The organism is Enterobacter quasihormaechei, from assembly GCF_004331385.1.
GTDB lineage: Bacteria > Pseudomonadota > Gammaproteobacteria > Enterobacterales > Enterobacteriaceae > Enterobacter > Enterobacter quasihormaechei.
On sequence record NZ_SJON01000017.1, the window covers coordinates 1 to 56,147 of the forward strand.

Below are 56,147 nucleotides of genomic sequence, written 5' to 3' on the forward strand. Positions count from 1 at the left end.
TTACCACGGCTGTTCGGTCGGCATAATAAACAGCTCTGCCACGTCCACATGTTCCGGTGCCTGCAACACGTAAAGAATCGAGTCGGCGATATCATCGGCTTTCAGGAACGTCATCTTCTCCTTCAGCTGTTCCATCTGTGCGCGATAATTTTCGTCACTGATATGCTCGAATAATTCACTTTCAACGGCACCCGGCTGAAGCGAGGTGACGCGAATGTTGAACTGCGGCGCCAGCTCCATGCGCAAAATATCTGAGAAGGCGGCAACGGCATGCTTCGTCGCGCAGTACACCCCAAGCCCGGGGAAGGTTTTACGCCCGGCGATCGACGAGGTATTGATGATATGCCCGGACCGCTGCGACTGCATAATCGGCAGCACGGCCGCCACGGTGTTAAACAGGCCTTTTACGTTGACGTCTACCATACGGTGCCACTCGTCAACCCGGAGGCTGGCGATATCCGAAATCGGCATCAGCCCGGCGTTATTGAAGGCGATATCAATATGCCCATAGCGTTTGTGCAGTGCCGCCACCCCTTCATTCACCGAGGCCGGGTCAGTGACATCCATCGCCAGCGCTATGGCTTCACCGCCAGCAGTCTCAATGTCAGACACCAGCGCCTGAAGACGATCCAGACGGCGGGCGGCGAGACCCACCCTGACGCCCTGTTGCGCTAATTTTTTTGCCGTGGCGGCGCCAATTCCGCTTGAAGCACCGGTGATGAGCGCGACTTTACCTTTGAGTTCCATAGGTGATCCTCTTGAGAGTTAATTTCAACGCTTCAGAAAGAACGTCTGAAGTACGGTTCAATAATGGATTTCTCAGGCGCTGGCTTCGCGCGGGCTTTTGCTCAAACTGTCGGGCTTTTGCTACGCACCATCGCCTTGCGATAGTGCGAGGGCGTCACGCCGTTATGCCTGAGGAAGACGGCTGCAAAGTGGCTGGGGCTGGTGTAACCCACGTTCAGGGCAATACTGATAATGGAATCAGTGGATTCCGACAGCATGCGCCGCGCTTCCTCCATGCGTAGCCGGATAAAATAGTGGGAAGGCGAAAGCCCGGTAGACTGTTTAAAGGCGCGGCTAAAATGGTATTCGCTCAGATCGGACAGCTTAGCCAGCCGTGCCAGGTCAAACGGCTGGGCTAACCCGTCACGCATTGCCGTGAAGACCCGGTGCAGTTTAAACGCCTGCAAGCCCCCGCGGTGTCGTTTCGCACGGGTGCCGTAGGTGCGAATAAGGTGTACCGCCAGCGCCTGTGCAATCCCCTGAATAAACGGGCCACTTGGTGGATTTTGCAAATACAGCTCGCGGCGTATCTGCTCCAGCAGGACGGACAGCGTTTCGTCGCGCGCGCCGGAAACCTCCCGCAATTCACACTCCTGCATCATGGCCACGCCGATGTAAACATGCATGACGACGAACGGTGTCTCTGGCTCGGCGCGCCAGCGCATTTCGCTTGGGTAGTCCGCCGTCGTGAGAAAGAAATCACCTGCGGCAACGCGGTTTGATAACCACGCCTCCCCGGGAGATCGCTCCTCAACGACGGCATTACCTGAGAGGATCCAGACGATAAAAGGCTCCGGTACCGCCGGAATAATGACGTTTTCCTGAACGTGCCTTCGCGCCAGAATTTGCACAAAGACATCCCGGGAGGATTGCGCCCGATGCTCCCTGAGCAGTTCGCCGGGAAGGTACTCTTCAAACGTCTCTGCGGAAGTACGCTGCGTCATGTTTATCGTGCCTTTCGTTATGCCAGTTGCACCAGGTTTACCGCCGGAAGAGGCCCGCCGGGGAATTGCTGAAGCGTACCGCCGACCTCCAGGCTGCCTAAATCGATAGGTGCGAAACCGAGCTGCGCTGCCAGCGCGCTGACGTCCGCCTTCGCGTCTGGATGGTCTCCGGAGAGAAAGACGACACGACGACCCTTCGCCTGCGCCGGATCCTGAGCCAGTACCCCTGCAAGCAGGGTATTAAAGGCTTTCACGACGCGTGCACCCGGCGCCCACTGGGTCAAAACCTGGCTCGAGTTTTTCCCGCCCAGTTCAGCCAGCGTAAAGCCTGGCAGTATGACCGGGTTGGTCGCGTCAATCAGGATACGCCCATCCCAGTGAATACCCCTTAACGCGGCTTCGGTTTTGTCCCAGTTCGTGCTGACAAAGACGATATCGGCGTCAGCGGCCTGTTGTACGGTGCCGGCGCGCGCCCCGTGTCCCAGTCTATCGACCACCGCAGCCAGGCTTTCCGGCCCGCGGCTGTTACTCAGAATAGCGTTTATGCCCGCTTTAACCAGCTGTCCTGCAAAGGCTTGCCCGATTGCGCCAGCGCCGATAATACCTACCGTTGTTGTTTTCATGCTGAATATCCTTCAATGATGCGTAGTGAACATGCACAAAGAGTAGTAATCTTTAACCTATCTGAATAGCCTATATAATTAGATGGAATCCATCTGCTGGAGCGATACATGCTGGACGGTATTTCTGTTGATCAACTGCGCACCTTTATTGCCGCCGTTGATGAGGGCAGTTTTTCCGCCGCCGGGCGCAGGCTGCGGCGCGCGCAGTCGGTTGTCAGCGCGACGCTGGCCAATCTTGAGGCGCAGGTCGGGTTTCCATTATTCGATCGTTCCGGGCGCTATCCGAAACTCACGGAGGCGGGCGTCGCCATGCTGGAAGCGGCACGTCTTGCCGCTGCCGGGATGGATGCCTTTAAGGCTAAGGCGCGCACCTTAGCGGAAGGACTTGAGCCTGAGCTGGTGGTGTCCGTCGACGTGATGTTTCCCGTTGCGCAGCTCACCGCTGCGGTGCAGGCGTTTCATCAGGCATTTCCTGACACGCCGCTGCGTTTGTATGTGGAGGCGCTGGGGGCGGTGCTCCAGCCTTTGCTGGACGGTCACTGCCGGGTGGCGATAACCGGATCGCTGCCACATCTTCCGGCGGGATGCACCTCAGAATTCCTTCTCAGCGTGCCTGCGGTGGCCGTTGTCTCCCCTGAGCATCCGCTGGCGACCGCGTCTGGCCCGATCCTTCGTTCACTCTTACAGGAACACGTCCAGCTGGTGCTGACCGATCGCTCCGCTCTCACCGTGGGCCGAAGCTTTGGCGTCATGTCGTCGAAGACCTGGCATTTGGCGGATATGGGCGCGAAGCACGCCTTCCTGCGTGCCGGACTGGGGTGGGGCTATATGCCGCTGCCAATGGTCGAGGAAGATCTCGCTGCGGGAAAACTGGTTACGCTGAACGTGCAGATGCAGCCCGACGTCGGGACCGGTTTTTCCATGCAGGCGGTGCACCTGGAAGAACATCCGCCCGGCCCGGCCGGGCGCTGGTTCGTTAACACGCTGAAAATGCAGGCTGGCATGCCGGGTATCAATAGCAGCGCCGGGTAGCCAGCATTTATGGCTCAGGAGGGCTTTCCACCCTCTCATTACGCTGGTTGGAACCCACGGTTTTACCGGCGCGATCCGAAATCACATACTCAATGGTAACGTTATGCCTGGTGGTCGGTGTGACGGTGATGTCCTTGATCCTGCTGCCCGAATCGGGGGGAAGCGTAAGGGTTGTATTGCCTTTAGCCAGCACCCGACCATGTTGCTTCACCTGCCACTTCAGACGACACGCCTCACAGGCGGACCAGGTGTCATTGATTGCCCACAGGCGAACCGTTGCTTCGCTCCCCTGACGCCACACCGCCGTCACGGGTTCAATCGACGGCAGAATGGGCTGATAAGCTTTTTGCAGCGCGTAGTAGCCCGCTTTCGGCTTACGCAGATAATCCACGACGCCCCAGTTGATGGAGGGCCAGGTTTCTACAAACATAAAGTGGAAGAGGGCGGTAACCGGCTGATAGCGCTGCCGACGATAGCTCTCTGCCGCCATTGCCACCAGCTCCGCCTGGTAACGCTGGGTGTTGGCAATCATCTCCTGAATGGTATTACCCCGCGGAATATTGGCAAATTTAAAGGTCTGGAAGGGCTGGAAGTTATGATATTTCCAGTGCGTCCAGCCGGGATCGTCGGCGGCGGTGCTTTTCGGCCACATCAGGCGGGCGGGAATGATGGTCTTCAGGGTTGAGAGTCGCGGTAGCGCCTGAGCGCCAAACTCCGTGATGATCGCGGTTTTGGCGGGGCCGAGCAAATCGCGCATGGTGCCGAAGTACCAGCCGGCCCAGTAGTGTTCTTCCACCGCGGAAAAACGATGCACAATGCGCGAGGTGTCTTGCGCAAGCGCGTCTCCCACGCGTTTCGTCAGGTTCTGGTTCAGGGTTTTATTCCAGTCGGGGAAGCGTTTTTCCATCCACGGTGAATTCCACGGCGGCTCGTTATGACCGCCCCAGACGATAATGGCCGGGGAATTGCCAAATTGTTCAACCATCTCGCGGGTCTGCCGCGCGGCATTGTCCGCAAAGGCGTCGCTGTTGTTGTAACCCCATTGCAGGGGGACATCCTGCCAGATCATCAGCCCCATCTCGTCAGCCACATCGTAAAGCGCCCGGCCTGCCACATGCGCGTGAACGCGTATCGCATTGGCGTTCATCGCCTGCACCAGCCTGAAGTCGCGGCGATATTTCTTGCGCGTCATGGTGCTAAGCCAGGGGGAACCGATGTAGTTGCTCCCCTTGATAAACAGGCGCCTGTCATTGATCAGCCAGCCTCTGTTGTCCGGCTGCTCCTCCATCTTGCGCAGCCCGGTTCGGGTCACCGCGGTATCCATCACCCCCTGTTCGTCCGCCAGGGTCGCACGCACCCGGTAGAGATTTGGCCTGCCATAGCCCACTGGCCACCAGAGCTTCGCGTCTTTTACGGGCAGCGTGACGCTGAGCGACCGCGGCTTACCGTCCGTTTTCGCAATCTGAACCGAAAACGCCTGCTCTGTGCGCTCGCCGATGAAATTATCAGGGGTTGCTGACAGGCGCAGCGTGACGTCACCGGCAGACAACGCCCGATAGCGGATCTCGGCGTGCAGCGCTGGTTTTTTCAGCCCTTCACGCCAGTCCGGACGCAGGATCACCTCATCGATAGTCACGCCGCGACTCAGGTGTAGCTTCACCGGTGCCCAAATCCCACCTGAGTTGGCGTCCTGGCCATTCTCTGCCCACGCCCCGCCAGGGCGAGTATCGTGCTGATTAAGTACGCCTTTAACCATCGTTTTGTGCAGCGGCCAGATTGTTTTCGGATCTTCCCAGGGGCTGTCCACCCGCACGGCGAGCTTATTGTGTCGCTGCAAAGCATCGCTTATGTCTACGGAGAAGCGCTGAAAATACCCCTCGTGATGGGCAAGATGCCTGCCGTTGAGCGTGACGTCGGCAAAATAGTCCACGCCATCAAAGACCAGGGTGGCCATGGTATCGGGCGCGCGCCGGGGCAGGGTAAATTCGTGCCGATACCAGAGGGCACCCTGATGATCGTATCCGGCGCTGTACCAGTTGGCCGGAACCGCAACCGATCGCCAGTCGCGGTCAGGAGCGCCCGCGCCATCAAAGGTGCTGAGGTTGGCGTCATGCACGCGCCACATTCCGGCCAGTGACCAGGTGACGGGCTGGCTGGCCTGGGCCAGCAGAGGGCTAATTGCCAGCAGCAGAAGAAGCCTGATCATCTTTAACCTCCTGAGCTCTGCGGCGCAGCCAGGCCGCAGAGCGTCTGGCCTCCTCGATAAGCTCGCCATGTAAAACGCTCAGCCCCGTCTGGTTCAGCGAGACCGCCTGACTCTCCATTTGCTGAAGCACTTCTGAAAGACGAGTGAAACCGAGGGTGACGGCTTCGCCGCGAAGCTTATGAGCGGCCCGCCGCAGGGCCTCGCGGTCATCATGCGCAATATTCAGCGCTATGGCTGCCACCGCCTCGTCAAGACCGTTGCCGAACAGCGCCAGCAGTTCATTAACCAGTTCAGGATCGTCCGCGCACTGTTTTAACAGCTGTGCCTCATCCGGCAGACCCTTTTCTTCTCCGGCGACAACACGGGCTATCTCCTCCCTGAGCGCCTCCTGACTAACCGGCTTGGCAATATAGCCGTCGAAGCCCATTGCCAGACAGCGCGCCTTGTCGCCCTGCATGGCATGGGCGGTCATCGCGACGGTGGGCTGATGGTTACGCCCCCTCGCGAGCGTTTCTTCACGAAGCAGGCGAATGGCCGTTTCACCGTCCATTTCTGGCATTTGCAGGTCAACCAGCATCAAATCCCACGGCTGTTCACGCCAGCGTTCGAGGGCCTCCCGGCCATTGGATACCACTTCGCAACGGTGCCCGAGCTGCTCCAGCAGGCGTCTGGCCACTTTCTGATTCACCAGGTTGTCCTCAGCCAGCAGGATACGCAGACTGGCCTGCGCCGTAACGGGCGCAGAAGCGGGCACAGCCGCGGGGGAGGCAAGGGGAGCGGGCGCAAGGACGCTGGCAATGGTTTGATAAAGTTCACGTTGGGCAACCGGCTTATGCAGATAATGGGCGATCCCGATGCGCTTCAGCATGTTGGCGTCGAAATGACGGCTCATGGAACTGAGCATAATGATGTGGCTTTGCCCGGCCTGCGGCATAACGGAGAGCTCAAGGGCCAGCGATACGCCGTCCATATCCGGCATCTGCGCATCCAGCAGGATCAGCGGCCAGCATCCCCCTTTTGCGATCAGGCTTAACGCTTCCCCTGCGTTGTTAACACAGGTCGGCGTCAGACCCATCTGGCGAAGCATCGTGTCCAGCAGTCGCAGGTTGGTGCTGTTGTCGTCGACCACCAGAACCGATTCGCCGTTAAAGCGGGCTACAGGAGCACCGGGAGTGGAAGCAGCCAGCTGGCTCTCCAGCGGCAGAGTAAACGCAAACTCGCTGCCTGCCCCCGGCTCGCTCTGAACCGTCAGCTCTCCGCCCATCAGGCTCACCAGACGGGCTGAAATGGTCAGCCCGAGGCCAGTACCGCCGTAGCGGCGGGTGGTTGAGCTATCGGCCTGGCTAAACGCCTCGAAAATGGCTTTTTGTTTCTCCACCGGGATGCCAATGCCGCTGTCGCGAAGGCGAAAACGCCACTGACCTTCACGTTGTGCAGGCTCTATTGCCAGCATAACCTCACCCTGATGGGTGAACTTCAGCGCGTTGCCCAAAAGGTTAGTCAGAATTTGACGTAGCCGGGGACCATCAACGATGAGCACGTCCGGCACTTCAGGTGCGATATCCACCAGCAGTTCGATGCCCTTTTCGCTGGCGGCGGGCATGTGCGGGCGGATCAGCGACTGCACAAAGGGACGGATCTCCAGCGGCTCTGTATCGACGGTCATCTTACCTGACTCAATGCGGGAGAAATCGAGAATGTCATTGATGATATGCATCAGTGACTGCGCTGAACTCATCACCAGAGACAGGTATTCCCGCTGTTCGGGGGTGAGATGCGTATCGAGGCAGAGCTGTGTCATGCCCAGAATGCCGTTCATCGGGGTGCGAATTTCGTGGCTCATGTTCGCCAGAAATGCACTTTTCGCCTCGTTGGCCTCCCGGGCGACTTTCGCCGCTTCAATGGCCAGCAGCTCGGCCTCCTTGCGGCGGGTAATGTCCTGTAGGGTGCCGATCACCCGTTCGGCCTGCTGCTGCATGCTGAGGGTGACCACCTGCCCCGAGATCAGCATCCAGCGCCAGCCCTGGGACGCGTGCTGTACGCGAATCTCACATTCAAAAACCGGCATATGCTCCTGTCTGGAGGCGATCATCGCGTTGCGCAGCACGGCGCGATCCTCTTCATGGACCAGGTTAAGTAAAAAGCGCAGCGGGTAATGCAGGTGCGTACGCGACTGACCCACCATCGCCAGCAGGGTATCGTTTACCTCCAGGCTGTCTTGAGAGACCTGCCAGTTCCAGATGCCGATCTGAATGGACTCTGCGGTCAGTAAAAAATCATCGTGCAGCTGGTGGCGCGAACGCTGGGCGTCGTCAAGTTCGGTAATATCGGTATGCAGGCTGAGAATGCCGCCATCCGCAAGACGCTGATGCTGCACGTAGAGCCGCCGGTTTCCCGACTGCCGCACCTCACGATGGCTTGACTGGCGGCAGTTGCGAACGATCGCTTCCCGCAGGGTCCGGCGGCGGGTGGGGTCGATGTTATAGCCTGCATCAATGAATTTCTCCGCCAGGCTTTCAAGCGAAGCACCGGCGCTCAGCCAGGGGGTGATGACCGGGTAAAAGCGCGTTATCTGGTCATTCCAGGCCAGCAGACGCTCGGCGGGATCGTAAATCATCACCCCTACGGGCAGCGCGTTGAGATCGAACCGGGATGTGGATCGCATGGTTACTCACCTCCGGCCTGATAGTGCAGCTCCGCCTGGCGGCGCAGATACTCCAGCCCGGGCGCAATCGCCATCGCCCAGGCCGTGAGGATCTCGTCGTCGCAAAGGGGATCGCAGGCGCGCACGGTCCTGAGCATGGCCTCCCGCCAGAGTCCGAAAAAGCGCGGCGGCAGGCGTAACCCTTCATCAGTCTGCTCCCGCGCCAGACGTTCCAGAAAATCCGGCACGAAGAGCGCACCGTCAACGGCAAGCATGGCGAAAAAGCACTTGAAGATCGTCTGCTGGCCATCCCGCCCCTGGCCCCGGGCAAAATGCTGCTCCGTTTCGGGGGACATATGGATAAACGTCTCCCAGAAAGCCTGCAAAAAGCGCCGTTTATCATTCTCCGGCAGAACGCGGTTCAGGCTGGCGTCAAAGAGATCGCGATAAAATTTCATGGTGCGGCCCTCGCGGCGCGTTCGCCCGGCAGGCAGAGGCCGGGCGGGTTGAAGGGATCCGACGTACGGCGGGCAAAATAGCCATCGTTTTCCACCAGGCCATTTTCAAACAGCGGCCCGGCGTTGTGTTTGTACAGCAGCGCTTCCAGCACCATGGCGTTCGTCGAGAGGGTGAGCGTCGGGTTGATGTCGCCGGTTGCCTCAACGCGGCCCTCAAACCAGCCCTGTTTCGGGTTATTCAGGTGCCGGGTAACGGCCATCAACGCGTCAGTGTAATCGGTCTCCCACAGCGCCCAGAGCACAAAGACGGCCTTCGTGCTCACCTGTGCCAGGCGGGGATAGCTTTTTCCGTCGTCGCCCAGGGTGTTCCAGGCATAGCCGTTTCCCCAGACGGTGTCTTCTACGTGCCAGGGGGCCTGAGAGAGGTAAAAATCGGCGCGTGCGGTGAGCGCGCGCTCACGCTCCCAGCGCGTTTTCTGGCTAAGCCATACGGCTTCGGCCCGCGCGCGCAGCGTTTTGTGAATATCGGACGCCACGCCGGGCGGTTGCCAGCCAAACTCCAGCCCCGGCAGCATGGCGGGGAGGGTGGAGAGCAGCGACGGTTGCCAGGTCGTTCTGGGATCGCGCGCGTCAACGGCGAGGCTACGCTGGTACAGAATGATGTTCTGAGAAGGCGGAGAGAATGCCTTATCCGATGAAAATCCCCACAGCCGAAACGCGCTGGCGGCATATTCGCTTTCACCCAGCCGCAGCTCGTCGCGCACCACCGGCTGCCCGTTTTGCACGGACGCAGACCACAGCTCCCCGTCCTTATCCAACACCGGACAGAAATTCCAGCGCAGGATGATTTTATCAAGATATTCACGGTACTCAGGGGCACGCTCGGCTGCGAGCCGCAGCGCCAGCATCAGACGGGCCATATCTTTTGCCGACCAGCCGCGCGGGGCCGGTTTTCCTGTGAAATCGATGGGCGACGCCGTTCGGCTGGAATAGAGCCTGCCGGGGGTGCGGGTTTCGGTCAGCGTCAGGCGATTGAGGGTTCCGAGCAGGCGCGTCAGCCGGGCGTCGAATTCGTCCGCCTGGATAAGATCAAGCTCGCGGGCAGCCAGCAGGGCGATAAGCGTATCGCCCATTTGCCACAGCGTAACGCGCGGCTGTTTATCGCTGCCATTGACCAGCCCTGTCTGAGGCTGGGTGTTATTGTCAAAATAGCGCCAGGCGATACGCGCCCACTCCCGCTCCTGAGGCGTCAGGCTACTGATGCGCGCGGTGGTGTGCCAGCCACCTTTGGTCAGCCAGCGCCACCCTGCGCCTTCCTGGCGGAACAGGACGAAGGCGATAATAAGAATGAGGACGGCGGCAGCCAGCCCGCGGGCTAAGGTCTTAAGCATTGTGCGGTCACCGGCGGCAGTTTTACAGGCTCGTCCGTATTACAGGTGGCACACTGACAGGCCTGGCAAGCGGGTTTGGTGCGCAGGGTGGTTCCGGTCTGTTCACACCATGTCTTCACCGCTGGCGTACTGTTCAGGAACGGGCGGTTGCGCGAGGCATTATTGGGTTCAAAGAGGTCCACCAGCTTTTTCTCCCACAGGGAAGGGGCGAAGTGGCGATCTTTGGGATTATCGCTGTTGAACTGCAACAGCTTGCCCTCTTTCTTGAACAACAGGGCTTCAAGCATGATCCCGTTATTATTGGCGGTGAACTCTTTAATGGGGCCGTCGCCGTTTTCGTACAGCCCTTCGTAGTATCCTTTGTCCGCCTCGTTGGCGTTTTCAATGGCGTCCAGCAGGCGGTCGGTATAAGGCGAATTCCAGAGAACCCACATCCCGAGCGCCGCTTTCAGCGAGACGGCGGCCGTGTTGGGAACGTACACGCCTTTATCGGTAATGGTGTTCCAGTTGAAGCCGTCGCTAAAAACGGTGTCGTAGACAAAGTAGGGGGACTTATCGAGTTGATGCTCAGAGCGAGCGGATAAAATACCGGTGATGGCGTAGCGATTCTCCTGAGCCTGGTAAACCCTGTCGGCAAAGTTTTTCATCCACGGATGAGAGTAATCGCGTGGGCTGTTCTCCCTGTCCGTCGGCTTGTCGAAACCAAATTCCAGGCCGTAAAGCACATAGGATTCGGTGACGACGTAGTTATGCTGGCTGGTGAGGCGCGGATCGCGCGAGTCATAGGGCACCATAACGCAGTAGATCTCAGCCAGCTCGTAGGGCTGGGGCTGGCTCGACTGACAGGTGCCAAAGCCCCACAGCGCAAAGCCCGCAGCACCGTACTCTTCATAGCCCAGCCGCCCTTCCTGCACGTACTTTGGCTGGCCATTTTCCAGGTAGGCGCCGTACATCATCCCGCAGGGGTTGATGACGTTGGTGAAATTCCATCCCAGCATCACGTTATCAATGCTGTTGCTGTATTCCGGATAGCGCTCCTTAATGACCTTCAGCCAGATCAGCATCCTGCCGATGTCCAGCGCCGAGAAGCCAATCTCGCCAGGTTTGTTCTGATAGTTAACCTTCTGGGCGGTGATGGTGTTATAGGCTTTGTTGGGCAGTTCGTTGCGGAACAAATCCAGTTTGTTGAGGGTGGCGAGTAATTTCAGCATTCTGCGATCGAATTCGGCTTTATCAATAATCCCCAGCTCCCTTGCGGCCGTCATCGCGGCCATGTAGGAGGCGCTGTCCCACATGGTGGTTGAGGGAAATTTATTGACGGCATTCACCAGCCCGGTAGTGGGCTGGTAGTTCACAACGAAATATTGCCAGGCGTTTTTGGCAATGGTCATCTCCCGAGGCGTGAGTTCCCCGCTGCGCGGCGGGTAATCCGAGGCGGGAAGGCCGGTCGCTGCCTGGGCCGCAGAGAGTGAGAGCCAGCCTGCCACAAGCCCGGCCAGAAGAGGAAAAAAGAGTATTGATTTCAGCTTCATGGCTTCGCTCCTGCTGAAGATGTGGGGGGAGTGGCGGGGCCAGGGCAGGCCAGACAAAGCATCTGACCGTGAGCAATGTACGCCAGGCTCTCAAGGACGACCGCATTGGTATCGGCGTCAACGATCTCGTTCACGCTGTTGTTAAGGTTAAGCCCGCGCTGCCAGCCCTTACCCGGCACCTGTAGCTTCTGCACCTGCTGGCGCAGCGCTTCGCTCCAGCCGTTGCGGAACAGGGCGTACCAGGCAAAGGCGGTGCGGGTCGAGGTTATTGCCGTTTGCTCCGGCGTGGCGTCAAGCAGAGCGCTATTTTGCAGCGGCTGGCGATCGGGCAGATCGTTGACGTAATCTGGCGCGGGCTCGGCGTAATCGGTGCTGATCGGCGGCTTGCGGACCCGCAGGCCGTGACGTCGCTGCTGGATTTGCATTATGCGCCAGGCAATTTCGGCGCTCTGCGCGTCGAAACCCAGCTCGAGGCCCGTTAACAAATAGGGAAGGCTGATAAGCGAAGGCTGCCGACCCCACGGGGTGCGTAGCCCTTCATCAGGCACCATTATTCCGTCGATGTCGATCATCTGCTGCCCTTCCGGCGGGTTCGTCACCGCCAGCCCCGCCGCGCTGTCGATCAGCCGAAGCGTATGGCTGGCATACAGGCGATAGCCGAAGCTGTTTCGCGGCTCGTCCGTCGCCAGCGCCCAGTGGTGGAGCGGGACCGCGGCCTGGCTGCTGGTGTTGTGGGCAATCAGGGCGCCCAACTTCCAGCGATCTAAAAGATTGCGCACGTCGGCGGCATGCTGGGGGTAGCGCCACAGCAGCGTTTGCAGGGCGTTAAGCAGGCGGCCCAAGCCGATAGCCGAGGCGTCCGGTTTACCCAGGGCTTCCAGCGTGTCGGCATGGTAATAGGCGGCGGGAAGCCCCTGCGGGTTGAGCGGAAGACGGGCGAGAGCAGCCAGTGCGGCCGCGATGCGTTCATCAAATTCGTCGGGAGTAAGAATGCTGAGCTGCCTGGCGGCTACAGCGGCAAACAGATAGCTGCCGGTGCTCCACAGGCTGAGCCAGGGTTCGCCGTCGTGCGCGTTGGCCAGACCATTCGGCTGCGTATTGTTCACATAATACTGCCAGGCTACTCGCCCCCAGATGGCCTCTTCGAATGTCAGCTCACGCGGCGCGGGCAGGGGCGGGAAATCGTTACTCAGCGACATCCCCGCGCTGCCCTCAACGCGTGTTGGCATCTGTTTTTCAACCCAGACGACGATGGCGAATCCCAGCAGAAAGCCGAGCAGGATCGTGAGGTAGCTGCGGGCTGACAAAAGCGCGTCGCGTTTTCTCATTCGCTCACCTCTTCTTCAGCCGGGGTCCACATGGCGGCGAAGATCAGCGGCAACATGGCGGCAATGTTGACTGCACCCCAGAAGATGTTAATGACGTAGCCGGAGGGATCGTCAACCTGCCCGCGAGCGACCTGAATACCGCCCCAAATCAGCCCGGCCAGGGTGAGCACGACGATGGCGATTTGCGGTTTCACCAGATAGAGAAACCTGCCCGTCTGCCGCTCTTTCGGCGTGACGTGGAATTTGATCTGCTCACCGCGCAGTACCGTATCGAGCGCACGCAGGTTCATTGAGAAAAAGGAGAGATATGACGCTCTGCCGTCCCAGGCTGAAATTCCCCAGGTGCCGAACATAAAAGCCAGCTCCGACATGATGAAAAAGGGTAAAAAATGAAGATAAAAGGGCTCTGACCAGGCTGAAACAGGCGGAATGCCGGTAAACAGGTAAACAATGGGCGATATCAGGAAAATGGTGTTCCACACGCAGGCCAGATAGGACCAGAAGGTGGTGGCATACATCAGGGTTTGCGGCAGAGAAAGCTTAAAACGGCGGCGGCTGAAAATATTGTCGTGGAACAAAATATCCAGTGAACCCGCGGCGTATTTGAAGCGTTGGATCATCCACGTCAGCATGTCCTGCGGAGAGAGCATTTTCGATTCGATCCGCGGGTGCATCACCGAGCGCCAGCGGCGGGCGGCATCGCCGTGGAGCAGGATGGAGGTATAAATATCTTCCGAAACGTGAAACTTATAGGGCGTGAGCTCTGTGTCGAAAGCCACGTGAGGGCGCATGGCATCCTGAAGGGTTTCACGCATGACGGGATCGCGTATATCCCGCGTGTGCCGCTCAACCTCCTCTTCCACCGTCCAGACATAGCTGCGCAGTGCGGCCTGCATTACCGCTTCGCGCCTGTGTACAGAGGCCGCACCGCAGCAGAAAGCGGCGTTGGCCCAGTTTCGCCGGCGTAAAATCACGTCATAAAACATGCGCGGATCGTTAAAAAAGGGGTCACGGCCAATGGTCACCGGCCCGATGAACTTCTGCGCAAGCCATCCCAGCCCGTATCCCGGTTTGCCCGCTTTTCGCCCAAGCCAGCGCGCCAGGTTTTCGCCTTCCGGCAGGTCGAAAAACCACTGCGGCGTCTGGACCCAGGCGACGTCAGGATCGCGAAAGTAGCCCAGCGTGTGGCTGAGCAGGGTGGGGAAGACGCGGGTATCGGCATCGCAAATGATCAGAAAATCTCCGTCAGTTTGCTCAAGTCCGTTTCGCAAATTACCGGCCTTGAAGCCAATATTGGTCTGGCGGGAGATGTAGTTGGCGCCTTCCTGATCGCAGACGGCTTTCATTTCTGGCCGTCGACCGTCGTCAAGCACGTGCACTTTATAGTCCAGCGGAACCGGGTATACCATCTTCATGGCGTCCCGAATAGAAAGCCTGACCAGCTCCACGTCTTCTGAATAGGTTGCGATAAAGAGATCCACCTTCAGGGGTCTGGATGCTTCCGCGTCTTCGGGGCGCAGGCAGTCATTGATCTCAACCGGGGGCGAGTTTTGCGGCGGATCGTCCTCTTTCCACAGGTTAATGGTGAACAGCACGGTGCCGATCCAGGCCAGCGTTTCCGCAAATACCAGCGGAATGGCATACCACAGCGCGTCGGTATTTAAGGAGGCTGTCCAGCGCCAGTAAAGATAATTAGCGCCTAAAATCAGCGCGGCAACCGCTAATACCTGCCATGTTAGCATTACCCAGCGCGGTGTCTTAAGCGGTTCAGGCGGCTGGCGATGTTCAAAACGGGAAAAATAAAAATCCATAGAGAAGGATATCCTGATTCCACGATGGCTATTAATAACTGACCCGTTACCGACAGGGAGCGCAAAACAGAAAATAACGTCCGCTAAAACAAAAAGTAAACTAAGTGTAGATGGTGGATAAAATAATTCCAGAGGCGTAAAAAACCGATCTTTCAGGCATGCTTAAATAATCGTTAACTACGCTTAATAATATCGTAAGCGTTGTCAAAAATTGCCAGATGCTTTTCTTTACGCTATCTAAATAAAATACAAGAAACTTTTTAGCATGGAGAACGCGACGCCCCATGAGCCAGATTGCGCCTGTGCTTATAAGAAAAGATACTGAAAAACCAACAGTATGGCGTTACGTCCTGTCGGATAAACGTGATTTACGTATTGATTTTATGCGCGGTATCGCGTTAGTGATGATGGTGGTGGCGCACACGGAAGTGATGTCGATATTTAATATATTCACCTGGGAAAGGTTTGGTCTGGTCACCGGTGCTGAAGGATTTGTGATCCTTTCCGGATTTATGCTGGGAATGTTAAACCGTGCCAGATTGCAAAAAGCGGTATTGTTGACGATATCCTGGGGGTTATATCTGCGCGCATGGAAAATATATCGCGTAAATATCATCATTATTCTTTCATTTTTACTGTTAGGGTATCTTCCGTTTATTAACGTTTTTGAGGTTACCCATTTTACCGATCGTTACTCAGGTACAACCTGGGCATTGTATCCGGTGACACCGCAAATTAAAGAAACCTGGTTTAACATTGTCCTCTACCTGCAAATTGGTCCTCATCAAACGCAAATTCTTGGGCTCTATATTTTTCTTCTGCTGTTAAGTCCGCTGTTTTTGGGAATGCTCCAGAGAGGATACGTCTACTGGCTGCTGGGGTTATCGTTGCTCGTCTACGGTTGCTGGCAGATATGGCCGGTGCGCGTGACGCCGTCTCAGTTTGAATTCGCGTTTCCGCTGCTGGCTTGGCAGTTCATTTTTGTGCTGGGAATGTGCAGCGGCTGGTACAAAGAAGATTTAATCTCTTTTGCCCGCACCCCCGCCGGTAAGGTGGTGCTCGTGGCGCTGGTAATGATTGCGCTGGTGCTTGGCTTTATCGCCCAGAATCATACCAACCCGTTTATGCCCCCCGCGCTGCTCATGCACAGCCTTTCACCCGAGAACTTTAACGCGTTTTATCATACCTGGGCGGCAAAAAATGGCCTGGGACCCGTCAGGGTCGTGAACGATATCAGCCTGATGGTGACGGTCTATCTGCTGCTGACCTGGTGCTGGCAGCCGCTGTATCGCCTGGCGGGCTGGTTTCTCATCCCGCTTGGTCAGCATTCGCTTTACACCTTTATTTTGCACGTCTACGTCGTATTCCTGGTAAGCCAGTTCGTCACGTTCGATCTGTGGCGCCAGGACTGGGTTGTGAATACCTTCATCCACGCGGTGACGCTGGGCGTGCTGTGGCTGATGGCGAAATATAACGTCGCCGCGCGCTGGATACCTAACTAAGGAAGGGCAGATGCGGGATAAATTGTTGCTGACCTGTGCGCTGTTGTGCGTTGCCACCGGCACAGAGGCTGCGCCGAAGGACGATGCGGAATCGCTACGTGACAAGAACGGCGAGCCGGTGCAGGCAGGCGTGTTCACCAGCCGCTGGGGTCGCCTGTTCTCGGGGAATGAAGACGTCTTCTCTGGCGCGCTGAGCTTTAGTTCCGGACTGAAAGAGCAGTGGATGACCATCCCGAACAGCTCGGACAGCGCGGAGCAGAAACGTAAATACAACCAGACGCTCAATCTCAGCCTGCAATACTCACCCTACAGTTACTGGTTTGCCAACGTGACATCGCGGTTGCCGGTGACGGACACCAGCCGCTATACGGCTGATTTTCGTTACAGCTTTGGCTATGACGACTGGCATGCCAACACGGTCAGCCTGGTGTACAGCAATTACGGGGATAACCGTTTCTGGACGTCAGGAACCCGTCGTCACACCTATTTTGAACAGGGGGCCGTGACGCTGGCGTATAAATTTTCACTGCCGAAGCCCGTGGAGAATACGCTCCTGATCAACAAAGGCGACTCCATCATTTGCCAGATGGGCTACAGCTGGGTTCCGCGCTATTACGATCTGGACAGCAACGATATCCGCAAAAACAAGAACGTGGTATTGGGCGGGTGTGGTTATACCTTTAAGCAGCACTTCTTCGTGCGCGCTACGGCGTTCTGGTTCCCGGACAGCAGCCAGCAACAACCCTGGAACGGCGACTATAGCTATAGCTTTGGCTACGCGGGCTATACGCCGGGTTCATTCTCCGTTCAGTACGCTAACTATTCCGGCACCCGTTACCCCGGCCACCAGAGCGGCAGCGGCAAATTCCGGGAAGGCACCGTCAGCGTCATCTGGTTCTTACCGCTTTAGGAGGGCGTAGGGTGTCACAGCACGTCCTGATTGTTGAAGATTCGCTGGTTTATCGTCGCCTGCTCAGCCGAATGCTGACGCAGTGGGGATACATCGTCTACGAGGCGGAGAACGGCGTCGCCGCGCTTGAGATCCTTGAAAACCAGCCCGTCAGCCTGGTGATTAGCGACTGGGATATGCCGGAAATGGATGGCCTGACATTGTGCCGGGAGGTTCGCAGCCGTCAGTTTGGACATTATGTTTATTTAATTTTGCTTACCGCGCGCGAAGAGCCGGGCGATCTGACGGTGGGGTTTGACGCCGGGGCGGATGATTTTCTCAATAAGCCGGTCGAGCAGAGTGAGCTGCGGGCGCGATTGCACGCGGGGGCACGGGTTTTGTCCCTTGAAGCCACGCTTGCTGCGCGTAATGCGCGCCTCAGCGAGGCGCTAAGGCAGATAGAGCAAGACCTTGAGGTGGCGGCACGGATCCAGCAGTCGGTGCTGCCCGCGCATCAGCTGCGCTACCGGGATTATTTTGCCGACTGGATTTTCCTGCCGTCAGCCTGGGTGTCTGGCGATATTTTCAATGTCTTCCCGCTGGACAATCACCTGGGATTCTACTGCGTGGATGTATCCGGGCACGGCGTCGGCGCGGCGATGATGTCGCTTGCCGTGGCCCGTCAGTTTCTGCATGGCAGGGCGGTGGAGCGATTTCTGTTTGCGGACGATAGCGATGTTGCCTCTCCTGCGGACGTCGTTCGGATCCTGAACGGGCGATTTTGCAGCGAAGAGGTGGAGATAATGAGCTATTTCACCATGATTTACGGTGTTATCGACCTGTCTACAGGTGAAGGCAAGCTTTGCCAGGCCGGGCATCCCACTCCCTTTATTGTAAACCCTGGCGGCGAGATCAGGACGGTCGGTGAAGGCGGCGCGCCGGTAGGATTGATGCCGGATCTGTGCTGGACAGACGTGAACTTCTCGCTGGCACCGGGCGAACGACTTTGCCTGTTCAGTGATGGTATTACCGAGTGTGAGAACCCTGATAACGAACAGTTTGGGCAGGCGCGATTGCAGCATCGGCTTCAGCGTGATGCCACGCTAGCGCTGGAACAGCTCTTACCGCAGTTTGCGCAGCATCTTGTTCACTGGCGCAGTGGGGAACGCCGGGAACCCCAGGCAATGGCCGACGATGTGTCCCTGTTAATTATTGAGCGTACTGGAGAAAGACAATGAATATTGATACAGAAAGGCATCCCGGCGTGAATATCATGACGCCCTCGGTGCGAAGACTTGACGCCTCGGTGGCGGCGGCCTTTAAAGATGCCGTCACCCGGGAGCTCGGTGAGGATCGTAAAGCCCTGATTGTCGACTTCAGCAAAATCGATTTCATCGACAGTAGCGGTTTGGGCGCGCTTGTATCGCTGCTCAAAATGATGAACGGTAAAGGTGACATGGTGCTGTGCGCGCTGAACCCCGGTATACGCAACATGTTCACCCTGACACGTATGGATCGCATATTTCGTATCTGCCCGGATCGCGCTACGGCACTTGCGCTGCTTAATCAGTGAGTTGACCGTGGCTAACGACATCACGCTTCCCGCCTCGTTAAGCTCAGTCTCGCCGCTTGCGGCGTGGCTTGAACGTCAGATGGCTTCGCTGTCCGTCAGCGATGACTGGCGCTTTGCGCTCGATCTCGCCGCCTGTGAAACGGCAACCAATATTATTCGCCATGCGTTACATGAGGACCCGGAACGTTGCTTCACCGTGGAGTTCATCGCTACCCGCTCGGGCGCGACGCTGCGTTTTACGGACGATGGCGATGCCTTTCCTGCTGAACGTCTCGCGGCGGGGCGTGAAGACGTGACGTTCGACGGCTGTCTTTTGGCTGAAAGCGGCAGAGGACTGAAACTCATTTTGCTGTATGCCGATAATTTCACGGTGGAAAACGTTGCAGGGAAAAATATTACCGTTCTGGAGAAGGCGATGGTCGGATAATGTTTGACCGTGGAGAAGGTCTGGTGAGGGACAGAATGGGCGCAGTTAACAATCTGCGCCAGTATCGGACCGGCCGACGCGCTGTGGCGGGCAGGATGTCGGCATCGGTTACGCAGCCATAGAGGCGCTTACGGCGATCGCCCCTGATCGCGATACCTTATCGTGATTTCATTTTTCAGTATCGTCAGCGGCGGCGTCATTACGCCGCGCGCTACCGACTGATACTCAAAGCGAAAGGGGCCCGCGGCCGGAAAACCTGCCGGCAACGGGATTTCACCCGCCAGTTCCCTGAGCATCAGGCAGCGCAGGCTGCTACAGACGCGAATGCGAAAGCCCGGCGGCGTGGGGCCGTCCGGCGTAATCTTCCACAGCAGGTGCGTCGGCGTCACCCCTTTTGGAAGGGGGGCGGCGGGCTGAACCGGGCGACTTTTCAGTACCTGCTTGCCGCGCGACAGCGTGCCGCCAAAACTATGGCTGCTCCATGAACCCTCAGCGGCAATCGCCGGTGGCGCAAGCAGCAGAGCAAGCAGGGCGGCTCTTATCACGACTTACCTCCAATGAGATACGTCATGCGCACGTTGCGCTGAGTATTTATCTCCTGGCTGGAAAGCACTGCAAGCTGAGGGAAGATGCGGCGTAAATAGCGGGACAGCATCAAACGCAGAGCCGGGTTTACCAGCAGAACCGGCGGTGCACCCAGCGCTTCCTGATGCTGCAACGCCTGCTCGGTCTGTTTCATTAGATTCTCGGCAATTCCCGGCTCGATGGCGCTTCCGCTCTGGGTTGCCTGTACCAGCAGCTGTTCAAGTGACATATCAAGGCCGATTATCTGGATATCATCGTCGCCCGGGAACCACTGCTGCGTAATCGCCCGGGAGAGGCGAGCGCGCACGCGGGCCGTCAGCTCGTCAGCGTCAGACTGAGGGGTGGCATACTCGGCCAGCGTGTCGATAATGGTTCGCATATCGCGAATGGGCACGCGCTCGGAGAGCAAATTTTGCAGCACTTTGTGCAGCGTTGTCAGGCTGATTACCGCCGGGATCAAATCCTCTACCAGCTTCGGTGACTGTTTGGTGAGCTGGTCGAGCAGCTGCTGCGCCTCCTGGCGACCGAAAAGTTCGTCCGTGTGGGTACTGATAAGGTGGTTCAGGTGCGTAGCGACAACGGAACACGGATCCACCACGGTATAGCCCAGCGTCTGCGCCAGCTCGCGGTGGACTTCATCGATCCAGAGGGCTGGAAGACCGAAGGTCGGTTCCTTACAGGGCGTGCCGGGCACTTCACCCTCTGCACAGCCAGGATCGATCGCCATCCAGCGATCGGGCTGGACCTCGCCTTTACCAATCGTCACCCCTTTTAGCAAAATACGATAGTGGGTCGGCGGCAGGTCAAGATTATCGCGAATATGAACCGCTGGCGGCAGAAAGCCCATCTGCTGCGCGAACTTCTTGCGAATACCCCGTACGCGGGTTAACAGCTGACCCTGCTGCTCGTGATCGACCATAGGGATCAGTCGATAGCCAACCTCCAGCCCCAGTACATCTTCCATCTGCACGTCAGACCATGTCGCTTCATTAACCTGCGCCACGTCGGCTTCAGCTCGGCTAGGGGCGGAGGGCGCTGCGCCCGTTTTTTTCGCCTTCCCTTCATGGCCCCGCAGCCACCAGGCAATGCCTAAAAGTGAGGACGTAAACAGTAAAAAGACCAGGTTGGGCATGCCCGGTATAAGCCCCAGCAGACCAATTACCGCCGCAGAGAGGGCCAGCACGCGGGGAGAGGTAAACAGCTGGCCGACCATCTGCTCGCCGACGTCCTGCTCGTTGACCACGCGCGTTACAACGACGCCTGCCGCGGTGGAGATCACCAGTCCCGGGATCTGCGCAACCAGGCCATCACCGATAGTCAGCAGGGTGTAGGCTTCTCCCGCTGCGCTGAGGGTCATATCATGCTGCATTACGCCAATAATCAGGCCGCCGATAATGTTTATTGCCATGATCAGCAGGCCTGCGATGGCATCGCCACGTACAAATTTGCTCGCACCGTCCATGGAGCCGTAGAAATCGGCCTCCTGAGTCACCTCTTTTCGACGGCGTTTGGCCTCCTCCTCGCCGATCAGGCCGGCGTTCAGGTCGGCATCGATGGCCATTTGTTTACCGGGCATACCGTCAAGGGTAAAGCGAGCGCCCACTTCTGCAATACGCCCGGCCCCCTTGGTGATAACCATAAAGTTAATAATTATCAGTATGATAAATACGACAATGCCGATGGCAAAGTTGCCGCCTACCAGGAAGTGACCGAACGCTTCGATGACCTGGCCCGCGGCGTCCGCACCATTATGGCCATGCATCAGGATGACGCGCGTTGAGGCCACGTTGAGCGCCAGGCGAAGCAGCGTTGAGAAGAGCAGTACCGTCGGGAAGGCGGAAAACTCCAGCGTATTCTGGGTAAACATGGCGACCAGAAGGATCATAATCGCCAGTACAATATTGAAGGTGAACAGCAAATCCAACACGAAGGTTGGCAGCGGCAGGATCATCATCGCAAGAATGGTCATGATCAGGACTGGACCAGCCAGTACCTGCCACTGGGTCTCCTTCATGCCGGGCAAACGTAATTTGGTGGCGATATTAGCCATTACTCTTTACTCTCTTGTGCAAAATCGAGCGCCGGAGGAACCGGCAAATCTTTAGGTTCTGTTGGGCGCAAGCCAACGCCTTTACGCCATCGGCGCAGGCTATATACCCAGGCCAGGACTTCGGCAACAGCGTTATATAATTCACCGGGCACCGGCTGACCCGGCTCGCAGTGCCGGTAAAGCGCGCGCGCCAGCGGTGGCGCTTCCAGCATCGGAACCCGATTTTCTTCAGCCAACTCGCGGATGCGCAGGGCAATAAGGCCACTGCCGCTTGCGACGACGACCGGCGCGCCCATGGTGCCTTCCTGATACTTCAGCGCCACGGAATAGTGGGTCGGGTTGTTGACGACCACATCGGCGGCGGGCACCTCGGCCATCATGCGGCTTTGTGCCATCTGGCGCTGAATCTGCCTGACGCGACCCTTAATGTGCGGGTCACCCTCCTGGTTTTTGAATTCATCCTTTATTTCCTGGCGGCTCATTCTCAGCTTCTTAAAGTTGCTCCAGAGCTGATAAATCACGTCGAAGGCCACCATGGGGATCAGTGACAAAATCACGTACAGCATGCAGCCAATCAGCAGTTTGCTGATATCGGTTAGCGCGCCGCCCAGCGGTTCATACATTAAATTGATGAACCTGCTCTTATTGAGCATTAAAAACAGTCCTCCCCCGGTGGCGGCCAACAGCACCTTGAGGATACTTTTGATCATCTCTGATACCATTTGGGCAGAGAAAAGGCGCTTAATGCCGGTAACGGGATTCAGTTTTTTGAGGTTAACCTTTAGCGCCTTACTGCTTGCGTTCAGGCCGCCGATAATCGACGGTGCCGTTATTGCGGTCACGTACAGCCCACCGGCGAAGGGCAGAATAGCGAGAAAGGCCATGCTCAACAGCGAGGCGGCACGATGTAACATATTCTGCGGGTCGCGGATCAGCAGCCGATCAAAGGTCAGCCCGTTGTGCAGAATAGTTTCAAGCTGCGTCGCCAGATGACTACCTGCGCCGACGATAAGCCCCCAGCCCACCAGAAGCATGGCAAGGGTGGTCAGCTCGCGCGAACGCGGAACCTGGCCTTCCTCCCGTGCTTTCTGTTTTCGGTGGGGTGTGGGGTCTTCTGTTTTGTCGCTTTCGCTCTCTTCAGACATAGTGTTAGCCTGGGGTCATCAAAAGCCCAGCGACTCCAGCAGGTCATCCACCTGTTCCTGCGAGGCGACAATCCCGGCGACGCTGGTATCAATCTGCGGGCCGTTCTTGAGATGGGCGTCACCGCTCTGTTCGATACCCGCGTCACGCTCGCGCATGTTTTCAACCAGCACGCTGATGAGCTCGGTCTCGACGGTCTGGATCACCTGCATCAGGCTTTGCAGCACCTGACCGGTGAGATCCTGGAAGTCTTGCGCCATCATTATTTCGGTGAGCTGTTGGTTGGTTTGCTGCGCGGTGGCCGGCACGTCCAGCAGAAAGGTACGTGTCTCTTTTACCAGTTCGCGCGCCTCGTCAAGCGGCTGTGGCGCTTCAAACCAGGCGTCCCACCGTTCAGTAAGCTTACCGGCATTTTCACCTAATTTTTCCTGGAGCGGTCGTGCCACCTCGACGGCCGTCAGCGCGCGATCGGCGGCCTGAGACGTTTTGCCCACAACGTAGTTAAGACGGTCGCGCGTATTGGGAAACGCGTCCGCGACTTCTTTAATGGCCTGCTCCAGGCCAAGATTTGCCATACTGTCGCGCAGCAGCCGGGTTAATTGACCGATACGCAAAAAGAGATCCTTCGGCGGTTCCGCGATCTCGCCAGGCTGAGTGGTCATAGTATTCACCCGAGTTTTTCAAAAATTTTGCCAAGCTTTTCTTCAAGCGTGGCGGCAGTAAACGGTTTAACGATGTAACCGTTGGCACCCGCCTGCGCGGCGGCGATAATGTTTTCCCGCTTTGCTTCCGCTGTGACCATCAGTACCGGCAGCTTTGCCATCGCCGGATCGAGGCGAATGGTTTTCAGCAGCTCAAGGCCATCAAGGTTAGGCATATTCCAGTCGCTCACCACGAAATCAAACTCACCGGCGCGCAGCTTGTTCAGCGCGTCCTGACCATCTTCCGCTTCTTCAATATTTGAATAACCCAGATCCTGAAGCAGGTTACGTACGATACGTCTCATGGTGGCAAAATCGTCCACCACCAAAAAACGCAGGTTTTTATCCGACATGTGTGTTCTCTCCTGAACGTCGTGGTTTATGGCTGAAACTCTCCAGCAGTCGCTGGCTAATTTTATTGAGATCGACAATCTCCCGGGCGGCACCAAGGGCTATCGCTTCGCGAGGCATACCGAATACCACGCAGCTCGCTTCGCTCTGGGCGAGGGTAAACGCGCCCGCTTCGCGCAACGCCAGCAACCCGCGCGCACCGTCGGCTCCCATTCCGGTCAGGATGGCGGCGCTGGCATGTGCGCCCACCAGCTGGGCAACGGAGTTAAACAGAACGTCTACAGACGGGCGATGACGGTTGACGGGGGGCGCGTTGGTCAACCTGACGGCGTACCCTTTTCCGTGACGGACGATCTCCATATGCTTGTCGCCGGGGGCAATCAAGGCCGTACCCGGAAGGACCGGTTCGCCGTCATCCGCTTCATGCACCTTTATCTGGCAAAGTGAATCAAGACGCTGGGCGAACGAGCGGGTAAATCCGGCGGGCATATGCTGGGCGATGAGGATGCCGGGGACGCTGGACGGCAGCGGCGTTAATACCTGGCGGAGCGCCTCCGTCCCGCCGGTCGAGGAGCCAATCGCCATAATGCTTTGCGGGTCCACGGTAATGCCCCGCAGTATCGGCGCGGCCGCTTCAGCCTGACGCCCCAGTTTTGCCTTCGCGGCAATACGGATCTTCTCTGCAACCTGCACACCCCACAGTTCCAGATTTCCGGCGATACGCTGATCGGGTTTGGCAAGAAAATCGACGGCGCCGTGTTCCAGCGCGGCCATTGTCGCCTTCGAACCTCGGGTGGTCATCGAGGAGATCATCACCACCGGCATGGGACGCAGGCGCATCAAACGGGAGAGAAACTCAAGCCCGTCCATTTTCGGCATGTCGATATCCAGCGTCAGCACGTCGGGGTTGAGCTGCTTAATCATCTCGCGTGCGATCAGCGGATCTGGCGCGGTGCCGACCATCTCCATATCTGGCTGTTGATTGATCACTGCGCTCAGGATGTTGCGCATAAGCGCAGAATCATCAACTGTCAGCACCCGTATCCGTTTCACCGTAAGGCCTCCGTAAGCTCATACACCGACTGGCCGCGAAGCCTGAGTGGGATGTGCGGATGGTTAAAATGTTCAGAGTGACCAACAAACAGCAGGCCGTCTGGCTTCAGCATGCGGGCAAAGCGCTCAAGCAGACGCTTCTGCGTCGGCGCATCGAAATAGATCATCACGTTGCGGCAAAAGATGGCGTCAAACGGTCCGGGCAGCGGCCAGTTATTGTCCAGCAAGTTGAGTCGCTGATAGTGAATAGCGGCCAGCAGTTCTGGCTTTACCTTCACCCGATCGCTGTTTTCACCCGAGCCGCGCAAAAAATAGTGGCGTTTTTGCACCAGGGTCAGCGAATGCAGGTCGGACAAGCGGTAGACCCCTGCCTCCGCTTTGGCCAAAACCTCGGTATCAATGTCAGAGGCCCAGACGCGTGGCCCTCCCGTCGCGCTACCCAGGGCCTCGTCCAGCGTCATGGCGATGGAGCAAGGTTCTTCCCCGGTAGAAGCAGCAGTACACCAGACGCGGTAGCCGTTGGGCCGCTGGCGGGCGTGTTCTGCGAGCACCGGGAAATGGTAGCTTTCGCGAAAGAAAGAGGTCAGATTGGTTGTCAGCGCGTTGACAAAGTTCTGCCATTCCGGATGCTCGCTGTGGGATTCCAGAATGCTGATGTACTCAAGAAATGTGTCAATCCCCAGCGCCCGTAGCCGCCGTGATAAACGATTAAAAATCATCTCTCGTTTTTGTGCGTTGACCACAATCCCGGCGCGGCGATAGATCAGTTGCCCGATACGCTGTAATTCAGAATCGGATAACGTAAATTTATTTTGCGATAAGCGCACGGGAATGTCTTTAAATTCACTCATAGAAAGAGAAATGCCTTATACCGGGGTATTCATGATTTCCTGGTAGGCACTGAGCATTTTATTGCGCGCTTGCACACCGAAGCTAAAAGAAATGGAGGATTTCTGCATTGCCAGCATTACGTCATTTAATCCAATATCGCTACTGCCGGACATCCACTGCTGCGTCATTTCTTTCGCGTTAACCTGAGTTTCATTAATTTCGTTGATGCTGTTAAATAAAATGTCAGAGAACGACGGCGTGTTTTTCAGCGCGGCAGGCTGGTTTCGGCTCATGCCGGCGATTTGCTGTGACTGAGCGTTAATTTGATCGAGTACGCCACGCATTAATGTTGCTGACATTGATGACTTCCTGAATTAATAAGGGAAAAGCACACATTTATTACCTATCTTTTAAACGTTGGTAGTTTAACACGTAGGCAAAATGGCCATAAAATCCAATAAGCGAACATTACTTTAAGCTTATTTATCCTTAAAAAATCGGCCTTTCAGACGATAATGCCCGCCTGAAAATTTCTCTTAATTTGAAATCGTCGTTATCAGCCCTGCGATATCACAGGCGCTGACGCGCATTATTGTGCGTGCTATTTCTTACAGGATCACGGCATGAGTGCCACATTAAATGATTTAACGAATAATCCGGCTGACCGAATTAAATCGGCTCTGTCATGGCTTCGCGCCAGCCCGAAGCTATCGCTGGTCATTTGCGCCGCGGCTGCCGTATCGGTATTAATTGCGCTTATGTTCTGGGCAAAAGAGCCAGGCTATCGCGTGTTGTTTAGCAATATCAGTGATGAGGACGGCGGGGCCATCGTTGCCCAGCTGTCGCAAATGAATGTCCCTTACCGCATCGACGCGCCGGGCGGCGCTATTCTGGTTCCGGAAGGGCAGGTCCATGAAGTGCGCATGAAGCTGGCCCAGCAGGGGCTGCCAAAAGGTGGCTCCGTCGGGTTTGAACTGCTGGATAAGGAAAAGTTTGGTATTAGCCAGTTTAGCGAACAGGTTAACTATCAGCGAGCGCTTGAGGGAGAGCTGGCGCGCACCATTGAAAACCTGGGTCCGATCAGAACGGCGCGCGTTCACCTTGCCACACCCAAGCAGACGATGTTTGTGCGTGAGCAAAAACAGCCAACGGCTTCCGTCACCGTTAACCTGATCCAGGGACGTACCCTGGATGAAGGGCAGGTCATTGCCATTACCCATCTGATCTCCAGCGCCGTGACGGGGCTGACGGCAGAAAATGTCACTATCGTCGATCAGCGGGGCGAGCTGCTGACCCAAAACGGTCTGCGTGGCCTGCAAACGTCGCAGCTGAAGTACACCAGTGAAATCGAAAATGATTACCAGCAGCGCATCCAGCGGATCCTGGCGCCGCTGGTGGGCAGCAAAAATATTCGCGCCCAGGTCACGGCGCAGATTGATTTTACCCAGCAGGAGCAGACGCAGGAGCAATATCAGCCCAACGCCGATCCGCAAAAAATGGTGATTCGAAGCCGCCAGACGAGCCAGTCCGAGCAGGGTAACGGACGCGGCAACGGTGGCGTACCGGGTGCGCTGACTAATCAGCCGCCAGCACCTGCCACTGCGCCACTTACGCAGCCGCTTGACAAGCCTGCCGCTCAGACCAATACCGCAGGCACCGGAAATGACCGTTCACAGCCCTACAACAATCACAACGATGAGACCACCAACTTTGAGGTCGATCGCACGCTAACCCATATCAAAAATGCTATGGGACGCATCGATCGTCTTTCAGTCGCGGTGGTGATAAACCACCTGCCGCAAGGCGCTGAGGGGAAGCCGGGTCCGCTGAGTGAGGCTGAGCTGAACCGTATTAATGCTCTGGTAAAGGAGGCTGTCGGCTATACGGCTTCACGCGGAGACAGCGTCAATATCCTGAACTCGCCGTTTAACGGGGTTGAGGAAGAGGAGCTCCCGCCATTCTGGAAGCAGGACACGTTTTATCAGTTGATGATGGCGATTGCGCGTTATCTGGTTATTGCGATTATCGCCTGGATCATGTGGCGTAAGCTCGTTCATCCGGCCTGGATCCGCCATCAGGAAACCAGCCTGCGCCGCATGGAAATGGAAAAAGAGGCGCGTCAGGAAGAGCTGGCCGCCCGCAAGAAAGCGTCCGAGAAGGATGCGCGTGACCGCGCTCAGCAGCGCGTGGATACGGAACTTAACAGTCAGCAGCTACGGGAACTGGCGGAACAAGAGCCGCGGGTTATTGCGCTGGTTATTCGTCAGTGGATGAATCAGGAGCTCAAATCATGAATGCCGCAGAGAAAAGCGCCATCGTTATGTTGACGCTGGGCGATGTCCTGGCCGCCGAAGTCTTTAAGCACCTTAACGCGCATGAGGTGAAGACCATCAGCAGTTCCATGGTCAACATGGCGGGGTTTACTCACGATCAAATGGCCGCCGTGCTGCGCGACTTTAAAAATGACTCCAGCGAGTATGCCGCGCTGAGCCTTAACACGAACGAGTATCTGCGCAGCGTGCTGGTTAAGGCGCTGGGTGAAGAGCGTGCGTCAACGCTGCTTGAGGATCTGCTGGATACCCACCAGGGTGGAAACGGGATCGAAACGCTCAACTTTATGGATCCGCTGGCGGTATTCGATCTGATTCGTGAAGAACACCCGCAAATTATCGCCACAATCCTGGTCCACTTAAAGCGTAACCAGGCGGCGGACGTCCTGAGCAAATTCGACGATCGTGAACGTAACGACATTATGCTGCGTATCGCCACCTTCGGCGGGGTTCAGCCCGCCGCGCTACAGGAACTGACGGAGGTACTCAACGGTCTGCTTCACGGTCAGAATCTTAAGCGCAGCAAAATGGGCGGCGTGCGCCCGGCTGCGGAGATCTTAAACCTGATGAAATCCCAGCAGGAAGAGGCCGCCATTGAGGCGGTTCGCGATTTCGACAGCGAGCTGGCGCAGAAAATTATCGACGAGATGTTCTTGTTCGAAAACCTGGTGGATGTCGAGGATCGCAGCATCCAGCGTCTGTTGCAGGAGGTGGAAAGCGAAACCCTTATCATCGCCCTCAAAGGAGCAGACGAAGCGCTGCGGGCCAAGTTCTTCCGCAATATGTCGCGCCGTCAGTCGGATCTGATGACCGAAGATCTGGCATCGCGCGGCCCGGTGCGTTTGTCCCAGGTGGAAGCCGAGCAGAAGACGATTCTGAACATTGTTCGACGCCTTGCCGAGTCAGGGGAAATCATCATTGGAGGCAGCGACGATGCCTACGTTTGATGCCAATGGCGCCGCCCAGTGGCGCAGCTGGCAGCCTGAGGATCTGTTAAACGAAACGGCTGAAGTCCCGTTGCAGACGCAGGATACCGGCCATTCTGACGCACAGTTTAAGGCCGAGCTGGCACGCCTGCGTAAGCAGGCTGAACAGCAGGGTATTGCTCAGGGACTGGCGCAAGGCAAAGAAGAGGGCCGTCGCGAGGGCTATGAGGCCGGTCTGAAAGAGGGCCGCGAGGCGGGTCTGGCGCAGGGGCTGGAACAGGCCCGCGCCGAACAGCAGGCTTTACTGCTCCAGGCCGGAGAGTGGGTGACGCAGTGCAAGCTTGCGCTTTCGAATCTCGATAGCCTTATTCCCGGACGTCTGGTTCAGCTGGCGCTGACCGCGGTACAGCAGCTGTACGGCACCCTGAGCGTGGCGGATAACCATGCTCTGCTTGCGCAGATCCGCCAGTTAATGAAGCAGGATAGCCTGTTCAACGGCCCGATCGAACTGCATGTGAACCCGCAGGATCTGCCCATGGTTTCCCAGGCGATCGGCGAGACGCTCTCCTCGATGGGCTGGTCCTTACAAAGCGATCCCCAGCTGGCCGCAGGGGGATGCCGTGTGGTCACGCCGGACGTGGAGTATGACGCCACAATGGAAACGCGCTGGCAGTCTCTCTGTCAGCTCGCCCGGGAGGAACTGTCCCAATGAGCCAGCAGTTAAAAAACTGGCTCTCCGTCATGGATCGGGTGGAAGAGAAGCTCGGCGAGCTCCCGCGCTTTCGTCAGTACGGCAAGCTGACGCGCGCAACCGGGCTGGTGATGGAGGCCGTTGGCCTGAAGCTGCCGATAGGCGCGCTGTGCATTGTTGAACGTCAGACCGGACAGGCTATCTTACCGGTCGAGTGTGAGGTGGTCGGGTTTAACGGTCAGACGCTCTATCTTATGCCGCTTGAACATGTTGACGGTATTCTTCCCGGTGCGCGCGTGTACGCGCCAGAGTCCGATAAGGGAGCGGGTAAACAGCTGCCGGTGGGGTTACACCTGTTGGGGCGCGTGCTTGACGCACAGGGCCGCCCCCTGGATGGACGTCCAGCGGCAGGAAAACCCGTGGCCGGCCTGTTTACCCCCTCGTTTAACCCGCTTCACCGCGATCCCATCAAGTCTGTGCTCGACGTAGGCGTGAGGGCCATAAATGGCCTGCTGACGGTTGGCCGCGGACAGCGTATGGGCCTTTTTGCCGGCTCGGGCGTGGGTAAGTCGGTGCTGCTCGGCATGATGGCCCGCTTCACCACCGCAGACGTCATCGTCGTCGGGCTGATTGGCGAGCGCGGGCGTGAAGTAAAAGATTTTATCGAGAACATCCTTGGCGAAGAGGGGCTTTCACGCGCGGTGGTGATCGCCGCACCTGCTGACGTCTCGCCGATCCTGCGCATGCAGGGTGCGGTATACGCCACCCGTATTGCCGAGGATTACCGCGATCGCGGGATGAACGTTCTGCTGATTATGGACTCCCTCACGCGCTATGCCATGGCGCAGCGTGAAGTGGCGCTGGCTATCGGTGAACCGCCCGCAACCAAAGGTTATCCACCGTCGGTATTCGCGCGTCTGCCCGCGCTGGTCGAGCGTGCCGGTAACGGCATGCGTGGCGGCGGATCGATAACCGCCTTTTATACGGTACTGACCGAAGGGGACGATCAGCAGGATCCGATCGCCGATTCGGCGCGTGCGATCCTCGATGGCCATATCGTGCTTTCGCGTCGCCTGGCTGAGGCGGGCCATTATCCTGCTATTGATATTGAAGCCTCTATTAGCCGTGCGATGACGGAGCTTATTCCGCATGTCCAGTACCGCAAGGTTCAGCGTTTTAAGCAGCTGTTGTCTACCTACCAGCGCAACCGGGATCTGGTCAGCGTAGGCGCTTACGTGAAGGGCAGCGATCCGCTGCTCGACCGGGCGATAGATCAGTATCCTGCGCTGGAAGCCTTCCTGCATCAGGCAATACACGAGCGGAGCGGTTACGACGAGGCCATTGCCGCGCTGAGCCAGCTTTTCCCTGACATCGTTGAACAGGCGGGATAAAACGTGAAAGTGAATAATCCAATGGTCATGCTGCGTGACATGGCTCAGGAAACGCTTACGGAGACCACTCGCGCTCTCGGCAGCGTCCAGCAGACGCTTATGGAAGCCGTGGCCCAGCACGAACAGCTTCAGCATTATGAGCGCGAGTATCAGCAATCTTTGCGTCAGGGGCTGCTCGGCAGCGGTATGTCGATGGCGGATCTGGTTAATCAACAGTCTTTCATTTTGTCCCTTAACCAGGTGGTGAAGCAGCATGAATCGCATGTTTCCACCTGTGAACAAGCCGTGGACCGGGCCAAAGAGAAGTGGCTACAGAAAAAGCAGCGCCTTAATGCGTTTGAGACCCTCATCGACCGCCGCGAGGCGGCACTGGCCATGGCACAGAGCCGCCAGGAGCAAAAAATGATGGACGAATTCGCCCAGCGTGCCGGACAGAAAAGAGAAAGGCTATGAATATTGATATTACGGCTCTGCTGTCCGGCGGAGCGCCGACGAGAGCAGGAAAAGGAAAACTCATCGGCGAGGAGTTTGCTCTTACGCTCGACGACAGGCTGGCACAGATGGGGCTGTTGTTGCCTGGCCTGGACGTTCAGGCGCAACGGGTAAGTTATGAGGGATATTCTGTCCCGCAGCCGGTTTTGCCACCGGCAGCTGAGCCGGAGGCGAGCGATGACGCGCTGGCAGAGGTCAGAATCAGCGCCTCTCCCGGTAATGAAAGCCCGCAGTGGCAGCTTCAGCAGATCGTCACCCGCCAGGCGAGGAGCGCTGCGACAGAGTCCTCGACCCTGGCTGAGACGAGTCTGCCCCGAGAAGCGATCGCTGGCGATAAAGCGACCTTAGCGATCCCTGTTGACGATCTTAAGCTGAAGCCCGCCCGACAAGAAGATTCCCCTCTCCAGGTGCAGGCACAGGCGTTAGGGGGGAAAGCCCCAGGCACCAGCGCCGTGATGCCAGGCTTAACGGTACATCAGGGAGAGGCGTCGCAGCACGCCACCTGCGATCCGTCGGTTCAGAGCGTTGTGGTGGAGCCGTCAACGGCGCGACAGGCCAGTCAGCCTGTTTCACAGCAGGTGGTCAACGTCCGTTATCCGCTGGAGTCGCCCGAATGGAAGCAGTCGGTGAGCCAACATATTGCCCTGTTCAGCCGCGACAACCTGCACAATGCGGAGATTCGCCTGCATCCTCAGGAGCTGGGCTCATTGCATATCTCTTTGCGCGTGCAGCAGGACCAGGCGCAGATCCATATCGTCAGCGAACATGCTCAGGTGCGGCAGATGATGGAGACTGCGCTACCGCACCTGCGGGCCGCTTTAGCGGAAACCGGGCTCCAGCTGGGCCAGGCGAGCGTGAGCCCCGATCGACCTCATACTGGCGGTGGCGAGCAGGGACGTCATCATCCTGAAGAGCAGCACACCGCTCAAGGCGCAGACAATGTGTTCGTGGAGGAAGACAATGTGCCGGGATTATTAACATCGACGCAAGGAAATATATACGGCATTAACACTTTTGTCTGAATTGTTGAATTGCCGACAGGAATGAAATTTTATCTCCTGATTATTCTGCTGATTAAATGGACTACAATGTCCGCCGTATTTATCGAGGGGCAGGTTGCTGCCTCTCTTATTTTATTGGATTTACGTAATGGGTAACAAAAATAAAAATGCTGCGGCTCGCGGAGGGTCGCGCTCGCTTCTGTTAATACTAATGTTTCTGATTGCCCTCGCAGCCTGCTGTTTTTCAGGCTATCTGTTCTGGTCGATGAAATATGCACACGCGCAGACGGACAACCATTCGAGAAGTGAGCATGAAGCCCCGGCGGTACAGCAAGTTGAACCGCTATACGTGTCGATGAATACCTTTACCGTGAGCCTGACCCCGACGCAGCACGAGTCGGATCGCGTGCTTTATATTGGGCTGTCCGTACGGCTTGGCGATACGTCGTCCGTACAGGTGCTTGAGAAATTCCTGCCGGAATATCGTAGCCGACTGTTTATGCTGCTTTCTCAGCAAACGTATGAAACGCTCTCAACGGATGAAGGCAAACGCCAGCTGATTAGCAACATCAAAAATGAGCTTAAAAAACCGCTGGCGTTCAACAAAAAGATTAACGTCACTGACGTTTTGATTAATGAATTTATTCTGCGGTAAACACAATGGCTGATAGTTTTTTATCACAGGATGAGATCGATCGCCTGCTCAATGCTGATACGGAGAGTCCCGATGACCTCCATGGAAGCATGGGAGATGCGGGGATTAAACCTTACGATCCCAATACCCAGCGACGCGTCATTCGCGAGCGACTTCATTCTCTGGAAATTATTAACGAACGCTTTGCCCGACAGTTCAGGATGGGGTTATTTAACCTGCTGCGCCGCAGTTCAGATATTACGGCGGGAAATATCAAGATCCAGCCGTATCATGAGTTTGCCCGCAATTTACCGGTGCCAACCAACCTGAACCTGCTGCACCTTAATCCCCTGCGTGGGACCGCGCTGATGGCCTTTTCCTCCGGTCTGGTATTTATGGCCGTGGATAACCTGTTCGGCGGAGACGGGCGTTTCCCGACGAAGGCGGACGGGCGGGAATTTACCCCGACCGAGCAGCGGGTGATCCACCGTATGCTGACAATGGCACGCGAGGCGTATGAGTTTGCCTGGGGCTCTATTTATAAAATTAAGACGGAATACATCCGTTCAGAAATACAGGTGAAATTTACCAATATCACCTCTTCTCCGAACGATGTTGTCGTCACCACGCCTTTCTCCGTGGAAATCGGCTCGCATCGCGGGGAGTTCAATATTTGTATTCCCTTCAGCACGATAGAGCCTCTGCGCGAACTGTTAAGCAATCCACCGATGGATAATTCGCGCCATGAGGACTCTGAGTGGCGCAGCATGCTGGCAAGCCAGATGCGTGAAACCGAGCTGGAGCTGGTGGCGCAATTTGCCGACATCAACACGCGGTTGTCGAACGTCATGAAGATGAAAAAAGGCGACATTATTCCGCTGGATAAGCAGGAGTTTATAGTAGCGAACGTCGGCAGCGTGCCGGTATTTACCGCGAAATATGGCTCTGTAAATAATCAATATGCTCTGAAGGTCGATCAGATGAATCAGCCAGCATTAAAAACTTTCAATAAGGAGTGATTTCCCCATGAGCGACATGAATAACTCGTCGGGATCTGAAGATAAGTCTATGGACAATCTTTGGGGTGAGGCGCTGAACGAGCAGAACGCTGCGGGAAGTACAGAGCAAAGCGCGGTTCCTCAGTTTTCTGAAGAGATGAACCTGATTCTGGATATCCCTGTCAAAATGACCGTGGAGCTGGGCCGCACAAAAATGACTATCAAAGAGCTGCTGCGCTTAAGCCAGGGCTCCGTGGTTTCGCTGGACGGCCTGGCGGGCGAGCCGCTCGATATTCTGATCAATGGCTACCTTATTGCCCAGGGCGAAGTGGTGGTCGTGTCCGATAAATTCGGGATTCGTATTACCGATATTATTACCCCATCCGAGCGAATGCATCGCCTGAGCCGCTAATGAACGCAGTACAACCCTCTTTTGCCGCAGGGAGCACAAACGTGCTCTCTGGCGGCGCAATCGCGCTATCGGTCATCGGTACGCTCATGCTCATTATTATGCTGATGGTACTGCTGGCGTGGATCGCCCGCCGCAGCGGGCTGGCGCGTTGCTCCCGCGAAAGCCAGGGTGCGGTATCGCTGGTGGCCAGTAAACCGCTCGGCTCGCGCGAACGGCTGGTGGTGGTTGACGTGGGCGAACAGCGTCTGGTGCTGGGTGTTACCGCGACGCACATTAGCTGTCTCACCGTACAGGACAGGCCAGAGGTGCCTGAGCAGGCGGCTCCTTCAGCGGCTTTTCCCGCCATGCTGGATAACTTTCTTCATAAATACCGTTCGGGTGGTGAGCAAAAATGAACCGTCTGTTGATTGCCCGTGCCGCGACGGGCGTTGGTCTGCTGCTGCCCGTCGCCTCTGCGCTCGCCGCTAACGGCGACATTACGCTGGCCAGTTCGTCGGGAAGTGCAGGCTGGACGCTACCGATTCAGACGCTGCTGCTGCTCAGTGGATTCACGTTCATCCCCGCGGTACTGCTGATGATGACTGGCTTTACGCGTATCGTTATTGTGCTGGGATTGATGCGCAACGCGCTTGGTACGCCGACCGCGCCGCCTAATCAGGTATTAGTGGGGCTGGCTCTGTTTTTGACCTTTTTCGTGATGTCACCCGTGCTCAACCAGATCTATGAACAGGCATGGCAGCCGTTGCAGGCCAATAAAATCACCATGGAAACGGCCCTGAAGGAAGGCGTAAAACCGCTGCGGGCTTTTATGCTTGAGCAGACTCGAGAAGCCGATCTGGCGATGTTTGCCCGCATCGCTAAAACGCCGGCCCTTACCGGCCCGGAGGACGTGCCGTTGAGTATTCTGGTGCCCTCATTCGTTACCAGCGAGCTGAAAACCGCCTTCCAGATTGGTTTCACCATCTTTATTCCGTTTTTGATTATTGATTTGGTGGTGGCCAGCATTCTGATGGCGCTGGGGATGATGATGGTTCCGCCAGCGACGATTGCGCTGCCCTTTAAGCTGATGCTGTTCGTCCTCGTGGATGGCTGGCAGCTGCTGGTCGGTTCGCTTGCGCAAAGCTTTTACTCATAGGAGCCTGGTATGACCCCCGAAAGCGTCATGGTATTGGGCATGGAAGCTATCAAGGTTGGGCTAATGATTGCGGGCCCGCTTTTGCTGGTCGCGCTGGCAACCGGTCTGATCATCAGTATTCTTCAGGCCGCGACGCAGGTGAACGAAATGACGATGACCTTTATCCCTAAAATCCTGATGATCGTGGGCGTCGGCGTGCTGCTCGGTCCGTGGATGATGAAAATCTTTATTGAATACACGCGCATGTTGTTCGCCAGCATTCCTTACGCCATCGGCTAATGATTTTTAATCTTCCCCTTGAACAGCTTTACGCCCTGATAAGCCATTACTTTTTGGTGATGGTGCGCATCTCGGCGCTACTGCACGTTGCGCCAGTCTTTAGCGAGAAAGCGATCAGCGCCCGCCTGCGTGCGGCGTTGGCCTTAACCCTCGCGCTGCTGCTGGGCGGACTGGTTCCTGACGCCGACATAGGACTTTACTCCTGGGCGGGCGTCTGGACGATGGCTAAGCAGGTGCTCATCGGCGCCGCGATGGGGCTGACGATGCAGCTGCTGTTTGCCGCCGTTCGCCTGGCGGGCGAGATCATTGGGATGCAGATGGGACTCTCGTTTGCCACCTTCTTCGACCCGGGCAGCGGTAACAGCCCGGTGATCGCTCGCCTGCTAAACATGCTGGCGATGCTGCTCTTTTTGGTGTTTAACGGCCATCTGTGGTTGCTTTCGCTGCTTGCTGAGACCTTCGAGGCTCTCCCCATCGACGCTGAACCGCTGCATGCTGGCGGGATGTTTTACCTCGTTAATCATGCCGGACTCATCTTCAGTCAGGGGCTGATCCTGGGCCTCCCGGTGATAGCCCTGCTGCTGAGCATAAACATGGTGCTTGCGCTGCTAAACCGCCTTACCCCGCAGCTCTCGATCTTTGTAGTAGGATTCCCGCTCACGCTGACCTTCGGCATGCTGGCCCTGTTGCTTATCGACGAAACGCTGGCTCCATTCTTTGAACGTCTTATGAGCCACGGCTTCGGGATCCTGAGCGGGCTAATACAAGCGCTGGTTTGAGGGCTTAATTCGTGCAGGCGATCCTGACTACCGTCTCCGTACCCGATGCCAGAATGCTGTTTTCCAGCAAATAGAGGGAACTGGTGGAGGTATCGCCGCTCTTAAGCTGCGGAAAAATGTAATCCGTTACCTCTTTTTCGTTGCTTTGATCGCCCAGCCGACGGGCGTGGCTAAGCACCGTCAGATGCAGCAGGTTGCCGGAGTAGGACATGGTATAACTCACGCTGCGCTGTACGGGTGAACTTTGCCCTACACGTTTCCCGTTCTGAAAATGGCGGATATTACCGATATAGGTCGTGTGTCCCTCATGAAGTCCATCGCGGTATGAGCGATAAATTCCTCGCGCCAGCGTCACGTTGTTTTCGTCCTTGATAGTATAAAAGGAGGCTGGGGCAAAGCACGTCTGTCGCAGCGGCGACGTGGCGATCGTGTACCCGATTGTTAACGCTAAACCTGTCATCAGGCCGCCAGCGAAGAGGACCTGCGGGCGTTTAATAAAGATGAAAATAGAACGATTCACAGTCATTCTTTTGCTCCTGAATGGGTTTTTGACAGGCAATAACGGCCTGATATTTATCTATCTTTCCCGTGCCGGTAGTGATGTATAAAATTTTACCTGGTCTGTAATGGACGCGTCTTTCCAGTACATATTCGGTATAGGTGTGCAGCGTTGCCTGAATAAGTTCTGTTTGGCTTATTCGGTTTTTTTGCACCATCACGATATGTCCGGGGGGGATCCCTTCTCCCTGCCAGAGGATAAACTCGATGCTCTGTGGGCTGGGGACAAACGCATTTTTGACGGATATGGCAGTAAGAATACCGATCAGCATGCCGCAGACCGCGAACGCAGCGCTTCGCAAAAACCTTTTTCGACGCGGTGCTGGCGTAGCGGAGGGGGGAGGAGGCGTAGCCTCCACCGGCATTTCAGGCGGCTGCGGTGTGGGGGCGATCTCAACGCTGTCAGCCGAGGGTTCCGGCGGGCTCTCTTCACGAATAATCAGGCGATAACCGCTTCGCGTTACGGCAACCAGCGCAATAGCATCCTGCATCTCTAGCGAGGCCAGCGCGCGTCGAAGCTTGTTCACCATAACGCGCACGCTATTGTCCGTGACCTCAACGCCAGCGCTACGCCAGCCGATATCCATTAACTGTTCCTGAGACAAAATTTGTCCCTGCGCTTCCACCAGGGCGGCAAGGCAGAGGCAGGCGCTGGCGGGCAGCGTCACGCACTCGCCGTCGCGCGTTCGTGTTAGTAACCTCGTGTGCAAATCCAACGTCACTAACGATCCAATCGCAATGTAATTGACCATAATATCTTGATACTTCGTAATGAAAGATAAGGTGAATTGAATGGGTGTTTATGTTAATTGGGTAAAGTCTTTTCGTTAACAATGCGCAACAATTTCGGGCTACCTAAGGCTTATATCGCAACTATTCGCGGATCGCTAAAGGTAAATTTCAACGGTATTAACGTTATTAATGCCGATGTTAATAATTGCCAGGCCTCGGTTGGCATATTTGTGTGATAAATAAAGTTAATGTCCTCCCATTTTGATGCGCATGCGGTGATTCCTCTCGCTGAACCTGGCGGCCCGATAGCAGTGGGGTGACGCTTATATTCATATTTTTCTGAGGCTTAGTACGTGAAGGGCATTGACTGACGGGCATTTGCTGACTGCTCAAGTTAGTTAAGCTAAATGCTTAAAAATGTATTAGTCACAGGAGGGAGTTTCTCCCTTTGCACGCTGTGCAGCGAAAACGATTTTAACATTAAATATCGGCAGTCGCTATAAATGAGTTGGTTAATTTTATCTCACTGGTCATATCATTTAAAAAATGTTGAGGTGAGCGGTTTACCGGAGGGGGCGTTCATAATAAATGAACGAGACGCGTTCGTTCTTTCATTTCGTATTCAATGGTGCTTTTTGCACGCTATTTATGGTCGGTTATCGTTTGTCTCGAAATAGGGTGAGAGCATGTTTATATTGTTTTGTTAGGCTTTTTTCGCCCACGCATTTTGTAATACTTTTTATTATTTATGCCTTGCCTGACAGACCGTCAGGGCAGGATGTGAACGATTCAGGAGAAGAAGCGGCGGGGGGCAAAACGAAAAAAGCCCTCCGACAGGGAGGGCTAACGCGCAATGGATACGCGTAAAAAGTTGAGGCTTTTCGGGATTAACGCAGCAGGCTCAGAACGTTCTGAGGTACCTGGTTAGCCTGGCTCAGAACGGATACGCCAGCCTGTTGCAGGATGTTAGAACGGCTCATTGCGGACACTTCCACGGAGAAGTCAGCGTCCTGGATACGAGAGCGTGCTTCGGTGGTGTTAATCACAGTGGTGTTCAGGTTCGCGATAATAGAGCTGAAACGGTTCTGAATCGCACCCAGGTCAGCCTGGAAGTTGGTTACTTCGGTCAGGGCTGCGTCCAGGTTGCCCAGCAGGTCGTCGGCTGCGGCAGCGTTAGCGGCGGTGTTGATGAACGCTGAGTCCGCTGCGCCTGCATCCGCGACGGTTGGTGCAGTTGCGTTATCTGCGAAGGTCAGCTCTTTCACCACGGTGTTACCGCTTGCGTCGGTGCTCTGCGCGAAGTATTTGGTGTTTGCACCGTCTTTCACGGAGAACATCTGCATGTTGCTGTCAGCAGCGTCAGCGCCGAAGGCTGCGTTGGAGATCTCGTCCAGCTTAGCCTGATCCAGCTTCACTTCAGAACCATCCTGAGCTTTGAAGGTCGCGCCTTCTTTCAGCTTGGTGGCATCGCTCAGCGTTGATGGGCCGTTCAACAGGATATCGGCATCCAGCGCGCTGACTTCCGTTGCAGCACTCGCTGGTACAGCACCGTCAATGATCGCATTGCCAGCACCATCATCCTTGAAGGTGATAGCAGAGGTGTCCAGTTTAAACATTTTGTCGGCAGTTTTATCGTAAGCGAAAGCTTCACCATCAGCTACGTACAGGTCGACGTCGCCTGCTGCTGCGCCCACTGCCGTTTCAATTGCGGTGATATCAGCCGCGTCAACTTTCCAGTTACCGGCGCTAGTGCTGATACCCGTATCGTCGCCCGCTGCTTTCGCAGTAGCTGCCTTGGTGTACTCGCTGGTAGCGCCCGCAGAGCCGGCAATTTTATCGAATGCCGCAGTGAAGCCGTCCAGACCCAGAGAGTCGATGTCCAGTTTCTTCAGATCGATGTCGATGGTCTGGCCATCTTTGTCGCCAATCTGGATGGTCAGTTTATCTTTGGAACCATCGAGAACGTTAACGCCGTTGAAGTTGGTGGTTTCAGAAATACGTTTGATCTCGTCCAGACGTGCAGAGATCTCTTTTTTGATGGAGTCACGGTCGTCAGAAGAGTTGGTGCCGTTTTTTGCCTGAACGGTCAGTTCACGGATACGCTGCAAGTTCTCGGTTACTTCTTCCAGCGCGCCCTCGGTGGTCTGCGCCAGGGAGATACCATCGTTGGCGTTACGTGCTGCCTGGGTCAGGCCGCGGATAGAAGAGGTGAAGCGGTTAGAGATCGCCATACCTGCTGCATCGTCTTTCGCACTGTTAATACGCAGACCGGAAGAGAGACGCTGAATTGCAGTACCCAGAGAAGTCTGAGATTTGTTCAGGTTGTTCTGAGCCATCAAGCTCAATGCGTTAGTATTAATGACCTGGGCCATATCAATATCCTTTTAAATAAAGTAACGACGGCATTCGCCAGTTAAATATGCGATGTCTGTTGCGCATACTGAATTAATCGGATGAAAAGGAAATGACTAAATTATTTTTTCATAATTTTTTATATTCCTGGAAAAGCGTACATAAGTGATGGCAATTATCCCGATTGCCACAGCCAATAGCCTGATAAGCGTATAAGAGTGTATTAACGTGGTGGTTTCGTTGTCGCCTGCACTGTAAAAAATTAAACTTTATGGCCGAAACCCCGATGTTATCGCTATATCTATCTTCACTGTAACAGGAATACAAATCATGGCTTCGTTCTCTATGTCAGGCCTCGGCGGCTCCGGGTTAGATATTGAAAGTATGATTTCGCAGCTCCAGGTAGCTGAGAATAAAAAATTAAATCCCTATTTGCAGAAGCAGAGTAATTATGAAGGACAAACTTCCTCCTGGGGTAAAATCTCCAGCAGTCTGGATGCGGTGAAAACGGCGCTGAAAAAACTGGAGGATGAAGGGTTCAACGGGGTCAGCATTGGCACCAACAAGGCATTTAACGCAACGGCAGGTAAGGGAGCGATCCCGAATAGCTACTCAGTCCAGGTTGAGCAGTTAGCAAAAGCCAATAAAGTGGGGACGGCACCGCAAAAAGCGAACGACACCCAGCTGGGCGACGGTGCCGGTCCGCGTACGGTGACCATCACCGCAGGCAAAGGCAAGCCGATGGAGGTGGAACTGAAAGATGATGAGACCTCTCTGGTACAGATTGCTAAAAAAATTAATGCTAAAAATGGCGATGTTACCGCGACGGTAATGCCTGCCGAAGATGGCAAATATCAGCTGGTTGTGACGTCAAAAAAGACCGGCGAAGATGGCGAAATTAGCATCAGCGTAAGCGGCGACAGTAAGCTGGCGAAAGTGCTGGATTACGATCCGGCAGTCACGCCGGGTGCGGATAATGCCCGGGAGATTACGCCGGCGCAGAATGCCATTGTCTACATTGATGGTACGAAGATTGAACGCAGCTCCAATACCATTTCTGACGCCATTGACGGGATCACCCTCGATCTGCGCGAGGTCTCAGAGAAAGATCCTGACGACGCATCAAAACTGAAATCAGAAACACTGTCGATCACCGCCGATACCTCTAAGGTTAAAAGCCTGATTGAAGAGTTTGTGAATGCCTATAACGCCTATCTTAGCGCGGCATCCAGCGCCAGTGCCTACAACGAACCGGAGAAGACGACCGGCGATGAACTGCCGCAGGCCAACGCGTCAAACGGCGCGCTTTTCGGTGACGGTACTCTGCGCCGTTTGACCAGCCAGATGAAGTCCGCTGTCGCCGGGAGCTATGGCGATGCCGACGATCTGTATAAATCGCTGGGTGCGCTCGGTATCAAGGTGAATTTCAACGAAAGCAAACCCGGCGAAGAGCGTACCGGTACCCTGGGCATACTCTCTATCGACAATAAAAAGCTCGATGAAGCGCTGAAGAAAAATCCAAAGGAGGTGGAAGCCCTGTTTTTAGGCACCGGCTCAACGGGCGGGATTAAGGATCGCATGGAGGAGGTGTTCACCACCTATCTGGGCGACAACGATTCGATCCCGAAGGTAGAAGGGGCTATCGCAACCGCCCTCAAAGGGGTAAAGGAACAAAATACCCGCGTTGAAAAACAGATTGCCCGCATGCAGGAACGCATTCAGGACAGCCTTGACCGCAGCCGTAAGGAATTCCAGCGTCTCGACCAGGCCCTGACGCAAATGAACAGTACGAGCCAGCAGCTTCAGTCCGCGCTGCTTGGGATCATGGGATAAACTTTAACGCATCCGGGCAGGTCAACTGCCCGGCAGGAACCGAAGATGTACACCAAAACGGGCAACAGCGCCTACTCCTCCGTCTCTCTGGACAGCCAGATTGCTGGCGCCACCCCGCACCAGCTCATCGTATTGCTCTACGACGGAGCAATTAATGCCATGCGTCGCGCCGAGATTTACTTCCAGTCCGGAAATATCGCTCGCCGGGGTGAGATGATCTCCCGGGCAATCAACATTATTGATAACGGCCTGCGCGCCGGGCTTAACCATGAGGTAGGGGGACAGATTGCCGCCGATCTGGAGCGTCTGTACGAGTATATTTCGCGCTCTTTGCTGGAGGCGAACCTTAATAAGTCCGGGGAAATGCTTCCGCACCTTATCTCGCTGATGGTGGATATGGCCGAGACGTGGAAAGCCATCGACCCGCAGGCGCGTCAGGTGAAGCATGGCTGATACACTCACGCGGCAAATCGCCCTGATGTTGCAGAGTAACGAACGTCTGCAACGATTAGCAGACGAGGAGGCGTGGGAGTGCTTTACCGAAGAGGTTGCAGCCTACGCGCGGGGTATGCAGGCGCTCTGTGAGTTCGATCTCTCGCCGCTTGCCGAAGACGCCCGCGCACAGCTTGCGCAGCTTCTTGCCCAGGATGAACGTTTGCGCCAGCGGATGTCTGTCCGGCGAGGCCATCTCAGCGAGAACATTTCGGCTTTACTTAAATCAAACGCGTCCGCTCAGGCATACCACACTGTCTGACGCTCCTGCCCCTGGAGGCGGGAGCATGTCCCGCCTCAATCCCTCTGCAACATGACATTAGCGCGCAAAAAAAAGCTCGCCATGGGCGAGCTCGATTACGAGTAAGCAAGACGCGAATCAGATACTGATATTGTATTTACGACCCGCGGGAGCCTGGCTGGATTCACCGGCGGGGCCGTAGAGCGTGTTGGCGTGACCCACGCGGTCTACCACCTTCTGCATATATTGATTCTTCTTCATATGGTTTTGCAGAAGCGTTTCGACCTGCGCGTTCAGCGTTTTGGTGCTTTGCACCCGTTCTCTTATCAGCTTCCAGCTGGTGAACAGCCTGCTGTGATGGTGATAGGGCGCCTGAAGGGCGGAAAGCTGTTCCTGCTGGAGACGCATTTCATCGTAGTACTGAATTGACGAAAGCAATTGGCTTTTATTATCCGATAATACCTGTAGCGAAACGGGATTGATTTGTGCGCGGCTGAGCTGATTGACCTCTTCAATCATGATGGCTTCCAGCTCGTCCAGGGACGTTTTCATTTGCGTCAGTATCGGGTACAGCTTATCCATAATGTTAAAAAATCCTGCCGTTATTAATACTCAAAAATATGTCGCACCAGCGCCTGAGCAATTTTCTCTGGCTCGATAGTGAGCTCCCCGGAGTCCATTGCGGCACGGATTTTATCCACGCGTGCATAATCCACGTCACGGCTGTCGTCGGTCTGAATTTTTTTTGTCAGCGCGCTCAGGGTCACTTCGGTTTTGTTTCCGCGCGCTTCGCCCGCCGCGACGGTATTTTCCTGCGCGGTGCCGCGTGTACGCAGTTCCTGTCCGCCGGCCAGATTGCCAATCGGTGCAGTGGGTTGGGTGCTTTCGATGCTCATGTTTATCCTCGCCAGTCATCGTTATTGCTCTTGCCTATACACTAGACTTCGGAAATACACGAAAAAACTAAAATTATTGTTCTGAAAAAATTGTCACGGCTCCGTCCCGACCCACTTTTCCCGTGACGTTACGTCCGCCCGTGGTTTTTACGCGCAGCGTATCGTCAACCGCAGCGTTGTTTAACGCTTTGCCCTGGCTGCGGATAAAGAAACCCGGTCCCGACATGACCAGCTCTACCGTCTGCCCGGCGCGAAGACGCCACTGCTGGCGCAGCTGGTTTTGCAGCACCGGTTTACCCGCCGCAAGGGGGCGTAAAAGGCGTTGGCCGACAATGTCCCTCGCCTCGAACATTAGCCCTACGGGCAAATCGTCCAGGCTACCGGTCATCGGCGTTATATCGCCCTGCTGCATAATTTCCCCGCCCTTCAGACTATGGCTGGCGACCCAGAAGGTTCCCTGGGCGCTAATGCTAAACGGCAGATAGAACTTACGCATGCCGCAGCGTGCCACCGCGGTGCGTTTGCCGGTGAGACGGTTATCATGCCCGGCCATGCTCAGGTCAGGGTTTTCGCACACCGCTGATATCTGCCCGGGCGAGGCCAGCAGCGTAACGGTACGAACGATATTGCCCGGATTTTCCGTGAGCTTGACCAGCGCCTCCAGTTTCTGCACTAATCGCAGTTTTGCCGTTGTCGCGGATGGCACGCTGGCGTACAGCGGGCTGGCGAAAAAAAGCGTTACCAGCGTTATGCGTAATAATGGAAGCTTCATCTTGTTGCCTTATTGTAAAACCAGTAAAGTAAACCGGTATGCTTATTCTGACTAAATTATATACGCGATAGAAACGCTTTTATTGCGTTAAATAATGACACTTCTGCTGCCGTTTTCATGAATCAGTTCCGCCTGTTTTAAATATCTATTTTAATTTCGCTAATAGCGCCTATTTCTGTCAGGTCTTTGCAGTGTGATATTTCATCAGCGCTGTCTACACTATCGCGGTTTATATAAAGCAAGGCAGGGACCAGAGTGCATGATGAATAAACTTGACGATGCGTTTCGCTTCCAGCAGCAGGCGTTAGGTCTCCTCTCGCGTCGGCAGGAAATCCTGGCATCGAATATTGCGAATGCCGATACGCCAGGTTATCAGGCGCGAGATATTGATTTTTCTCAGCAGCTTAAAAATGCGTTAGGGAATAAACCTGCATCAGGGCCTGTCACCATGGCGTTAACGTCCAGCAAGCATATGCAGGGCAAAAAAATGCCTTTCGATGATGCTCAGTTGCTATATCGCGTACCGGATCAGCCAAGCGCGGATGGTAACACCGTGGATATGGACCGCGAGCGAGTTAATTTCGCGGATAACGCCATGAAATATCAATCGAGCCTGACATTCCTCGGTGCAGATATTAAGAAAATGATGACGGTAGTCAGTCAGGGGTAAATAAATGTCGTTATTTAGCGTATTTGATATTTCAGGCTCGGCGATGGCCGCGCAGTCAAAACGTCTCAACGTGAGCGCCAGCAATATGGCGAACGCAGACAGCGTTGCCGGACCTGACGGACAGCCTTACCGCGCCCGTCAGGTCATGTTTGAAGCGGACACCTCTGCCCAGGGCATCGGCGGCGTCAGAGTCAGCGACGTGGTGGAGAGTACAGCGCCCGATCGCCTGGTCTATGAGCCCGGTAATCCGCTGGCGGACGAACAGGGGTATGTCCGCATGCCTAACGTCAACGTGGTCAATGAGATGGTCAATACCATTTCCGCCTCACGCAGCTATCAGGCAAATGTGGAGGTGATGAACTCCGCCAAGGCCCTGATGCAGAAAACCTTAACCCTCGGCCAGTAAGGCAGGATATGACAGTTTCAACGGTAAACGACACCAGCGGCAATACCAGTACTTACGGCACGGGCAGCAGTGCAGCCGACCTCTCCGAGCAGTTTATGAAGCTGCTGGTTGCGCAGATGCAAAACCAGGACCCGACTAACCCGATGGATAACAACCAGCTGACCTCCCAGCTGGCACAGTTCAATACCGCCGCGGGAGTGGAAAAACTTAACTCATCCGTCGGCAACGTTCAGGCGCTTATGGCGCAGTTGGGCAGTATGAGCGCCGCCTCCTGGGTAGGCCGTGGGGTACTGATCGAGGGCGATCCGAAGGTCGCCTTTGGTGATGCCGCGCAGCCTCTGGACGGCGAGGAGAAGCCGTCAGACAGCTTCAGTTTCCTGTTATCGGGCGATGCAGAAACGGTCACCGTCACGCTGAAGGATGATGAAGGCAATGCCTATACGGCGCAGCTGAAGGACGTGAAATCCGGGGTGAAGACTTACACCCTGGACGATCTGGAAAACTTCCAGCCGGAGCCGGGGCCGCCTCAGGACAGGGAGTACACGCTCTCCTTTGACGCGAAAAATCCGGAAGGCGATAACCCGGAAATCTCCGGCCTGATTCAGGAGCAGGTGTCTGGCGTCACGATGACGGCCAACGGCGCGGTACTGCACCTGCTCAATCATGACCCCATCACCATGGGCGACGTGGTTGTTATCCAAAAATAGCGAATAATTTACTCTCTGGAACTTCAATATGAGTTTTTCACAAGGTCTTAGCGGTCTCAATGCAGCCGCCAAAGCGCTGGACGTGGTTGGAAACAACATCGCCAACTCCCAGACAGCAGGTTTTAAAGCAGGCTCCGTGGCCTTCGCCGACATCTTCGCCGGAACGACGGGCCTCGGGGTTCAGGTTGCGGGCGTGACCCAGAACTTCGGCGACGGTGGCCTGACGGCGGGCAACAGCTCGCTGGATATGGGCTTACAGGGAAAAGGTTTTTTCCGCATGGTGAGCGAAGGTGGCGCCGTCTTTTACGGACGTAACGGCCAGTTCAAGCAGGATCAGAACGGCAATATCATCAACAGCACCAATGGCTTGTACCTGACCGGCTACCAGGCGACCGGTACACCGCCGACAATCGCTCCCGGCGCGCCGGTAGGACCTATTCGTATACCGACCGAAGACATGCCGCCAGCGGCGTCTACCGCCGGATCCCTTACGGGTAACCTGAAGTCAGATGACACCACCATCATCACCGAACCGTTCGATCATAGCGATCCAAAAACCTACAACTATCAGAGCCAGATTGAAGCGACCGACACGCTGGGCAATAAACACACCGTAAAGGTCTACTTTGTGCAGACCGCGGCAGGCGAGTGGAAAGCTTACGCGCGCGATGAAACCGCGCCCGGCACGCCTGATGTGACCTCCCTGGAGTTGAAGTTCGATAGCAACGGCAATATGGACACTGCGGCGATGGCCAGTACCAAAATGACCATCAACGGGGCCGCGTTTAATGGCTCCGCGCCGTTGAGTATCGACCTGGATCTTTCAAGCTTAACCCGCCGGGCCACCGATAGCCTCGTGAAAGTTGACACGATCGACGGACAGGCCCCGGGTAAATATCAGAGCTTTGTTATTGGCGACAGCGGAGAAGTGGTCGCGACCTACAGTAACGGTCAGCGTCAGACCGTGGCCCAAATCGTACTGGCTGACTTCGCCAATAGCGGTGGGCTGGCGGCTGAAGGTAATAACGTCTGGAGCGAAACGCCGCAGTCCGGCCAGCCGTTTCTTGGCACCTCCGGCTCCGGCAGCTTCGGTACGATAAACGGGAATATGCTTGAGCAGTCTAACGTCGATCTGGGGCAGGAAATGGTCAATATGATTGTCTACCAGCGTAATTACCAGTCGAACTCGCAAACCATCAAAACCCAGTCTGAGCTACTCCAGACGCTGGTTAACCTGCGATAAGGGCGGCGGATGGATCGCGCAATATATACCGCATTGAGTGCTGCTAACGCGGCGCTCAACCGCCAGGCCGTGACGTCGAACAACATGGCTAACAGCGCCACGGCGGGCTTTCGTGCCCAGCTGGCCGCGTTTCGCGCTGTGCCGGTTGAGGGTGAGACCCTGAAAACCCGCGCGCTGGTAGCGGAATCAACGCCGTATAACGACGACACCATGGGACCGATTACCCACACCGGACGCAGTCTCGACGTTGCACTCCCGCAGAACGGCTGGCTGACGGTAGCTCTGCCGGACGGCAGCGAAGGGTACACCCGTAACGGCGGCATTGAGATCGATCAGGACGGCGCGTTGCAGGTTGGCGGGAAGCCGCTGATGGGCGACGGCGCACCGCTGGTGGTTCCTCCCCATTCGCAGATCACCATTGCGGAGGACGGTACCGTCTCTGCACTCGGCGCGGGTGATGAGCCTACGGCCGTCGTGCCGGTCGGAAGACTGAAAATGGTTAACGCTCCCATGAGCACCCTGATCCACCGCGACGATGGGCTGTTTCGCCCGGCAGCGGGCGGTGCGTTGCCCCAGGATGACGCCATGCGTCTGAGTCCTGAATCCCTTGAGGGGAGTAACGTGAGCCCGGTGAAGGCTATGACGGAGATGATTGCCACCGCACGCAGCTTCGAGATGAACATGAAGGTGATCCGCACCGCGGATGAAAACGCGCAAAAGGCCAACCAGCTATTAAGCGTGGGCTAACCCGCGCAAGGAGTACAGATGATTCGGTCATTATGGATCGCAAAAACCGGTCTGGAAGCACAGCAGACCAATATGGACGTAATTTCAAACAACCTGGCGAACGTCAACACCAACGGCTTTAAGCGCCAGCGAGCGGTGTTCCAGGATTTGCTTTATCAAACCATGCGCCAGCCCGGTGCACAGGCTTCCGAACAGACGACGCTGCCAAGCGGCCTCCAGCTAGGTACCGGCGTGCGTCCGGTCTCTACCCAGCGCGTGCATACCCAGGGCGGCCTTAACATGACCGGTAACGATACCGATGTCGCTATCGAAGGCAAAGGCTTCTTCCAGGTGCAGTTGCCCGACGGCAGCACCGCATACACCCGTGACGGACATTTCGATAAAAATGAAAACGGCCAGCTGGTAAACGCAGAAGGCCATCCTATTCTGCCGGGCGTAGTGGTGCCGCAGGACGCCAAAGAGATGCAGATAAGCCCTGATGGTATCGTCAGCGTGACGCTCCCGGGCCAGGCTCAGCCGCAGCAGGTGGGGCAGTTGACCCTGGCGACCTTTGTCAACGATGCCGGTCTCGAAAGCATTGGCGGCAATCTTTATCGTGAAACGCAATCCTCCGGCGCCCCGAATGAACTGAATCCGGGCCTTGAAGATGCAGGCACGCTCAAGCAGAAATACATCGAGACGTCTAACGTCAACGTGGCCGAGGAGCTGGTCAATATGATCCAGGTCCAGCGCGCCTACGAGATCAACAGTAAGGCCGTTTCTGCATCCGATCAGATGTTGCAGAGGCTCACCCAGCTTTAATTTCCTCTCTCTTACCGCTCCGGGCGCTGGCTCGGGCGGATAGATGGTTTATCGACACGTAAATGAAAACACTTTTTACATACAGTCCATCAGGGCTATCGCGCCCTGCACTGCTGGCGGGCGTGCTGCTGTTAAGCGGCTGCGCGCACATTTTGCAAAAGCCGCTCGTGGACGGACCAACGTCGGCAGAACCATTACCGATGGCACCGGTCACAACCGGCGGCTCGCTGTTCCAGGCAGGACAAGCCATGAACTATGGCTATCAGCCGATGTTTGAAGACCGCAGGCCGCGCAGCGTGGGCGACACGTTGACGATCCTGCTTCAGGAAAACGTTAGCGCCAGCAAGAGCTCCTCCGCCAGTGCCAACCGTAATGGATCGGCCGGAATGGGATTACTGGCCATGCCGGGCAGCTCGAACAGCTGGCTTGGTAACGGCAAAGCGGACTTTAACGCGGAGGGCAAAAGCGACTTCTCCGGCAAGGGCGGGGCGGCAGCGCGCAACACCTTTACCGGCACCATCACGGTGACGGTAAATAAACTCCTGCCGAACGGCAATCTACAGGTGGTCGGTGAGAAGCAGATCGCCATAAACCAGGGGACCGAGTTTATACGCTTCTCGGGTGTGGTGAACCCTCGCACCATCAGCGGGGCCAACACCGTGCCCTCAACTCAGGTGGCGGATGCGCGCATTGAGTATGTCGGCAACGGCTACATCAACGAAGCGCAGACGATGGGCTGGCTGCAACGCCTGTTCCTGAACCTTTCTCCTTTCTGATATGACGATGAATACAAAATCCATTCTGTTCTTTCTCGGCCTGCTGCTCAGCATTCCGATGCTGTATACGCCGGCGCAGGCCGAGCGAATTCGCGACCTGGCCACGGTGCAGGGCGTGCGCTCTAACTCGCTCATGGGCTACGGGCTGGTGGTCGGGCTTGATGGCACGGGCGACCAGACGATGCAGGCGCCGTTTACGGGCCAGAGCCTCAATAATATGTTGTCCCAGCTTGGCATTACCGTACCGGCGGGCACCAACATGCAGCTGAAAAATATTGCCGCGGTAATGGTGACGGCTGAACTGCCGCCATTCGCCCGCTCAGGGGATAAAATCGACATCGTGGTCTCTTCTCTGGGAAACGCGAAGAGCCTGCGTGGCGGTACGCTGCTGATGACGCCACTTAAGGGGGCGGACAACCAGATCTACGCCATGGCGCAGGGCAACGTGCTGATCTCCGGAGCTGGCGCGCAGGCAGGCGGCAGCCGCGTGCAGGTTAACCAGCTTAACGGCGGACGCATTAGCGGTGGGGCGACGGTTGAACGCGAAGTCCCAAATGACTTCGCCACGCAAAACACGCTGCGTCTCCAGCTAAACGAGTCGGACTTCTCGCTGGCGCAGCAGATCAGCGACGAGATTAATCGTCGCTATAGCGGCGGGGCGGCAATCCCTGAAGATGCCCGAACTGTGCGTTTGTTTGCCCCGCCGGATGGTCCTTCCCGGGTGCGTTTCCTTGCCAATATCCAGGATATTCCGCTGCGCGTGGGGATACAGGATGCGAAGGTCATTGTTAACTCTCGTACCGGCGCCGTGGTGATGAACCGCCATGTCTCCCTCGATGCCTGTGCCGTGGCTTACGGCTCGCTGACGGTGGAGGTCACGCAGAATAATGTCGTGAGCCAGCCGGATACGCCCCTTGGTGGCGGGCAGACCGTCGTGGTGCCACAAACCGATATCTCAGTACGCGACCGCGGCGGCTCGCTGCAAAGCGTGCGCAGCAGTACGGATCTGAACGCGGTGATCAGGGCACTCAATACGCTTGGCGCGACGCCAAATGAGCTGATGTCCATTTTGCAGTCAATGAAAAATGCAGGCTGCCTGCGTGCGAAGCTGGAGGTGGAGTGATGAATGCTTTCGATCGTCTGGATAAGCCCGCCTTTGACGTTCGCTCTCTTGACGCGCTGAAGCGCGATGCGCGCCGCGCTGAACCCGGGGCGCTCAGGGCGGCGGCGCAGCAGATGGAGGGGATCTTCGTGCAGATGATGATGAAGAGCATGCGCGATGCCACCATCAAAGATGACCTCATGCACAGCCAGTCCACCGATATGTTTACCGCGATGCACGACCAGCAGGTGGCGCAAAATATTGCCGGGAGCGGACAGCTTGGTTTTGCGGATATGATTGTGCGCCAGTTGGGCGGCGAGAGCGAAAACGCATCGGTGTCGACGCCCGGCAGCGGCCCGCTTAATCTGCCGGGACTTTCCTCCTCCGCCAGATCTGCCGCCGGGCCGCGGGTTCCGTCTGCGCCGGTCTCCTTTGGCAACGTAGCGGAGGGGGCACAATCCTTTATTTCTCGTCTGCTGCGTCCAGCACAGATCGCCGCCAGGCAGAGCGGGGTTCATCCGCAACTAATCCTCGCGCAGGCGGCGCTGGAGTCGGGATGGGGGCAGCGTGAAATCCCCACCGCTGACGGCCGCCCCAGCCATAACCTGTTCGGTATTAAGGCCGGGGGTGACTGGCAAGGCAAAACCACAGAGGTGATGACCACCGAATACATCAACGGTGTGAAGCAAAAGGTAAAGGCCGCGTTTCGCGTTTACGATTCCTATGAACATGCGCTCGCCGATTACACGACGCTACTCACTAAGAATCCGCGCTATGCGGGCGTTGCGCATTCCCGTTCGCCGGAGCAGGCGGCCAAAGCGCTTCAGGCGGGGGGATACGCAACCGATCCTGCCTATGCGAAAAAACTCATCTCCATTATTCAGAAAGTAAAAGGTGATATTAAGCAGGGTGTAGAAGCCTATAAAAACGACCTCGCGAAAATATTTTAAAAAAGTTTTTAGATAAATTCGCAATCACCGATGAATAAAGCAGAGCAATAATTTTGACCCTGCCCGGATATCGGGCTGGAAATAACGGAATAGCCAGGTGCCTTATGAACAACCTCTTTAGTCTCGCGAAAAGTGGCCTTAGCGTAGCGCAATCCGCTCTTAGTGTGGTGGGCAGCAACCTGACCAATGGCATGAGCGATACCTATAGCCGCCGCAGCCTTGTGATTGGTGAGCTCGGCGGCATGACCACTGGAAAGGGATTTTACGGCTACGGCGCGACGGTGACCGGCGTCGATCGCGCTTACGATGCTTTTGCCAACAAGCAGTTACGCGGCTCCGTCTCAAACTGGGCCTCGCTTAGCGGTCGCATGGAGCAACTGAGCGACATAGATAATATGTTGGGCGATGAATCCGACAACGTCTCCGTCTCAATCAATAACCTGTTCAAGTCGATGGCGACGCTGAGCGCGACCCCAGACGACGGCCCGGCCCGTTCCGCGGTATTCAGCTCACTGGGCGTATTGACCCAGCGCTTCAATGACAGCGGCAAGCGCCTCACCGCGCTGGAAAAAAGCACCAATACCAATATCGAAACCAGCGTAAAAGAAATTAATAGCATCAGCGACCAGCTGGCAGAAGTGAATAAACAGCTGGAACGCGTACAGGCGCAGAACGGCACGCCGCCTGCGGACCTGCTGGATCAGCGCGATGCATTACTGGAAAAACTGAGCGAGCAGATCGGTATTGATGTTACCGAGAACAGCGTATCTGGCCGCGTCGACGTCACGCTTCAGGATGGCCGCCCCCTCGTCTTTGGCGAAAACGCCAGCAAGCTACAGGCCACAGCGTCTGAAAGCGATCCCAACAGAATCGTTGTCTCTTACGTTGACAGCAACGGCACTACCACGCCGGTTAACGAAGCGAGCATTACCAAAGGCCGCCTGGCCGGGTTGTTTAAGTTCCGCAGCGAAGATCTTGAACTCGCTAAAAACGAGCTTAACCAGATCGCCTTTATGATGGCAAGCCGCATGAACGAGCAGCACCGTTTGGGTGAGACGCCAACGGGCGTGCCAGGGGGCGATCTTTTCTCTCTGCCACCCATGAAGGCGGTGGCAAATGCGGGCAATGCCGGTGGGGGAACGCTCGACGCTATCAGCGTGACGGACTACACCAACGTAAAATCTGAAAATTACAGCATCGATTTTGATGGAACAAACTGGAACGTAACGGGGGCGGACGGACGCCTGGTCAAGCAGGTGCCGGCCGGATCCGCCACGCTTGAGTTTGACGGCGTTGAGATCGATCTTTCCGGCGTGACCGCAAGCGCGGGGGACAGCTTTTCCTTCAATCCTATGGCTGGGGCAGCGGAGGGTATTGGCCGCGCGATCGACAGCGCACAGGATTTTGCCGCAGCGGATGCCTCCGGTGGCGGGGTAGGAAACAATCTTAATCTGGAAGAGATGCTTAAGATCCAGAATGAGAAACTGATTGGCGGCAGCACGCTGACGGAGGCTTATTCAAGCCTGGTGGGGACCATTGGTTCTAACGCGCGGGCGGTAAAATCGGGCATTTCATCGGCGGAGATCGACCTGCAAACCAAATATGATGCGAAGCAGGCGCTTTCAGGGGTCGATATGAACGAAGAAACCGTCAATATGCAGATGTTTATTCAATATTACCAGGCCAATGCGCAAATTCTACAGACCGCTACCACCATGTTTGATTCGCTGCTTTCGATTAAATAAGGAGCTTTCCGATGCGATTAAGTACGCTGTATATGTTTAAACAGAGCGCCGAGAGCATGTCGAAGCGCGTGAGTGATAATAATAATATCTATCTTCAACTCTCTGCTGGAAAATCGTTGCTGCGAGCCTCGGATGATCCCAAGTCCGCTACCGATGCGGTTAATTATCAGGATGCGCTGGCGAAGCTTGAGCTTTATAGCAACGTGCGTTCAACGGTGCGGGGTTCACTTGAGCATGAAGATAATATTCTGAACGGTGTCGGCAATTTGCTGACCACTACCCTTACCGAAAAAATCGTCGCGGCGAAAACGGAAAGCTACTCTGACGAAGATCGTCGGGCGCTGGGTGCAGAGATAAAAGGTATTCGCGGCAATCTGATGGATCTTGCGAATAACCGCGACGGGAGCGGGCGCTATATTTTTGGCGGATTCAAAAGCGATACGGCACCGTTTGACGATGCGGGTAACTATGTCGGCGGGGATACCGCACGCCGGCAAACCGTAGCCGATGGTACGGATATGCAGACGGGCCACCTGGGCAGCGAAGTTTTTGGGGACATCTTCTCTGTTCTTGATAAAGCGGTAGAAGAACTTTCTCGCGATCCTATCGACAGCGATGCGCTGAATACTGCGTTGAGTGCCGCCAGCGAAGCCGTTTCCAGCGGCATCGATCGTCTGGGTAAGGCACAAGCTGAACTGGGGACCAACCTTCAGCAACTGGATGCGCTTGATATGAGCGGCGACGTCATGATCAACGATACCATCACCAAGGTTCAGACGGCCATTGGTGCGGACTACAGCACAATGACTTCGCTCATTATGGATTCCAAAATGTCGGAGTTTGCATTAAACGCATCCATGATGGTATTTCAGTCAATGCAAAAAATGAATTTATTTAATAAATAACATTACCCTTCCATTTTATTTCTGAAAGTTTTAGCCGCACATTTATGTGCGGCTGATGAGGACCTATGTTAAATAAACTAAAAATCTATACCGTAATCAGTCTGATTATCGGCATGATCTCGTGCATGCTGTTTGGCGTTACGGCTTTTTCCGTTTATAACTCGGTGACGATTAATAAAAATTTTAAACGCGTTGTGGACGTTAATGACAGCAACGCCTATATGACTAACGCCGCATATAACATTAACTCGGTGGTGGCGAACACGAACGGAATGATGCTTCAGACGTCTCTGCATAAACCGCTATCGCCAGAGATGATCAAGCACACCCATAATCTGCTGAAGGAGGCGCGCAAGGAGATGGACGCTTTCGCGCAGGTGAAATTCAACACCCCGGAAGAGACAAGGGCTGCTGAAGAACTTCGCGCCAAATTTGACCTGGTTTATAACACCGTGCAAACCAAGCTCGGCTACCTTGAGCGACCGGAAGGATACCCGGGCTCGATGAACGGTGATATGGAACTGCGTACGGAGCTGCGCCAAAAAATTGAGAAGTATTCAGAAATCTCATCTGACCGTGGGTACGAATATGTGTCGGTAGCGGAAAGTGGCTACAAGATGATGATTTGGGTAAGCGTGGTGATGATGGCCATCGCGATTTGCGTATTGTTAGCCGTTCGCTACTGGCTGCGTATTGCGCTTGTGCGTCGGATGGAAACTACCGTTGAGATGCTTCAGCGCGTAGCGGCAGGCGATCTGAGTCATGCCATAGAAGCCGGCGCTGATAACGAAATTGGCAAAATGCTCAGGGAGCTTGAGAAGATGCGTGTTTCCCTGACCAACACCATCACCGGTATCCGTGAAGGGGTAGTGCATATCCATTCTAACGCCCAGGAGATTGCGCAGGGCAACAGCGACCTTTCCTCCCGTACCGAAGAACAGGCAGCGGCCCTTCAGGAGACGGCAGCCAGCATGGAGCAAATCAAAACCACCGTACGCCAGAATGCGGATAACGCACATGCGGCACGTAGCCTGGCTGAAGGGGCAAGCATGAATGCCCAAAATGGCGGTGAGGTGATGGTGAACCTGGAAGCTATCATGGCGCAGATTACCGAAAGCTCCCGTCAGATTGCCGATATTAACGGCGTCATCGACAGTATCGCGAACCAGACCAACATTCTTGCCTTGAACGCGGCGGTTGAAGCCGCTCGAGCGGGAGAGCAGGGGCGTGGCTTTGCGGTTGTGGCGGAAGAAGTGCGTAACCTCGCCAAGCGCAGCGCCGATGCAGCGAA

Annotated in this window: 58 protein-coding genes (1 of these 58 running past the window's edge); 34 read left to right on the forward strand and 24 right to left on the reverse strand. The window is 56.0% G+C overall.

Annotated elements, in window-relative coordinates; all coding sequences use genetic code 11:
* The 3 genes from E0L16_RS17945 to E0L16_RS17955 all read right to left on the reverse strand — a co-directional run bounded on the left by E0L16_RS17945 (position 1) and on the right by E0L16_RS17955 (position 2,353).
* Positions 1-747, reverse strand: coding sequence for an SDR family oxidoreductase (locus tag E0L16_RS17945; RefSeq protein ID WP_131637653.1), 747 nt, complete (start codon positions 745-747; stop codon positions 1-3).
* A 101-nt stretch (positions 748-848) separates the two neighbouring features.
* Positions 849-1,730, reverse strand: coding sequence for a helix-turn-helix domain-containing protein (locus E0L16_RS17950; RefSeq protein ID WP_131637655.1), 882 nt, complete (start codon positions 1,728-1,730; stop codon positions 849-851).
* 17 nt (positions 1,731-1,747) lie between these two features.
* The gene (locus tag E0L16_RS17955; RefSeq protein ID WP_131637657.1) at positions 1,748-2,353 is read right to left on the reverse strand and encodes an NADPH-dependent F420 reductase; all 606 of its coding nucleotides are present in this window, start codon (positions 2,351-2,353) and stop codon (positions 1,748-1,750) included.
* Positions 2,354-2,461: 108 nt separating this feature from the next.
* Between E0L16_RS17955 and E0L16_RS17960 the strand changes: the two genes are divergently transcribed.
* On the forward strand, positions 2,462-3,385 hold the full coding sequence (locus tag E0L16_RS17960) for a LysR family transcriptional regulator (RefSeq protein ID WP_131637659.1): 924 nt from the start codon (positions 2,462-2,464) through the stop codon (positions 3,383-3,385).
* 7 nt (positions 3,386-3,392) lie between these two features.
* Here E0L16_RS17960 and E0L16_RS17965 read toward each other — a convergent pair whose 3' ends face one another.
* The 7 genes from E0L16_RS17965 to E0L16_RS17995 are packed head-to-tail and all read right to left on the reverse strand — an operon-like array spanning position 3,393 to position 14,755.
* A complete protein-coding gene (locus E0L16_RS17965; RefSeq protein WP_131637661.1) occupies positions 3,393-5,591 on the reverse strand; it encodes a glycoside hydrolase family 2 protein in 2,199 nt (732 codons plus the stop codon).
* On the reverse strand, positions 5,560-8,256 hold the full coding sequence (locus tag E0L16_RS17970; protein ID WP_131637663.1) for a response regulator: 2,697 nt from the start codon (positions 8,254-8,256) through the stop codon (positions 5,560-5,562). The genes E0L16_RS17965 and E0L16_RS17970 overlap by 32 nt, the downstream gene beginning before the upstream one ends.
* A 2-nt stretch (positions 8,257-8,258) precedes the next feature.
* Positions 8,259-8,693 (reverse strand): globin family protein, encoded by a 435-nt coding sequence (locus tag E0L16_RS17975; protein WP_131637665.1) that lies wholly within the window; start codon positions 8,691-8,693, stop codon positions 8,259-8,261.
* Positions 8,690-10,084: a DUF3131 domain-containing protein gene (locus E0L16_RS17980; RefSeq protein ID WP_131637667.1), complete on the reverse strand. Its 1,395-nt coding sequence runs from the start codon at positions 10,082-10,084 to the stop codon at positions 8,690-8,692. Before E0L16_RS17980 ends, E0L16_RS17975 begins: the two co-directional genes overlap by 4 nt.
* Positions 10,069-11,616, reverse strand: coding sequence for a DUF3131 domain-containing protein (locus tag E0L16_RS17985; protein ID WP_063450063.1), 1,548 nt, complete (start codon positions 11,614-11,616; stop codon positions 10,069-10,071). Before E0L16_RS17985 ends, E0L16_RS17980 begins: the two co-directional genes overlap by 16 nt.
* Positions 11,613-12,944: a DUF3131 domain-containing protein gene (locus tag E0L16_RS17990; protein WP_131637669.1), complete on the reverse strand. Its 1,332-nt coding sequence runs from the start codon at positions 12,942-12,944 to the stop codon at positions 11,613-11,615. The genes E0L16_RS17985 and E0L16_RS17990 overlap by 4 nt, the downstream gene beginning before the upstream one ends.
* Positions 12,941-14,755: a glycosyltransferase gene (locus tag E0L16_RS17995; protein WP_131637671.1), complete on the reverse strand. Its 1,815-nt coding sequence runs from the start codon at positions 14,753-14,755 to the stop codon at positions 12,941-12,943. The genes E0L16_RS17990 and E0L16_RS17995 overlap by 4 nt, the downstream gene beginning before the upstream one ends.
* A gap of 284 nt (positions 14,756-15,039) precedes the next feature.
* Between E0L16_RS17995 and opgC the strand changes: the two genes are divergently transcribed.
* The 5 genes from opgC to E0L16_RS18020 are packed head-to-tail and all read left to right on the forward strand — an operon-like array spanning position 15,040 to position 19,146.
* On the forward strand, positions 15,040-16,257 hold the full coding sequence (opgC, locus tag E0L16_RS18000) for an OpgC domain-containing protein (protein ID WP_131637673.1): 1,218 nt from the start codon (positions 15,040-15,042) through the stop codon (positions 16,255-16,257).
* Between the two features lie 10 nt (positions 16,258-16,267).
* Positions 16,268-17,167: a hypothetical protein gene (locus E0L16_RS18005; protein WP_112792912.1), complete on the forward strand. Its 900-nt coding sequence runs from the start codon at positions 16,268-16,270 to the stop codon at positions 17,165-17,167.
* Between the two features lie 11 nt (positions 17,168-17,178).
* Positions 17,179-18,384, forward strand: coding sequence for a PP2C family protein-serine/threonine phosphatase (locus E0L16_RS18010; protein WP_131637675.1), 1,206 nt, complete (start codon positions 17,179-17,181; stop codon positions 18,382-18,384).
* Complete coding sequence (locus E0L16_RS18015) at positions 18,381-18,719, forward strand: STAS domain-containing protein (protein ID WP_112792914.1); 339 nt, start codon at positions 18,381-18,383, stop codon at positions 18,717-18,719. The genes E0L16_RS18010 and E0L16_RS18015 overlap by 4 nt, the downstream gene beginning before the upstream one ends.
* Before the next feature lie 7 nt (positions 18,720-18,726).
* Entirely contained in the window at positions 18,727-19,146 is a 420-nt protein-coding gene (locus tag E0L16_RS18020; RefSeq protein WP_082830919.1) for an ATP-binding protein, read from the forward strand.
* A 128-nt stretch (positions 19,147-19,274) separates the two neighbouring features.
* On the opposite strand, the gene E0L16_RS18025 is transcribed toward E0L16_RS18020, so the two are convergent.
* From E0L16_RS18025 to fliE, 8 genes are read right to left on the reverse strand one after another with little or no spacing between them, the layout of a single operon-like run.
* A complete protein-coding gene (locus E0L16_RS18025; RefSeq protein WP_427854541.1) occupies positions 19,275-19,691 on the reverse strand; it encodes a flagellar protein FlhE in 417 nt (138 codons plus the stop codon).
* Complete coding sequence (gene flhA / locus E0L16_RS18030) at positions 19,688-21,781, reverse strand: flagellar biosynthesis protein FlhA (RefSeq protein WP_131637677.1); 2,094 nt, start codon at positions 21,779-21,781, stop codon at positions 19,688-19,690. Before flhA ends, E0L16_RS18025 begins: the two co-directional genes overlap by 4 nt.
* Positions 21,781-22,926 carry a flagellar biosynthesis protein FlhB gene (flhB, locus tag E0L16_RS18035; protein ID WP_063865306.1) on the reverse strand — a complete coding sequence of 382 codons (1,146 nt, stop codon included), beginning with the start codon at positions 22,924-22,926 and terminating at the stop codon, positions 21,781-21,783. Before flhB ends, flhA begins: the two co-directional genes overlap by 1 nt.
* An 18-nt stretch (positions 22,927-22,944) precedes the next feature.
* Positions 22,945-23,586 (reverse strand): protein phosphatase CheZ, encoded by a 642-nt coding sequence (gene cheZ, locus E0L16_RS18040; RefSeq protein WP_063865305.1) that lies wholly within the window; start codon positions 23,584-23,586, stop codon positions 22,945-22,947.
* Between the two features lie 5 nt (positions 23,587-23,591).
* Entirely contained in the window at positions 23,592-23,978 is a 387-nt protein-coding gene (gene cheY / locus E0L16_RS18045; RefSeq protein WP_063865304.1) for a chemotaxis response regulator CheY, read from the reverse strand.
* Complete coding sequence (locus E0L16_RS18050) at positions 23,968-25,029, reverse strand: protein-glutamate methylesterase/protein-glutamine glutaminase (protein ID WP_131637680.1); 1,062 nt, start codon at positions 25,027-25,029, stop codon at positions 23,968-23,970. Before E0L16_RS18050 ends, cheY begins: the two co-directional genes overlap by 11 nt.
* Positions 25,026-25,880, reverse strand: coding sequence for a CheR family methyltransferase (locus E0L16_RS18055; protein ID WP_131637682.1), 855 nt, complete (start codon positions 25,878-25,880; stop codon positions 25,026-25,028). Before E0L16_RS18055 ends, E0L16_RS18050 begins: the two co-directional genes overlap by 4 nt.
* Positions 25,881-25,895: 15 nt before the next feature.
* Positions 25,896-26,219 (reverse strand): flagellar hook-basal body complex protein FliE, encoded by a 324-nt coding sequence (gene fliE / locus E0L16_RS18060; protein ID WP_063865301.1) that lies wholly within the window; start codon positions 26,217-26,219, stop codon positions 25,896-25,898.
* A 264-nt stretch (positions 26,220-26,483) separates the two neighbouring features.
* Between fliE and fliF the strand changes: the two genes are divergently transcribed.
* From fliF to fliR, 13 genes are all read left to right on the forward strand, one after another.
* Positions 26,484-28,154 carry a flagellar basal-body MS-ring/collar protein FliF gene (gene fliF, locus E0L16_RS18065; RefSeq protein ID WP_131637684.1) on the forward strand — a complete coding sequence of 557 codons (1,671 nt, stop codon included), beginning with the start codon at positions 26,484-26,486 and terminating at the stop codon, positions 28,152-28,154.
* The gene (gene fliG, locus E0L16_RS18070; RefSeq protein ID WP_063865299.1) at positions 28,151-29,137 is read left to right on the forward strand and encodes a flagellar motor switch protein FliG; all 987 of its coding nucleotides are present in this window, start codon (positions 28,151-28,153) and stop codon (positions 29,135-29,137) included. Before fliF ends, fliG begins: the two co-directional genes overlap by 4 nt.
* Positions 29,124-29,828, forward strand: coding sequence for a flagellar assembly protein FliH (locus tag E0L16_RS18075; RefSeq protein ID WP_064909801.1), 705 nt, complete (start codon positions 29,124-29,126; stop codon positions 29,826-29,828). Before fliG ends, E0L16_RS18075 begins: the two co-directional genes overlap by 14 nt.
* Positions 29,825-31,198, forward strand: coding sequence for a flagellar protein export ATPase FliI (fliI, locus tag E0L16_RS18080; protein ID WP_064909799.1), 1,374 nt, complete (start codon positions 29,825-29,827; stop codon positions 31,196-31,198). Before E0L16_RS18075 ends, fliI begins: the two co-directional genes overlap by 4 nt.
* 21 nt (positions 31,199-31,219) lie before the next feature.
* Positions 31,220-31,651, forward strand: coding sequence for a flagellar export protein FliJ (gene fliJ / locus E0L16_RS18085; protein ID WP_063865295.1), 432 nt, complete (start codon positions 31,220-31,222; stop codon positions 31,649-31,651).
* Entirely contained in the window at positions 31,648-32,712 is a 1,065-nt protein-coding gene (locus tag E0L16_RS18090; RefSeq protein WP_131637686.1) for a flagellar hook-length control protein FliK, read from the forward strand. The genes fliJ and E0L16_RS18090 overlap by 4 nt, the downstream gene beginning before the upstream one ends.
* Before the next feature lie 127 nt (positions 32,713-32,839).
* The gene (gene fliL, locus E0L16_RS18095; protein WP_064909795.1) at positions 32,840-33,346 is read left to right on the forward strand and encodes a flagellar basal body-associated protein FliL; all 507 of its coding nucleotides are present in this window, start codon (positions 32,840-32,842) and stop codon (positions 33,344-33,346) included.
* A gap of 5 nt (positions 33,347-33,351) precedes the next feature.
* Entirely contained in the window at positions 33,352-34,344 is a 993-nt protein-coding gene (gene fliM, locus E0L16_RS18100; protein ID WP_063865291.1) for a flagellar motor switch protein FliM, read from the forward strand.
* 7 nt (positions 34,345-34,351) lie between these two features.
* Positions 34,352-34,735, forward strand: coding sequence for a flagellar motor switch protein FliN (fliN, locus tag E0L16_RS18105; RefSeq protein ID WP_063865290.1), 384 nt, complete (start codon positions 34,352-34,354; stop codon positions 34,733-34,735).
* Positions 34,735-35,130 carry a flagellar biosynthetic protein FliO gene (gene fliO, locus E0L16_RS18110; RefSeq protein WP_063865289.1) on the forward strand — a complete coding sequence of 132 codons (396 nt, stop codon included), beginning with the start codon at positions 34,735-34,737 and terminating at the stop codon, positions 35,128-35,130. Before fliN ends, fliO begins: the two co-directional genes overlap by 1 nt.
* Positions 35,127-35,870 carry a flagellar type III secretion system pore protein FliP gene (gene fliP / locus E0L16_RS18115; RefSeq protein ID WP_063865288.1) on the forward strand — a complete coding sequence of 248 codons (744 nt, stop codon included), beginning with the start codon at positions 35,127-35,129 and terminating at the stop codon, positions 35,868-35,870. The genes fliO and fliP overlap by 4 nt, the downstream gene beginning before the upstream one ends.
* Positions 35,871-35,879: 9 nt before the next feature.
* The gene (fliQ, locus tag E0L16_RS18120) at positions 35,880-36,149 is read left to right on the forward strand and encodes a flagellar biosynthesis protein FliQ (protein ID WP_017692822.1); all 270 of its coding nucleotides are present in this window, start codon (positions 35,880-35,882) and stop codon (positions 36,147-36,149) included.
* The gene (fliR, locus tag E0L16_RS18125) at positions 36,149-36,928 is read left to right on the forward strand and encodes a flagellar biosynthetic protein FliR (RefSeq protein WP_074177562.1); all 780 of its coding nucleotides are present in this window, start codon (positions 36,149-36,151) and stop codon (positions 36,926-36,928) included. Before fliQ ends, fliR begins: the two co-directional genes overlap by 1 nt.
* A 4-nt stretch (positions 36,929-36,932) precedes the next feature.
* Here fliR and E0L16_RS18130 read toward each other — a convergent pair whose 3' ends face one another.
* The 3 genes from E0L16_RS18130 to E0L16_RS18140 form a co-directional block, all read right to left on the reverse strand.
* Entirely contained in the window at positions 36,933-37,454 is a 522-nt protein-coding gene (locus E0L16_RS18130) for a hypothetical protein (RefSeq protein WP_131637688.1), read from the reverse strand.
* On the reverse strand, positions 37,420-38,154 hold the full coding sequence (locus E0L16_RS18135; RefSeq protein ID WP_242672232.1) for a transcriptional regulator: 735 nt from the start codon (positions 38,152-38,154) through the stop codon (positions 37,420-37,422). Before E0L16_RS18135 ends, E0L16_RS18130 begins: the two co-directional genes overlap by 35 nt.
* Positions 38,155-39,105: 951 nt before the next feature.
* Positions 39,106-40,590: a flagellin N-terminal helical domain-containing protein gene (locus E0L16_RS18140; RefSeq protein WP_131637690.1), complete on the reverse strand. Its 1,485-nt coding sequence runs from the start codon at positions 40,588-40,590 to the stop codon at positions 39,106-39,108.
* Between the two features lie 310 nt (positions 40,591-40,900).
* Between E0L16_RS18140 and fliD the strand changes: the two genes are divergently transcribed.
* The 3 genes from fliD to fliT are packed head-to-tail and all read left to right on the forward strand — an operon-like array spanning position 40,901 to position 43,157.
* A complete protein-coding gene (gene fliD / locus E0L16_RS18145) occupies positions 40,901-42,403 on the forward strand; it encodes a flagellar filament capping protein FliD (RefSeq protein WP_063865285.1) in 1,503 nt (500 codons plus the stop codon).
* A 45-nt stretch (positions 42,404-42,448) separates the two neighbouring features.
* Complete coding sequence (gene fliS / locus E0L16_RS18150) at positions 42,449-42,856, forward strand: flagellar export chaperone FliS (RefSeq protein WP_017692827.1); 408 nt, start codon at positions 42,449-42,451, stop codon at positions 42,854-42,856.
* Entirely contained in the window at positions 42,849-43,157 is a 309-nt protein-coding gene (fliT, locus tag E0L16_RS18155; protein WP_131637692.1) for a flagellar protein FliT, read from the forward strand. The genes fliS and fliT overlap by 8 nt, the downstream gene beginning before the upstream one ends.
* Before the next feature lie 117 nt (positions 43,158-43,274).
* Here the strand turns inward: fliT and E0L16_RS18160 are convergent, their stop codons facing one another.
* The 3 genes from E0L16_RS18160 to flgA form a co-directional block, all read right to left on the reverse strand.
* Positions 43,275-43,718: a flagella synthesis protein FlgN gene (locus E0L16_RS18160; protein ID WP_063865283.1), complete on the reverse strand. Its 444-nt coding sequence runs from the start codon at positions 43,716-43,718 to the stop codon at positions 43,275-43,277.
* Positions 43,719-43,741: 23 nt separating this feature from the next.
* Positions 43,742-44,032 carry a flagellar biosynthesis anti-sigma factor FlgM gene (gene flgM / locus E0L16_RS18165; RefSeq protein WP_063865282.1) on the reverse strand — a complete coding sequence of 97 codons (291 nt, stop codon included), beginning with the start codon at positions 44,030-44,032 and terminating at the stop codon, positions 43,742-43,744.
* A gap of 73 nt (positions 44,033-44,105) precedes the next feature.
* Complete coding sequence (flgA, locus tag E0L16_RS18170) at positions 44,106-44,804, reverse strand: flagellar basal body P-ring formation chaperone FlgA (RefSeq protein WP_131637694.1); 699 nt, start codon at positions 44,802-44,804, stop codon at positions 44,106-44,108.
* Positions 44,805-45,063: 259 nt separating this feature from the next.
* Here flgA and flgB point away from each other — a divergent pair, with 259 nt between their 5' ends.
* The 12 genes from flgB to E0L16_RS18230 all read left to right on the forward strand — a co-directional run.
* Positions 45,064-45,474: a flagellar basal body rod protein FlgB gene (gene flgB, locus E0L16_RS18175; RefSeq protein WP_063865280.1), complete on the forward strand. Its 411-nt coding sequence runs from the start codon at positions 45,064-45,066 to the stop codon at positions 45,472-45,474.
* Positions 45,475-45,478: 4 nt separating this feature from the next.
* Positions 45,479-45,880, forward strand: coding sequence for a flagellar basal body rod protein FlgC (gene flgC / locus E0L16_RS18180; protein WP_131637696.1), 402 nt, complete (start codon positions 45,479-45,481; stop codon positions 45,878-45,880).
* Positions 45,881-45,888: 8 nt separating this feature from the next.
* Complete coding sequence (locus E0L16_RS18185) at positions 45,889-46,587, forward strand: flagellar hook assembly protein FlgD (protein WP_063865278.1); 699 nt, start codon at positions 45,889-45,891, stop codon at positions 46,585-46,587.
* Between the two features lie 28 nt (positions 46,588-46,615).
* Complete coding sequence (flgE, locus tag E0L16_RS18190) at positions 46,616-47,830, forward strand: flagellar hook protein FlgE (RefSeq protein WP_063865277.1); 1,215 nt, start codon at positions 46,616-46,618, stop codon at positions 47,828-47,830.
* Positions 47,831-47,839: 9 nt separating this feature from the next.
* Entirely contained in the window at positions 47,840-48,577 is a 738-nt protein-coding gene (locus E0L16_RS18195; RefSeq protein WP_131637698.1) for a flagellar basal body rod protein FlgF, read from the forward strand.
* Positions 48,578-48,595: 18 nt separating this feature from the next.
* Complete coding sequence (gene flgG / locus E0L16_RS18200) at positions 48,596-49,378, forward strand: flagellar basal-body rod protein FlgG (RefSeq protein WP_015571595.1); 783 nt, start codon at positions 48,596-48,598, stop codon at positions 49,376-49,378.
* A 62-nt stretch (positions 49,379-49,440) separates the two neighbouring features.
* Entirely contained in the window at positions 49,441-50,154 is a 714-nt protein-coding gene (locus E0L16_RS18205; protein WP_063865275.1) for a flagellar basal body L-ring protein FlgH, read from the forward strand.
* 58 nt (positions 50,155-50,212) lie between these two features.
* Positions 50,213-51,277: a flagellar basal body P-ring protein FlgI gene (locus E0L16_RS18210; RefSeq protein WP_045324746.1), complete on the forward strand. Its 1,065-nt coding sequence runs from the start codon at positions 50,213-50,215 to the stop codon at positions 51,275-51,277.
* Positions 51,277-52,206: a flagellar assembly peptidoglycan hydrolase FlgJ gene (gene flgJ, locus E0L16_RS18215; protein ID WP_063865273.1), complete on the forward strand. Its 930-nt coding sequence runs from the start codon at positions 51,277-51,279 to the stop codon at positions 52,204-52,206. Before E0L16_RS18210 ends, flgJ begins: the two co-directional genes overlap by 1 nt.
* Positions 52,207-52,310: 104 nt before the next feature.
* A complete protein-coding gene (flgK, locus tag E0L16_RS18220; protein WP_131637700.1) occupies positions 52,311-53,951 on the forward strand; it encodes a flagellar hook-associated protein FlgK in 1,641 nt (546 codons plus the stop codon).
* An 11-nt stretch (positions 53,952-53,962) separates the two neighbouring features.
* Positions 53,963-54,856 carry a flagellar hook-associated protein FlgL gene (flgL, locus tag E0L16_RS18225; RefSeq protein WP_063865271.1) on the forward strand — a complete coding sequence of 298 codons (894 nt, stop codon included), beginning with the start codon at positions 53,963-53,965 and terminating at the stop codon, positions 54,854-54,856.
* Positions 54,857-54,921: 65 nt separating this feature from the next.
* Positions 54,922-56,147, forward strand: the 5' portion of a protein-coding gene (locus E0L16_RS18230) for a methyl-accepting chemotaxis protein (protein ID WP_063865270.1). The gene runs 403 nt beyond the window's last position; 1,226 of the gene's 1,629 nt are visible here — the first part of the coding sequence; it begins with the start codon at positions 54,922-54,924; its stop codon lies beyond the right edge, outside the window.

Excerpts from the sequence above, each read along its gene's own strand:
- E0L16_RS18140 (WP_131637690.1), bottom strand. The coding sequence starts at position 40,590 with ATGGCCCAGGTCATTAATACTAACGCATTGAGCTTGATGGCTCAGAAC.
- flgM (WP_063865282.1), bottom strand. The coding sequence starts at position 44,032 with ATGAGCATCGAAAGCACCCAACCCACTGCACCGATTGGCAATCTGGCC.
- fliS (WP_017692827.1), top strand. The coding sequence starts at position 42,449 with ATGTACACCAAAACGGGCAACAGCGCCTACTCCTCCGTCTCTCTGGAC.
- fliO (WP_063865289.1), top strand. The coding sequence starts at position 34,735 with ATGAACGCAGTACAACCCTCTTTTGCCGCAGGGAGCACAAACGTGCTC.
- E0L16_RS18015 (WP_112792914.1), top strand. The coding sequence starts at position 18,381 with ATGAATATTGATACAGAAAGGCATCCCGGCGTGAATATCATGACGCCC.
- flgJ (WP_063865273.1), top strand. The coding sequence starts at position 51,277 with ATGAATGCTTTCGATCGTCTGGATAAGCCCGCCTTTGACGTTCGCTCT.
- E0L16_RS18205 (WP_063865275.1), top strand. The coding sequence starts at position 49,441 with ATGAAAACACTTTTTACATACAGTCCATCAGGGCTATCGCGCCCTGCA.
- E0L16_RS17960 (WP_131637659.1), top strand. The coding sequence starts at position 2,462 with ATGCTGGACGGTATTTCTGTTGATCAACTGCGCACCTTTATTGCCGCC.
- E0L16_RS18130 (WP_131637688.1), bottom strand. The coding sequence starts at position 37,454 with ATGACTGTGAATCGTTCTATTTTCATCTTTATTAAACGCCCGCAGGTC.
- E0L16_RS18185 (WP_063865278.1), top strand. The coding sequence starts at position 45,889 with ATGACAGTTTCAACGGTAAACGACACCAGCGGCAATACCAGTACTTAC.
- E0L16_RS17945 (WP_131637653.1), bottom strand. The coding sequence starts at position 747 with ATGGAACTCAAAGGTAAAGTCGCGCTCATCACCGGTGCTTCAAGCGGA.
- E0L16_RS17955 (WP_131637657.1), bottom strand. The coding sequence starts at position 2,353 with ATGAAAACAACAACGGTAGGTATTATCGGCGCTGGCGCAATCGGGCAA.
- E0L16_RS18160 (WP_063865283.1), bottom strand. The coding sequence starts at position 43,718 with ATGGATAAGCTGTACCCGATACTGACGCAAATGAAAACGTCCCTGGAC.
- E0L16_RS18075 (WP_064909801.1), top strand. The coding sequence starts at position 29,124 with ATGCCTACGTTTGATGCCAATGGCGCCGCCCAGTGGCGCAGCTGGCAG.
- fliL (WP_064909795.1), top strand. The coding sequence starts at position 32,840 with ATGGGTAACAAAAATAAAAATGCTGCGGCTCGCGGAGGGTCGCGCTCG.
- E0L16_RS18210 (WP_045324746.1), top strand. The coding sequence starts at position 50,213 with ATGCTGTATACGCCGGCGCAGGCCGAGCGAATTCGCGACCTGGCCACG.
- fliP (WP_063865288.1), top strand. The coding sequence starts at position 35,127 with ATGAACCGTCTGTTGATTGCCCGTGCCGCGACGGGCGTTGGTCTGCTG.
- flgK (WP_131637700.1), top strand. The coding sequence starts at position 52,311 with ATGAACAACCTCTTTAGTCTCGCGAAAAGTGGCCTTAGCGTAGCGCAA.
- fliM (WP_063865291.1), top strand. The coding sequence starts at position 33,352 with ATGGCTGATAGTTTTTTATCACAGGATGAGATCGATCGCCTGCTCAAT.
- fliG (WP_063865299.1), top strand. The coding sequence starts at position 28,151 with ATGAATGCCGCAGAGAAAAGCGCCATCGTTATGTTGACGCTGGGCGAT.
- E0L16_RS17990 (WP_131637669.1), bottom strand. The coding sequence starts at position 12,944 with ATGAGAAAACGCGACGCGCTTTTGTCAGCCCGCAGCTACCTCACGATC.
- fliN (WP_063865290.1), top strand. The coding sequence starts at position 34,352 with ATGAGCGACATGAATAACTCGTCGGGATCTGAAGATAAGTCTATGGAC.
- flgG (WP_015571595.1), top strand. The coding sequence starts at position 48,596 with ATGATTCGGTCATTATGGATCGCAAAAACCGGTCTGGAAGCACAGCAG.
- fliJ (WP_063865295.1), top strand. The coding sequence starts at position 31,220 with ATGGTCATGCTGCGTGACATGGCTCAGGAAACGCTTACGGAGACCACT.
- E0L16_RS17980 (WP_131637667.1), bottom strand. The coding sequence starts at position 10,084 with ATGCTTAAGACCTTAGCCCGCGGGCTGGCTGCCGCCGTCCTCATTCTT.
- flgL (WP_063865271.1), top strand. The coding sequence starts at position 53,963 with ATGCGATTAAGTACGCTGTATATGTTTAAACAGAGCGCCGAGAGCATG.
- fliF (WP_131637684.1), top strand. The coding sequence starts at position 26,484 with ATGAGTGCCACATTAAATGATTTAACGAATAATCCGGCTGACCGAATT.
- E0L16_RS17985 (WP_063450063.1), bottom strand. The coding sequence starts at position 11,616 with ATGAAGCTGAAATCAATACTCTTTTTTCCTCTTCTGGCCGGGCTTGTG.
- cheZ (WP_063865305.1), bottom strand. The coding sequence starts at position 23,586 with ATGACCACTCAGCCTGGCGAGATCGCGGAACCGCCGAAGGATCTCTTT.
- flgB (WP_063865280.1), top strand. The coding sequence starts at position 45,064 with ATGATGAATAAACTTGACGATGCGTTTCGCTTCCAGCAGCAGGCGTTA.
- E0L16_RS17950 (WP_131637655.1), bottom strand. The coding sequence starts at position 1,730 with ATGACGCAGCGTACTTCCGCAGAGACGTTTGAAGAGTACCTTCCCGGC.
- E0L16_RS17965 (WP_131637661.1), bottom strand. The coding sequence starts at position 5,591 with ATGATCAGGCTTCTTCTGCTGCTGGCAATTAGCCCTCTGCTGGCCCAG.
- E0L16_RS17975 (WP_131637665.1), bottom strand. The coding sequence starts at position 8,693 with ATGAAATTTTATCGCGATCTCTTTGACGCCAGCCTGAACCGCGTTCTG.
- E0L16_RS18195 (WP_131637698.1), top strand. The coding sequence starts at position 47,840 with ATGGATCGCGCAATATATACCGCATTGAGTGCTGCTAACGCGGCGCTC.
- flgE (WP_063865277.1), top strand. The coding sequence starts at position 46,616 with ATGAGTTTTTCACAAGGTCTTAGCGGTCTCAATGCAGCCGCCAAAGCG.
- E0L16_RS17970 (WP_131637663.1), bottom strand. The coding sequence starts at position 8,256 with ATGCGATCCACATCCCGGTTCGATCTCAACGCGCTGCCCGTAGGGGTG.
- E0L16_RS18055 (WP_131637682.1), bottom strand. The coding sequence starts at position 25,880 with ATGAGTGAATTTAAAGACATTCCCGTGCGCTTATCGCAAAATAAATTT.
- cheY (WP_063865304.1), bottom strand. The coding sequence starts at position 23,978 with ATGTCGGATAAAAACCTGCGTTTTTTGGTGGTGGACGATTTTGCCACC.
- fliR (WP_074177562.1), top strand. The coding sequence starts at position 36,149 with ATGATTTTTAATCTTCCCCTTGAACAGCTTTACGCCCTGATAAGCCAT.
- fliT (WP_131637692.1), top strand. The coding sequence starts at position 42,849 with ATGGCTGATACACTCACGCGGCAAATCGCCCTGATGTTGCAGAGTAAC.
- flhA (WP_131637677.1), bottom strand. The coding sequence starts at position 21,781 with ATGGCTAATATCGCCACCAAATTACGTTTGCCCGGCATGAAGGAGACC.
- E0L16_RS18090 (WP_131637686.1), top strand. The coding sequence starts at position 31,648 with ATGAATATTGATATTACGGCTCTGCTGTCCGGCGGAGCGCCGACGAGA.
- fliE (WP_063865301.1), bottom strand. The coding sequence starts at position 26,219 with ATGTCAGCAACATTAATGCGTGGCGTACTCGATCAAATTAACGCTCAG.
- flhB (WP_063865306.1), bottom strand. The coding sequence starts at position 22,926 with ATGTCTGAAGAGAGCGAAAGCGACAAAACAGAAGACCCCACACCCCAC.
- flgA (WP_131637694.1), bottom strand. The coding sequence starts at position 44,804 with ATGAAGCTTCCATTATTACGCATAACGCTGGTAACGCTTTTTTTCGCC.
- fliQ (WP_017692822.1), top strand. The coding sequence starts at position 35,880 with ATGACCCCCGAAAGCGTCATGGTATTGGGCATGGAAGCTATCAAGGTT.
- fliD (WP_063865285.1), top strand. The coding sequence starts at position 40,901 with ATGGCTTCGTTCTCTATGTCAGGCCTCGGCGGCTCCGGGTTAGATATT.
- flgC (WP_131637696.1), top strand. The coding sequence starts at position 45,479 with ATGTCGTTATTTAGCGTATTTGATATTTCAGGCTCGGCGATGGCCGCG.
- opgC (WP_131637673.1), top strand. The coding sequence starts at position 15,040 with ATGAGCCAGATTGCGCCTGTGCTTATAAGAAAAGATACTGAAAAACCA.
- fliI (WP_064909799.1), top strand. The coding sequence starts at position 29,825 with ATGAGCCAGCAGTTAAAAAACTGGCTCTCCGTCATGGATCGGGTGGAA.
- E0L16_RS18005 (WP_112792912.1), top strand. The coding sequence starts at position 16,268 with ATGCGGGATAAATTGTTGCTGACCTGTGCGCTGTTGTGCGTTGCCACC.
- E0L16_RS17995 (WP_131637671.1), bottom strand. The coding sequence starts at position 14,755 with ATGGATTTTTATTTTTCCCGTTTTGAACATCGCCAGCCGCCTGAACCG.